This is a genomic window from Streptomyces sp. NPDC005803 (assembly GCF_040630435.1).
GTDB lineage: Bacteria > Actinomycetota > Actinomycetes > Streptomycetales > Streptomycetaceae > Streptomyces.
Window position 1 is genome coordinate 55787 of the sequence record NZ_JBEXXO010000026.1, and the last position, 57671, is coordinate 113457.

At 71.7% G+C, this 57671-nt stretch carries 43 protein-coding genes (1 of these 43 cut by a window edge); 24 read left to right on the top strand and 19 right to left on the bottom strand.

Annotated elements, in window-relative coordinates; translation table 11 throughout:
• Positions 1 to 86: 86 nt before the first annotated feature.
• Positions 87 to 1109, top strand: a complete 1023-nt coding sequence (locus tag ABZ454_RS30435) for an endonuclease/exonuclease/phosphatase family protein (RefSeq protein ID WP_356322433.1) — start codon at positions 87 to 89, stop codon at positions 1107 to 1109.
• Positions 1110 to 1406: 297 nt separating this feature from the next.
• Positions 1407 to 2624 (top strand): MFS transporter, encoded by a 1218-nt coding sequence (locus ABZ454_RS30440; RefSeq protein ID WP_359542731.1) that lies wholly within the window; start codon positions 1407 to 1409, stop codon positions 2622 to 2624.
• Positions 2625 to 2797: 173 nt separating this feature from the next.
• On the opposite strand, the gene ABZ454_RS30445 is transcribed toward ABZ454_RS30440, so the two are convergent.
• The 4 genes from ABZ454_RS30445 to ABZ454_RS30460 all read right to left on the bottom strand — a co-directional run bounded on the left by ABZ454_RS30445 (position 2798) and on the right by ABZ454_RS30460 (position 8076).
• Positions 2798 to 4552 carry an NAD+ synthase gene (locus tag ABZ454_RS30445; protein WP_356322431.1) on the bottom strand — a complete coding sequence of 585 codons (1755 nt, stop codon included), beginning with the start codon at positions 4550 to 4552 and terminating at the stop codon, positions 2798 to 2800.
• Between the two features lie 78 nt (positions 4553 to 4630).
• Complete coding sequence (locus ABZ454_RS30450; protein WP_359542734.1) at positions 4631 to 6208, bottom strand: multicopper oxidase family protein; 1578 nt, start codon at positions 6206 to 6208, stop codon at positions 4631 to 4633.
• Positions 6209 to 6673: 465 nt separating this feature from the next.
• On the bottom strand, positions 6674 to 7402 hold the full coding sequence (locus ABZ454_RS30455) for a DUF305 domain-containing protein (protein ID WP_359542735.1): 729 nt from the start codon (positions 7400 to 7402) through the stop codon (positions 6674 to 6676).
• Positions 7399 to 8076, bottom strand: a complete 678-nt coding sequence (locus ABZ454_RS30460) for a DUF3105 domain-containing protein (protein ID WP_356322428.1) — start codon at positions 8074 to 8076, stop codon at positions 7399 to 7401. Before ABZ454_RS30460 ends, ABZ454_RS30455 begins: the two co-directional genes overlap by 4 nt.
• 241 nt (positions 8077 to 8317) lie before the next feature.
• On the opposite strand from ABZ454_RS30460, the gene glnA reads away from it, so the two are divergent.
• The 5 genes from glnA to ABZ454_RS30485 all read left to right on the top strand — a co-directional run bounded on the left by glnA (position 8318) and on the right by ABZ454_RS30485 (position 14587).
• Positions 8318 to 9679: a type I glutamate--ammonia ligase gene (gene glnA, locus ABZ454_RS30465; RefSeq protein ID WP_356322427.1), complete on the top strand. Its 1362-nt coding sequence runs from the start codon at positions 8318 to 8320 to the stop codon at positions 9677 to 9679.
• Positions 9680 to 9920: 241 nt separating this feature from the next.
• Entirely contained in the window at positions 9921 to 11144 is a 1224-nt protein-coding gene (locus tag ABZ454_RS30470; RefSeq protein ID WP_359542738.1) for an NADH:flavin oxidoreductase, read from the top strand.
• 185 nt (positions 11145 to 11329) lie between these two features.
• Entirely contained in the window at positions 11330 to 12550 is a 1221-nt protein-coding gene (locus ABZ454_RS30475) for a saccharopine dehydrogenase C-terminal domain-containing protein (protein WP_356322425.1), read from the top strand.
• 125 nt (positions 12551 to 12675) lie between these two features.
• Positions 12676 to 14169 carry an APC family permease gene (locus ABZ454_RS30480; protein WP_356322424.1) on the top strand — a complete coding sequence of 498 codons (1494 nt, stop codon included), beginning with the start codon at positions 12676 to 12678 and terminating at the stop codon, positions 14167 to 14169.
• 1 nt (position 14170) lies between these two features.
• The gene (locus ABZ454_RS30485) at positions 14171 to 14587 is read left to right on the top strand and encodes a universal stress protein (RefSeq protein ID WP_356322423.1); all 417 of its coding nucleotides are present in this window, start codon (positions 14171 to 14173) and stop codon (positions 14585 to 14587) included.
• A 50-nt stretch (positions 14588 to 14637) separates the two neighbouring features.
• Here ABZ454_RS30485 and ABZ454_RS30490 read toward each other — a convergent pair whose 3' ends face one another.
• Positions 14638 to 15228 (bottom strand): TetR family transcriptional regulator, encoded by a 591-nt coding sequence (locus ABZ454_RS30490; RefSeq protein WP_359542740.1) that lies wholly within the window; start codon positions 15226 to 15228, stop codon positions 14638 to 14640.
• Positions 15229 to 15375: 147 nt separating this feature from the next.
• On the opposite strand from ABZ454_RS30490, the gene ABZ454_RS30495 reads away from it, so the two are divergent.
• Both ABZ454_RS30495 and ABZ454_RS30500 read left to right on the top strand, forming a co-directional pair.
• Positions 15376 to 15603: a hypothetical protein gene (locus tag ABZ454_RS30495; protein ID WP_356322421.1), complete on the top strand. Its 228-nt coding sequence runs from the start codon at positions 15376 to 15378 to the stop codon at positions 15601 to 15603.
• A 212-nt stretch (positions 15604 to 15815) separates the two neighbouring features.
• Positions 15816 to 16607: a putative protein N(5)-glutamine methyltransferase gene (locus tag ABZ454_RS30500; RefSeq protein WP_359542742.1), complete on the top strand. Its 792-nt coding sequence runs from the start codon at positions 15816 to 15818 to the stop codon at positions 16605 to 16607.
• Between the two features lie 36 nt (positions 16608 to 16643).
• Here the strand turns inward: ABZ454_RS30500 and ABZ454_RS30505 are convergent, their stop codons facing one another.
• Positions 16644 to 17159 carry a pyridoxamine 5'-phosphate oxidase family protein gene (locus ABZ454_RS30505; RefSeq protein WP_359542744.1) on the bottom strand — a complete coding sequence of 172 codons (516 nt, stop codon included), beginning with the start codon at positions 17157 to 17159 and terminating at the stop codon, positions 16644 to 16646.
• Between the two features lie 370 nt (positions 17160 to 17529).
• On the opposite strand from ABZ454_RS30505, the gene ABZ454_RS30510 reads away from it, so the two are divergent.
• Entirely contained in the window at positions 17530 to 20523 is a 2994-nt protein-coding gene (locus ABZ454_RS30510) for a bifunctional [glutamine synthetase] adenylyltransferase/[glutamine synthetase]-adenylyl-L-tyrosine phosphorylase (protein ID WP_356322418.1), read from the top strand.
• Between the two features lie 214 nt (positions 20524 to 20737).
• On the opposite strand, the gene ABZ454_RS30515 is transcribed toward ABZ454_RS30510, so the two are convergent.
• Positions 20738 to 21658 carry a phosphatase PAP2 family protein gene (locus ABZ454_RS30515; protein WP_356322435.1) on the bottom strand — a complete coding sequence of 307 codons (921 nt, stop codon included), beginning with the start codon at positions 21656 to 21658 and terminating at the stop codon, positions 20738 to 20740.
• Between the two features lie 135 nt (positions 21659 to 21793).
• Entirely contained in the window at positions 21794 to 22861 is a 1068-nt protein-coding gene (locus ABZ454_RS30520) for a LacI family DNA-binding transcriptional regulator (protein WP_359542746.1), read from the bottom strand.
• 368 nt (positions 22862 to 23229) lie between these two features.
• Between ABZ454_RS30520 and ABZ454_RS30525 the strand changes: the two genes are divergently transcribed.
• From ABZ454_RS30525 to ABZ454_RS30565, 9 genes are all read left to right on the top strand, one after another.
• On the top strand, positions 23230 to 24507 hold the full coding sequence (locus ABZ454_RS30525; protein WP_356322416.1) for an extracellular solute-binding protein: 1278 nt from the start codon (positions 23230 to 23232) through the stop codon (positions 24505 to 24507).
• A 21-nt stretch (positions 24508 to 24528) separates the two neighbouring features.
• Positions 24529 to 25545 carry a sugar ABC transporter permease gene (locus ABZ454_RS30530; protein WP_359542747.1) on the top strand — a complete coding sequence of 339 codons (1017 nt, stop codon included), beginning with the start codon at positions 24529 to 24531 and terminating at the stop codon, positions 25543 to 25545.
• Positions 25542 to 26423: a carbohydrate ABC transporter permease gene (locus ABZ454_RS30535; RefSeq protein WP_356322415.1), complete on the top strand. Its 882-nt coding sequence runs from the start codon at positions 25542 to 25544 to the stop codon at positions 26421 to 26423. Before ABZ454_RS30530 ends, ABZ454_RS30535 begins: the two co-directional genes overlap by 4 nt.
• 107 nt (positions 26424 to 26530) lie before the next feature.
• The gene (locus ABZ454_RS30540) at positions 26531 to 28258 is read left to right on the top strand and encodes a glycoside hydrolase family 13 protein (protein ID WP_356322414.1); all 1728 of its coding nucleotides are present in this window, start codon (positions 26531 to 26533) and stop codon (positions 28256 to 28258) included.
• Positions 28243 to 29310, top strand: a complete 1068-nt coding sequence (locus tag ABZ454_RS30545) for a LacI family DNA-binding transcriptional regulator (RefSeq protein ID WP_356322413.1) — start codon at positions 28243 to 28245, stop codon at positions 29308 to 29310. The genes ABZ454_RS30540 and ABZ454_RS30545 overlap by 16 nt, the downstream gene beginning before the upstream one ends.
• A 703-nt stretch (positions 29311 to 30013) precedes the next feature.
• The gene (locus tag ABZ454_RS30550) at positions 30014 to 31732 is read left to right on the top strand and encodes a carbohydrate-binding module family 20 domain-containing protein (RefSeq protein ID WP_356322412.1); all 1719 of its coding nucleotides are present in this window, start codon (positions 30014 to 30016) and stop codon (positions 31730 to 31732) included.
• A gap of 94 nt (positions 31733 to 31826) precedes the next feature.
• On the top strand, positions 31827 to 37151 hold the full coding sequence (gene pulA, locus ABZ454_RS30555; protein WP_359542751.1) for a pullulanase-type alpha-1,6-glucosidase: 5325 nt from the start codon (positions 31827 to 31829) through the stop codon (positions 37149 to 37151).
• 191 nt (positions 37152 to 37342) lie between these two features.
• Positions 37343 to 39379, top strand: a complete 2037-nt coding sequence (locus ABZ454_RS30560; protein ID WP_359542753.1) for a regulator — start codon at positions 37343 to 37345, stop codon at positions 39377 to 39379.
• Positions 39380 to 39470: 91 nt separating this feature from the next.
• Complete coding sequence (locus ABZ454_RS30565; RefSeq protein WP_356322409.1) at positions 39471 to 39821, top strand: isomerase; 351 nt, start codon at positions 39471 to 39473, stop codon at positions 39819 to 39821.
• A gap of 10 nt (positions 39822 to 39831) precedes the next feature.
• On the opposite strand, the gene ABZ454_RS30570 is transcribed toward ABZ454_RS30565, so the two are convergent.
• The gene (locus ABZ454_RS30570) at positions 39832 to 40554 is read right to left on the bottom strand and encodes a TetR/AcrR family transcriptional regulator (RefSeq protein WP_356322408.1); all 723 of its coding nucleotides are present in this window, start codon (positions 40552 to 40554) and stop codon (positions 39832 to 39834) included.
• A gap of 128 nt (positions 40555 to 40682) precedes the next feature.
• Positions 40683 to 41390 (bottom strand): MBL fold metallo-hydrolase, encoded by a 708-nt coding sequence (locus ABZ454_RS30575; protein ID WP_356322407.1) that lies wholly within the window; start codon positions 41388 to 41390, stop codon positions 40683 to 40685.
• Positions 41391 to 41484: 94 nt separating this feature from the next.
• Between ABZ454_RS30575 and ABZ454_RS30580 the strand changes: the two genes are divergently transcribed.
• On the top strand, positions 41485 to 42078 hold the full coding sequence (locus tag ABZ454_RS30580; RefSeq protein ID WP_359542754.1) for a WHG domain-containing protein: 594 nt from the start codon (positions 41485 to 41487) through the stop codon (positions 42076 to 42078).
• Positions 42079 to 42145: 67 nt separating this feature from the next.
• On the opposite strand, the gene ABZ454_RS30585 is transcribed toward ABZ454_RS30580, so the two are convergent.
• Positions 42146 to 44107, bottom strand: coding sequence for a hypothetical protein (locus ABZ454_RS30585; RefSeq protein ID WP_359542756.1), 1962 nt, complete (start codon positions 44105 to 44107; stop codon positions 42146 to 42148).
• A gap of 252 nt (positions 44108 to 44359) precedes the next feature.
• Between ABZ454_RS30585 and ABZ454_RS30590 the strand changes: the two genes are divergently transcribed.
• Complete coding sequence (locus ABZ454_RS30590) at positions 44360 to 44761, top strand: hypothetical protein (RefSeq protein ID WP_359542786.1); 402 nt, start codon at positions 44360 to 44362, stop codon at positions 44759 to 44761.
• A 74-nt stretch (positions 44762 to 44835) separates the two neighbouring features.
• On the opposite strand, the gene ABZ454_RS30595 is transcribed toward ABZ454_RS30590, so the two are convergent.
• Both ABZ454_RS30595 and ABZ454_RS30600 read right to left on the bottom strand, forming a co-directional pair.
• The gene (locus ABZ454_RS30595) at positions 44836 to 46329 is read right to left on the bottom strand and encodes a DUF1996 domain-containing protein (protein WP_359542760.1); all 1494 of its coding nucleotides are present in this window, start codon (positions 46327 to 46329) and stop codon (positions 44836 to 44838) included.
• Positions 46330 to 46445: 116 nt separating this feature from the next.
• Entirely contained in the window at positions 46446 to 46991 is a 546-nt protein-coding gene (locus ABZ454_RS30600; protein ID WP_359542763.1) for a carboxymuconolactone decarboxylase family protein, read from the bottom strand.
• 69 nt (positions 46992 to 47060) lie between these two features.
• On the opposite strand from ABZ454_RS30600, the gene ABZ454_RS30605 reads away from it, so the two are divergent.
• On the top strand, positions 47061 to 47564 hold the full coding sequence (locus tag ABZ454_RS30605; protein ID WP_356322402.1) for a MarR family winged helix-turn-helix transcriptional regulator: 504 nt from the start codon (positions 47061 to 47063) through the stop codon (positions 47562 to 47564).
• A 144-nt stretch (positions 47565 to 47708) separates the two neighbouring features.
• Positions 47709 to 49382 (top strand): alpha-L-fucosidase, encoded by a 1674-nt coding sequence (locus ABZ454_RS30610; RefSeq protein ID WP_359542766.1) that lies wholly within the window; start codon positions 47709 to 47711, stop codon positions 49380 to 49382.
• A 115-nt stretch (positions 49383 to 49497) separates the two neighbouring features.
• Here ABZ454_RS30610 and ABZ454_RS30615 read toward each other — a convergent pair whose 3' ends face one another.
• On the bottom strand, positions 49498 to 50145 hold the full coding sequence (locus ABZ454_RS30615) for a response regulator transcription factor (protein ID WP_356325297.1): 648 nt from the start codon (positions 50143 to 50145) through the stop codon (positions 49498 to 49500).
• Positions 50130 to 51398: a sensor domain-containing protein gene (locus ABZ454_RS30620; RefSeq protein ID WP_356325300.1), complete on the bottom strand. Its 1269-nt coding sequence runs from the start codon at positions 51396 to 51398 to the stop codon at positions 50130 to 50132. Before ABZ454_RS30620 ends, ABZ454_RS30615 begins: the two co-directional genes overlap by 16 nt.
• Before the next feature lie 246 nt (positions 51399 to 51644).
• On the opposite strand from ABZ454_RS30620, the gene ABZ454_RS30625 reads away from it, so the two are divergent.
• Positions 51645 to 53768, top strand: a complete 2124-nt coding sequence (locus ABZ454_RS30625) for an MMPL family transporter (RefSeq protein WP_359542768.1) — start codon at positions 51645 to 51647, stop codon at positions 53766 to 53768.
• A 63-nt stretch (positions 53769 to 53831) separates the two neighbouring features.
• Here ABZ454_RS30625 and ABZ454_RS30630 read toward each other — a convergent pair whose 3' ends face one another.
• The 4 genes from ABZ454_RS30630 to ABZ454_RS30645 form a co-directional block, all read right to left on the bottom strand.
• Positions 53832 to 54440: a winged helix-turn-helix domain-containing protein gene (locus ABZ454_RS30630; protein ID WP_356325304.1), complete on the bottom strand. Its 609-nt coding sequence runs from the start codon at positions 54438 to 54440 to the stop codon at positions 53832 to 53834.
• Positions 54441 to 54807: 367 nt separating this feature from the next.
• Positions 54808 to 55842 (bottom strand): glutamine synthetase, encoded by a 1035-nt coding sequence (gene glnII / locus ABZ454_RS30635; RefSeq protein ID WP_356325306.1) that lies wholly within the window; start codon positions 55840 to 55842, stop codon positions 54808 to 54810.
• A gap of 90 nt (positions 55843 to 55932) precedes the next feature.
• A complete protein-coding gene (locus ABZ454_RS30640; protein ID WP_359542771.1) occupies positions 55933 to 57108 on the bottom strand; it encodes a hypothetical protein in 1176 nt (391 codons plus the stop codon).
• A protein-coding gene (locus ABZ454_RS30645; protein ID WP_359542774.1) for a hypothetical protein crosses the window boundary here: on the bottom strand, positions 57105 to 57671 show its end. 933 nt of this gene lie beyond the right edge of the window; only the last 567 of its 1500 coding nucleotides appear in the window; its start codon lies off the right edge, out of view; it ends in the stop codon at positions 57105 to 57107. The genes ABZ454_RS30640 and ABZ454_RS30645 overlap by 4 nt, the downstream gene beginning before the upstream one ends.

The window sequence follows — 57671 nt, forward strand, 5'->3', positions numbered from 1 at the left end:
CCGTCGCCGACGGCCGGAAAAGCGGCGCGCATCCCCTAGGGTCGGGGGCGCGGCGATGTGTACGGCAAGGCAGTGAGGACAGCGCGATGGTGCAGGCGTACAGGGCGGACACCGGGAACGGCGGCGCGGGACCGCAGCGCACCGGATCCCGCTTCCGGGACCTGCGCGAGAGACTGGTCCGGGACCGCGGCGTCTGGCGGCGGGGGATCGTCCTGGCCGGCTGTTCGGTTCTGCTCACCCTCGTGATGCTGCTCCACGCCCAGATCCCCAACACCATCGGCAACCTGGGCAGCCTCACCGAGACGTTCCTGCCGTGGTGCGCCGTCTTCGTGCCGCTGCTGCTGGTCCTCGGCCTGGTGCGACGCTCGGCGACCGCACTGGTCGCCCTGCTGCTTCCGGTCCTGGTCTGGTTCAACCTCTTCGGCGGACTGCTCACCGACAAGTCGGGCAGCGGCGGCGACCTCACCGTCGCCACGCACAACGTCAACGCGGACAATCCCGACCCCAGGGGCACCGCCCAGCAGGTCGCCGGTTCGGACGCCGACGTCATCGCCCTGCAGGAGCTTCCCAGCGGCCAGGTCGCGGCGTACGAGGCGGCGCTAGCCGGTCGCTTCCGGTACCACTCCGTGCAGGGGACCGTCGGCGTGTGGAGCAAGTACCCCCTCAGCGACACCCGCCCGGTGGACATCAAGATGGGCTGGGTCCGGGCCATGCGGACCACCGTCGCCACCCCCGAGGGCCCGCTCGCCGTCTACGTCGCGCACCTGCCCTCGGTACGGGTCAAGCTGCACGCCGGATTCACCGCCAACCAGCGCGACCAGAGCGCGGACGCCCTCGGCGAGGCCATCTCCCACGAGCCGCTGGAACGGGTCGCCCTGCTCGGCGACCTCAACGGGACCATGAACGACCGCTCGCTGAACGCGGTCACCTCGCAGATGCGCTCCACCCAGGGCGCGGCCGGTGACGGCTTCGGATTCAGCTGGCCCGCGTCGTTCCCGATGGCCCGGATCGACCAGATCATGGTCAAGGGCGTCGAGCCCATGTCGTCGTGGACCCTCCCGGCCACGGACAGCGACCACCTGCCGATCGCCGCCCGCGTCAAACTCTGAGGCAATCGTCCGCTGCCGCCGCAGGGCACACCACCTGCGGGTTTCGGCCTCCTGCTCGCTGTTTCGCCCTCCGCCGTGCACCGGCGCGTTACCTCCGGGCATAAAACGTCTGAGAGACTTTGTTCCGAACGGGAACAAGGTCACCGGCGAGGAAGCCGGTCCGTCACCGTGCGATCCGGCCCCGGCCGGCCCGCGCCGGCGCGCGTACGACCGCCCTCCCTCCCGCCCTCCCGCTCCCCGCAGGCCCGCCAGGCCCGGCCGGAGCGCACGGGGCCCACTTCGGAAAGGTCTCTCCTCATGCCTCTGGCTCTGCTCGCACTCGCTGTGAGCGCCTTCGGCATCGGTACTACGGAATTCGTGATGATGGGCCTGCTGCCCGACGTCGCGGACGATCTGGGCACCTCCGTCCCCACCGCCGGCTACCTCGTGTCGGCGTACGCGATCGGCGTGGTGGTCGGTGCCCCGCTGCTCACCGCCCTCGGCTCACGCATCCCGCGCAAGCGGATGCTCCTGCTGCTGATGGCGCTCTTCACCGTCGGCAACCTCGCCTCCGCTCTCGCACCCGGCTTCGGCTGGCTGATCGCCGGACGGCTGCTGGCCGGACTGCCGCACGGCGCGTTCTTCGGGGTCGGCGCGGTCGTCGCCACCCGGCTGGTCGCCGAGGGCCGCCAGGCGCGGGCCGTCGCGACGATGTTCCTCGGCCTGACCATCGCCAACGTCGTCGGCGTCCCGGCCGCCACGCTGCTCGGCCAGCACCTCGGCTGGCGGGCCACCTTCCTCGTGGTCGCGGCCATCGGGCTCGGCGCGATGGCCGCGCTCGCCCGCCTCGTCCCGCAGATCCCGGCCGAGGCGCACCGGCACGTCCGCCACGAGCTGCGGGCCCTGGGCAACCGCCAGGTCCTGCTCGGACTGCTCACCGCCGTCTTCGGCTTCGCCGGGGTCTTCGCCGTGTACTCCTACCTCTCGGCCATGACGACCGAGGCGATGGGCTTCGGCGAGTCCTCCGTGACGCTGGTGCTGGCGCTCTTCGGCATCGGCATGACCCTGGGCGCACTCGCCGCGGGACCGCTCACGGACCGGGCGCTGCGCCCCACGCTGTACGGGTCGCTGGGCGCGCTCGCCGTCGTCCTGGTGGTCTTCCCCTTCGCCGCCCACGTGCAGTGGGCCGCGCTGGTGATGGTGGTGCTGCTGGGCGGGGTCGGGTTCATGACGACCACGCCGTTGCAGATGCTCGTCATGAACAAGGCCAAGGACGCCCCGACCCTGGCGTCCGCCTCCAACCACTCCGCGTTCAACCTGGCCAACGCGGGCGGTGCGTGGCTGGGCGGCGTGGCCATCGCGGCCGGCTGGGGCTGGACCTCCCCGGCCGTGGTCGGCGCCGCCCTGACGGTGGCGGGACTCGCCGTCGCCGTCACGGCCGGAGCACTGGACCGGGACCGGACGCCGACGGCCTCGCGGGTCGTGGCCCGGGCGACCGCGCCCGCCCAGCGGAAGGCCGGGGCGGACGTGCACTGATCCGCGTGACCTGACCGGCACATGGGCGGAGTCGGGCCCGTCCGGCGACCGAGGCACGACCTCGGCCGACGGACGGGCCAGGCGCCGTTCCCGGCCCGTCCGTCGATCGAGGACACGCGGCCGAGGACACGCCCCCGGCCGGGCAGGACCGGCCCCACGCTCGCTCCCCGGCGTCAGCCGGACTCGCGCCACCGGTTCGTGATCGGCAGCCGCCGGTCCTTGCCGAAGCCCTTGGGCGAGATCTTCGTGCCCGGCGGGTACTGCCGGCGCTTGTACTCCGCCGTGTCCACCATGCGCAGCGTCTTGGCCACGAGCGCCGCGTCGAACCCGGCCGCGACGATCGCGTCGCGCCCCTGGTCCCGGTCGACGTACATCTCCAGGATCCGGTCCAGCACGTCGTAGTCGGGCAGCGAGTCGGTGTCCACCTGGCCCGGGCGCAGCTCCGCGCTGGGCGGCTTGGTGATGGAGGCCTCCGGGATCGGCGGGGTCTGCCCGCGCTCCTCCGCCGCCCGGTTGCGCCACTTCGCCAGCCGGAAGACCGACGTCTTGTAGACGTCCTTGATCGGCCCGTACGCGCCGACGGAGTCCCCGTACAGCGTCGAGTAGCCGACCGCCAGCTCCGACTTGTTGCCCGGAGCCAGGACGATCTGGCCCTCCTGGTTGGACACGGCCATCAGCATCGTGCCGCGCAGGCGCGACTGGAGGTTCTCCTCGGCGAGGCCGGTGAGCCCGAGCGACCCCATGTACGCGTCGAACATCGGCTCGATCGGTACGGTGCGGAAGTTCAGCCCGGTCCGCCGGGCGAGCTCGGCCGCGTCGTCCCTGGAGTGGTCCGAGGAGTACTTCGACGGCATCGAGATGCCGTACACGTGCTGTGCACCCAGCGCGTCGCAGGCGATCGCCGCGACGAGCGCCGAGTCGATCCCGCCGGAGAGCCCGACCAGCACGCTGCTGAAGCCGTTCTTCGCCGCGTACGCCCGCAGGCCCACGACGAGCGCCGAGTACACCTCCTCGTCGGCGTCGAGGCGGTCGGCGTACCCACCGGTCAGCTCCGCCTCGTACGCCGGCAGCGGCTCCTCGGAGAGGACCACGTGGTCGATCCGCAGCCCGTCGTTCACCACGCCGGACGGCGCCTCGGGCGACGCGGCCGGCAGGTCGAGGTCCAGGATCACACTGCCCTCGGCGAACTGCGGGGCACGGGCGATCACTTCGCCGTCCTTGTCGACGACGATCGAGTCGCCGTCGAAGACCAGCTCGTCCTGACCGCCGATCATCGCGAGGTACGCGGTGGTGCAGCCCGCCTCCTGGGCCCGCTTGCGGACCAGTTCCAGCCGGGTGTCGTCCTTGTCCCGCTCGTACGGGGAGGCGTTGATCGACAGCAGCAGCCCGGCCCCGGCCGCGCGCGCGGCCGGCACCCGGCCGCCGTCCTGCCAGAGGTCCTCACAGATCGCGAGCGCCACATCGATGCCGTGCACCCGCACGACGGGCATCGAGTCGCCCGGCACGAAGTACCGGAACTCGTCGAAGACGCCGTAGTTGGGCAGGTGGTGCTTGGCGAAGTTCAGCGCGACCTGCCCGCGGTGCAGCACCGCGGCGGCGTTCCGGGGCGACCCGGCGGGCTGGCCGTAGCGGGCCGCCGCGGATTCGGAACGGTCGAGGTAGCCGACGACGACCGGGAGCTCCCCGAAGCCCTCCGCGTCCAGGCGGGCGGCGAGCGCGCGCAGCGCGTCCCGCGACGCCTCGACGAAGGATGACCGCAGGGCCAGGTCCTCGACGGGGTAACCGGTCAGCACCATCTCGGGGAACGCCACGAGATGGGCGCCCTGCTCGGCGGAGTGCCGGGTCCAGTGGAGGATCGACTCGGCGTTTGCGGCGAGATCGCCGACGGTCGAGTCGATCTGATTCAGTGCGAGGCGTAGTTGAGGCACGCCGCCCAGTGTAATCGTCTGACTGACACAATGTCCTGGCGGGCCGCGCGGAAATCCGTGCGGCCGCCGGGAGACCGGTCAGCGCAGGTAGCCGAGGACCGTCATCATGCCCGCCTCCGCGTGGTACAGGTTGTGGCAGTGGAGCATCCACAGACCCGGGTTGTCGGCGTCGAAGTCGACGGTCAGCGTGTGCCGGGGCAGCACGATCGCGGTGTCCTTACGGGCCCCGCGCGCGCCGCCGCCCAGGGAGAACGTGTGCCCGTGCAGATGGATGGGGTGCCACATCGCGGTCTGGTTGTGGAACTCCAGCCGGACCCGCTCCCCGGCCTTCACCGGGTGACGCTGGCCTGGGGCGTACGGCTTCCGGTCGAAGGCCCAGTCGTACGCCCTCATGGAACCGGTCAGCCTGAACCGCACCGTCCGGTCGGGCTCCCGGGCGGGCAGGGCCACGGACGCGTCGGGTGACAGCCGGTCGGCCGTCACCCGTTCGCCGTCCAGCTCCTTGGGCCGTACGGACGCACCGGGCGCCGCACCGCCACCGGTCCGCAGGACGGCCATCGCCGAGGCCTTCTTGCCCTCGGCGAGCGCGGTCAGCGGGAACACCCCGTCCTCGGCGGTCACCAGCACGTCGTACCGCTCGCCCATCCCCAGCAGCAGGGTGTCCGTCGTGGCGTGCCGGACCGGGAAGCCGTCGGTGTGCGTCACCGTCATGCGGTGGCCGCCGAGCGCGACGCGGAAGGCGGTGTCACCGCCCGCGTTGATGATCCGCAGCCGGATCCGGTCGCCCGGCCGTGCGGTGTAGACGGACGGGTCCTCGGCCGTACGGCCGTTGACCAGGTAGTACGGGTAGTCCACATTGCCGGCGTTGCCGCCCAGCAGCTCACTGGTGGCCCCCCTCAGCATCCGCGGCGGCCCGCCGTCGCCCTCTTCCGCCGCGGGCGCCGCCGGCATGGCGTGCCCGCTGTGGCCATGGCCCCCGGTGAGTTCGCGGAGCACCGCGTCGGGGGTGGAGCCGTCCACCCCGTCCACCCAGTCGTCCAGGACGACGACCCACTCCCTGTCGTACGCGAGGGGCTCCCGCGGGTCCTCCACGATCAAAGGCGCATAGAGCCCGCGGTCCAGCTGGACCCCCGAATGCGGGTGCAGCCAGTGCGTGCCGGGGCGGGGCACCGTGAACCGGTAGGTGAAGTCCGCGCCCGCCTCGATGGCCCGCTGGGTCAGCCCGGGCACCCCGTCCATGTCGTTGCGCAGGGAGAGTCCGTGTCCGTGCAGGGAAGTGGTCTGCGGCAGGTGGTTGGCGAGGGTGAGGGCGAGCGTGTCACCCGCGGTGACCCGGACCTCCTGCCCGGGGAGCGCGCCCCCGTACGCCCACGAGCTGACGGTGCGTCCGCCGCCCAGATCCAGCCGGGACGGGGTCGCGGTCAGGGTGACCTCGCGCAGGGGCCCGGCGCCCCGTCGCCGCTCGGCCGCGGCGACCTCCGGCCCGTCGGGGGAGACGTACCCCTCCGGGGCGGCGGGGCCGGAGGGGGCCGGGTGGCTCAGCGCGGAGGAGCGGTCAGCGGCCGCGCCGCGGCCGGCGTAGGCGGCGAGAAGTCCCGTACCGGCGAGGGCCAACGAAGAACTGAGTACGGCGCGGCGGGTGTGCTGAGCGGGCATGACGGAGTGCACCTCAAGGATGGGTCGGTGTGCTGAAGGGCGGGCCGGGGCGCCAGAACGCCTGTGTCCGCGGCGCCGGCAGACCCGCGAGGACGGCCGCCATGGGATCGGGCGGTGCGGCCTGCCCGGACCGGCCCGGCGGCGTCCGGAGGAAGCCGCGTGAGGATGTGCGGCTGTTCGGCGACCGCCATCATCGGGTCACACCTGGCGTTCCGGACATATCGGTCACGCTAACGCCGTCAGGCAGGCGAACGGTGGTGCACCGCCCCGTGCGCGGCGGGTGTCGGGCCACCACCGTTCGTACGGCGTACCGGCCCTTACGCCGGATGCCCGGGGGTTCCTCCGGCGCGCCGACGGGCGCGCGCGCCCCGGGCGAACCCCCGTCGGGGGCTCGGCCGGGGTACGCGAGCGCCTTCACCCGTTCGGGTGCGAGGCGGGGAGGAACAGTCCGCCGTCCGGCAGTCCTCAGGGCGCCTTCGCGGGCCGGGGCGCCGCCCCGCGGTCGGCCAGCATCCGGGCCATGGCGTCCAGCTCGGACCGCTGGCCCTCGACCATGCCCTGGGCCAGTCGCTTCTCGGCCTTCACGGTGCACAGCCGTGCGCAGCCGCGGGCCATGTCGACCCCGCCCTCGTGGTGGTCGGTCATCAGCTGGAGGTACAGGATCTCGGCCTGCTCGCCACTGGCCCGGCGGAGCTGTCCGAGCTCGGTACGGGTAGCCATCCCGGGCATGAGTGACCCGTCGTGTGCCTCGTACCCGCTGCCCATGCCCGGCATCCCGGCCATGTCGTGCCCCTCGTGCCCCTCGTGCCGCTCCGCCATCCAGGCCATCGGCTCCTGCCCGGCGGCCGCTTTCGGCAGCTCCCACAGGTCCAGCCAGCCGAGCAGCATGCCCCGCTGGTTGGCCTGTGTGTTGGCGATGTCGTACGCGAAACGGCGCACGTCCTCGTCATCGGTGCGGTCCCGGACGATGAAGGACATCTCCACCGCCTGCTGATGGTGGACGGCCATGTCGCGGGCGAACCCGGCGTCCGCGGAATCGGTCGCCGGGACCTGCGGTGCGGGGGCGGCCGCGTGGTGGTCCGTCCCGTCGTCCCGCGCGGAGGCGACCGTCGCCGCCCCCGCGCACAGCACCGCGAGCGCGACGGCGGAACCCGCCGCCCACCGGGCGCGCCGGGCGCGTGCGGTGACGGTCACGGAGCCTCCCGCCCGCCGGTGCACGCCGCACCCGGCTCGGGCGTCTGCGGGCCCTGTACGTACTTGGCGAAGAACTGCGCCACCCGGCGGTCATCGGCGCTGTCCACCGTGACCTGCTTGCCCCAGGCGCTCAGCATGAGGGTGCCGGCCTGGTCCTTGTACGGGCTCATCAGCGAGTACGGGGTCTTCGCGACCCGCTCGGCGAGCTTGTCCACATCGGCGGCCGAGGCCTTGTCGGTGTACGTCACCCACACCGAACCGTGCTCCAGCGCGTGCACGGCGTTCATGTCAGGGATCGCCGCTTTGTATACCTCGCCGTCGCAGTTCATCCAGACGGGACTGTGATCACCGCCGACCGGGGGCTTCATCGGGTACGAGACGGTCTCGGTGACGTGGTTGCGGGTCAGCTTCTTCGCGTCCCACGTCTTCTCGCCCTGGATCGGCCCGTCGGCCAGTTCCTTCTTCTCCGCCTCGGACTGCTCGGCGTTCTTGGCGTCCGCGGCCTTCCGGTCGGCCGTGGCCTCGGACCTGTCGACCAGCGTGTAGGCGCCGAAGGTGACGAGACCTGCGACGACGACGGCGCTGACGCTGATGACCAGCACCCGGGCGCGGCGGTCTCGCGCACGGTCGGCCTTGCGCATCTGCTCTATGCGGGTCCTGCGGTCGAAGCTCATGTCGTGGTCCTTCTGCGAAGGGGCGATGAGAAGACGGAACGGGTCGCGAACCGGTGCGCGCGGGGCCCTCGCGAGGCCGCCGCGCCCCGGACGCGCCATGGCCGACGATCGTAGTGGGTGGCCGAGTGCTCCAGCTCACGTCGTGTGCGTAATCTGGGTGAAATCCGGGGTCGTGATACTGGACTTCCCCCCTTACCCCGGGCGGTGGTGCACGGGCCGTCTGAACTGCAAGGATGTGGCTATGGACAAGCAGCAGGAATTCGTCCTCAGGACGCTTGAGGAGCGCGACATCCGGTTCGTACGGCTGTGGTTCACCGACGTGCTCGGTTACCTCAAGTCCGTGGCGGTGGCCCCCGCCGAGCTGGAACAGGCGTTTGACGAGGGAATCGGCTTCGACGGCTCCGCCATCGAGGGCTTCGCCCGGGTGTACGAGTCGGACATGATCGCCAAGCCGGACCCGGGCACGTTCCAGATCCTGCCCTGGCGCGCGGAGGCCCCGGGCACGGCCCGGATGTTCTGCGACATCCTGATGCCGGACGGCTCACCCTCCTTCGCCGACCCGCGCTACGTGCTCAAGCGCATCCTGGCCAAGACCTCCGACCTGGGCTTCACCTTCTACACCCACCCGGAGATCGAGTTCTTCCTGCTGAAGGACAAGCCGGTCGACGGCAGCCGCCCCACCCCCGCCGACAGCTCCGGCTACTTCGACCACACCCCGCAGAACGTCGGCATGGACTTCCGCCGCCAGGCGATCACCATGCTCGAATCCATGGGCATCTCGGTCGAGTTCAGCCACCACGAGGGCGCGCCCGGCCAGCAGGAGATCGACCTGCGGTACGCGGACGCGCTCTCCACCGCCGACAACATCATGACCTTCCGCCTGGTCATGAAGCAGGTCGCGCTGGAGCAGGGCGTGCAGGCGACCTTCATGCCGAAGCCGTTCTCGGAGTACCCCGGCTCGGGCATGCACACCCACCTCTCCCTCTTCGAGGGCGACCGCAACGCGTTCTACGAGTCCGGCGCCGAGTACCAGCTCTCCAAGGTCGGCCGCTCCTTCATCGCGGGCCTGCTCAAGCACGCCGCGGAGATCTCCGCCGTGACCAACCAGTGGGTCAACTCCTACAAGCGCATCTGGGGCGGCTCCTCCCGCGCCGCGGGCGCCGGCGGCGAAGCCCCCTCGTACATCTGCTGGGGCCACAACAACCGCTCCGCGCTGATCCGCGTCCCGATGTACAAGCCCGGCAAGACGGGATCCGCCCGCGTCGAGGTCCGCTCCATCGACTCCGGCGCCAACCCCTACCTGACGTACGCGGTGCTCCTGGCCGCGGGCCTCAAGGGCATCGAGGAGGGCTACGAACTCCCGGCCGGCGCCGACGACGACGTCTGGGCCCTGTCCGACGCGGAGCGCCGCGCCATGGGCATTGAGCCGCTGCCGCAGAACCTGGGCGAGGCGATCTCGCTGATGGAGAAGAGCGAACTGGTCGCCGAGACGCTCGGCGAGCACGTCTTCGACTTCTTCCTGCGCAACAAGAAGCAGGAGTGGGAGGAGTACCGCAGCGAGGTCACGGCCTTCGAGCTGAAGGCGCTGCTGCCGGTGCTGTAACCGCAGGTCAGCGCCGTTGAGGCGCTTGTGCGTGGCTTCGGGCCGACGGTTTCCCACCGTCGGCCCGAAGCTGCTTCAGGCGTCCTGGGCCGGCTGTGGGCCGTCCGGTGCCGCATCGACGGCTTCGTACACGCTGTCCACCGCCTTCCGGCCGTGCCGCTCCCGCGGAGGAGCGGAGTGCGGGAGAATCGTCGTCCCCTTGTTGCTGACTATTCGTCAGTTCCCTGCGATGCTGCGCGCCATGACGGACTCACCGGGAACGGAGAGGGGTGCGGGGGAGGCTTCCCGCAGTGGCCCGGATGTGCTGGCGCCGGCCCGGCTCGGGCCGCTGAGGCTGCGGAACCGGGTCATCAAGGCCGCGACGTTCGAAGGCGCCACCCCCGACGCGCTGGTCACCCAGGAGCTCATCGACTACCACCTGCGCCCTGCCGAGGGCGGCGTCGCCATGACCACCGTGGCCTACTGCGCGGTGGCGCCGGAGGGGCGCACCGAGCGGCGGCAGCTGTGGATGCGGCCCGAGGCGCTGCCCGGGCTGCGCAGGCTGGCCGATGCCGTGCACGGTACCGGCGCCGCCGTCTGCGCCCAGCTGGGTCATGCCGGTCCGGTGGCCGACGGCCGGTCCAACCAGCTGGCCTCCCTCGCCCCGATGGCGGGGTTCAACGCGCTGAGCATGCGCCGTAACAAGGCGGCCACCGCCGAGGACATCGACCGGGTCGTCAAGGCCCATGCCGAGGCCGCCCTCCTGGTGGCCGAGGCCGGATTCGACGCCGTCGAGATCCACCTCGGACACAACTACCTGGCCAGCGCCTTCCTCAGCCCCCGGCTGAACCGCCGGACCGACGCCTTCGGCGGCTCACTGCGCGCCCGCGCCGCCGTGGCACTGGGCATCACCCGCGCGGTGCGTGACGCGCTGGGGGACCGCCTCGCCATCACCGCCAAGCTGAACATGAAGGACGGCGTGCCCGGCGGACTCACCGTGGACGACGGCCTCCAGGTCGCGCGGTGGCTGGAGGAGGACGGCAGTGTCGACGCGCTCGAACTGACCGCGGGCAGTTCGCTGCTGAATCCCATGTACCTGTTCCGCGGCGGCGCCCCCGTCGCCGAGTTCGCGGCCAACTTCCCCCTCCCGCAGCGCCTGGCGATCCGGGCGGTGGGCCGCGGCGTGTTCCGTACGTATCCCTACCGCCCCCTGTACCTGCTCGAATCCGCCCGGCGGTTCCGCGCCGCGCTGGGGCTGCCGCTGATCCTCCTCGGCGGGGTCACCGACCGGGAGGGCATGGACCGGGCCATGGCGGAGGGCTTCGAGTTCGTCGCGATGGCCCGCGCGCTGCTGCGCGAGCCCGACCTGTTGCGACGTATCGGCCGGGACGCGGCCACCCGCTCGCAGTGCATCCACTGCAACCGCTGCATGCCCACCATCTACACGCGCACCCACTGCCCGCTGACCGGGGAACCGGACCGCTGAGCGGTTGCCCGGCCGGCGGGGGCCCGGCCGGAGGCTGCCCCCGGAAGGGCGCACCCTGGAGGCGTGGCAACGCGAGTCGTCCGATGGTGGACCCATGACGTCTGCTCCTGGGACAGCCCTCAGCGGACAGTGCTGTGGCCGAGCGACTGCCGGATCACCCGCACAGCTGAAGGAGTGGTGTAGCCATGCGCATCCTCTTGGTCGGAGCGGGAGGTGTGGGCACGGCGATCGCAAGGATCGCTGCCCGCCGCCCGTTCTTCGGGCGCATGGTGGTCGCCGACTTCGACCTGGGGCGGGCGGAGCGGGCCGTCGCGGCCCTGGGGGAGAGCGGCAGCCGCTTCAGCGCGGTCCGGCTGGACGCCTCGGACCGGTCGGCGGTGTCGGCGGCTCTCGCTGAGCACCGTTGCGACGTCCTGCTCAATGCCACCGATCCCCGCTTCGTGCTGCCGCTGTTCGAGACGGCTCTCGCCCACGGCGCGCACTACCTCGACATGGCCATGTCTCTGTCCCGGCCGCACCCGGCCCGTCCGTACGAGGAGTGCGGGGTCAAACTCGGGGACGCGCAGTTCGAACGGGCCGCGGAGTGGGAGGCCGCGGGGCGTCTCGCGCTCGTGGGCATGGGTGTGGAGCCGGGCATGTCCGATGTGTTCGCCCGGTACGCCTCCGACGAGCTCTTCGACGAGATCGAGGAGATCGGGATCCGGGACGGGGCGAACCTGACCGTGGACGGCTACGACTTCGCCCCGTCGTTCAGTATCTGGACGACCATCGAGGAGTGTCTGAACCCGCCGGTCGTCTACGAGCGGGAGCGGGGCTGGTACACCACGGCCCCCTTCAGCGAGCCGGAGGTCTTCGACTTCCCCGAAGGCATCGGTCCCGTGGAGTGCGTCAATGTGGAGCACGAGGAAGTGCTCCTCGTACCGCGATGGCTGAACGCCCGGCGGGTCACGTTCAAGTACGGACTGGGAGACGAGTTCATCGGGGTGCTCCACACACTCCACATGCTCGGGCTCGACCGGACCGACCCCGTGTCCGTGGCGAGTGACCTGGGGCGGGCCGCGGTATCGCCCCGTGACGTGGTCGCCGCCTGTCTGCCCGACCCGGCGGGCCTCGGGGAGCGGATGCACGGCAAGACGTGCGCGGGAACATGGGTGAAGGGCGTCAAGGACGGCCGGCCCCGCGAGGTCTACCTCTACCACGTCGTCGACAACCAGTGGTCGATGCGGGAGTACGGCTCCCAGGCCGTTGTCTGGCAGACCGCGATCAATCCCGTGGCCGCCCTCGAACTCGTCGCGAGTGGGGTGTGGAGCGGCAGCGGGGTGCTGGGGCCCGAAGCCATGCCGCCGCGCCCGTTCCTCGATCTGCTCACCGAGTACGGCGCTCCGTGGGCCATGCGCGAGCAGTGACCGGTGGCCCGTACATCCGCCCCACCGCGTGCACCGGTGCATGTGCTGACCCGGAACTGCCTCAATAGCATGTGAAAAGCACATTCCGCCCGATCCCCACCCGGCCCATGACCTAGCGAGGGCGCATGGCAGAGGACCTGATCGAACCAGCGCGGCCGGCGACTCTGAAGCCCGACGCGATCGGCTTCGTCGACGCGCTCGTCATCGGGCTGAACGCCACCTCCCCGGCCTACTCCGTGGCGGCCGTCATCGGTCCGATCGTCGCGCTCGTCGGCATCTACGCGCCCGGGGTGCTCTTCGCCTCGTTCGTGCCGATGCTCCTCATCGCCTCCGCCTTCTACTACCTGAACAAGGTCGACCAGGACTGCGGGACGACGTTCTCCTGGGTGACCCGCGCGATGGGGCCGTGGACGGGGTGGCTCGGCGGCTGGGCCATCACGATGACCGGGGTACTGGTGGTGGGGTCCCTGGCGGACGTCGCCGTCAGCTTCGGGCTGCTGGCCGTCGGCCTCGACAGCTGGGCCGACAACGCCTTCGTGCGCCAGCTGCTCACCGTGGTCCTGATCCTCGTGATGACGGGACTGTGCGTCATCGGCACCGAGCTCTCGGCCAAGGTGCAGAACGTGCTGATCCTCGCCCAGGTCGCCTTCCTCCTGGTCTTCGTGATCGTCGCGCTCTACCGCGTCTACGCGGGCACCACGTCGTTCGACTCCGTCCACCCGTCCGCCGCGTGGCTCAATCCGTTCGGGGCGGGCGGCGCGGCCCTCACCGGCGGGCTGCTGCTGGGCGTGTTCATCTACTGGGGCTGGGAGTCCGCCGTCAATCTCACCGAGGAGGTCGAGGACTCCGCGACCGCTCCCGGCAAGGCGGGCGTGTGGTCGACCGTCATCCTGCTGGTGACGTACCTGTCCGTCGGCTTCGCGGTCGTCGCGTTCGCCGGAACGGCGTATCTGGCGGAGAACGCCGACGAGGAGGAGTTCATCTTCGCCCTGCTCGCCCGGGAGGTCATGGGCGGCTGGGACTGGGTCGTGCTGCTCGCGGTCGCGACGTCCGCGCTCGCCTCGACCCAGACCACCATCATCCCGGCCTCCCGCACCGCGCTGTCGATGGCCCGCCGGCAAGCGCTGCCGGCGCACTTCGCTCACATCAGTCCGCGGTTCCGGACACCTGACGTGAGCACCTGGTGGGTGGCTGCCATCGCCATCGCCTGGTACCTCGTCGTCAACCAGATCAGCGAGAACGCCCTCTTCGACTCGCTGACGGCGCTGTCCCTGCTGATCGCCTTCTACTACGCGCTGACCGGTGTGGCGTGCGCGGTCTACTACCGCCACCATCTGACCGGGAGCGTACGGAGCTTCCTGCTCATCGGGTTCGGCCCGCTGGTCGGAGCGGGCCTGCTGACCTGGCTGCTCGTCCGGTCCGTCATCGACATGTCTGACCCCGCGAACTCGTACAGCGGCACCTCGTGGTTCGGTCTCGGGCCGCCGCTCGTCATCGGTATCGTCATCAGCCTGGTCGGTGTGGTGCTCATGGTGGCGTGGAGGCTGCGGTCGTCCCTCTTCTGGACCGAGCGCCGCGGTGTGGTCGATCCCGACCTCGTGCACGGCAAGGAGTCCTGACATGTCCGTGGTTCTCGGCTACGACGAGTCGCCCGGTGCCGCACGCGCCCTGCAGATCGCGATCGAGGTGGCCGCCGCCTACGACGAGCCGCTCGTCCTGGTGTACGGGGCGGCGCCGCCCGGCCCCACGGGCGAGGAGTACCGGGCGGCCTACGACGCCGTTCGCCAGGCCGGGCGCTCGGGCCTCGAACGTGCGCTCGCGGCCGCCGACGCGGCGGGCGTGCCGGCTTCCGTCGAGGTGATCGACCGCGTTCCGGCGCAGGCCCTGATCGAGGCCGCCGCACGTCATGGGGCCCGGGTCATCGTGGTGGGCAGCTGGGGGGAGAGTCCGATACGCGGAGCACTTCTCGGCTCCACCCCGCACAAGCTCCTGCACCTGTCGAGCGTGCCGGTGCTCTGTGTGCCGACGGAGGACTGAGCCCGTCAGCCGGGCGCTCCGGCCCTCCCTGCGGCCTCGCGCTCCCGCACTCAGGTGAAGCTCCGCCCCATCTCGTCCAGGATCTCGTCGATCACCTCGATGGGCTCCCGGGCCAGCTCCTCCTCGATCCACATCCGCATCGCGATCCGCAGCGAGGAGAGGAACGCCGCCGCGAGGACCACGGGGCGGGCCGGGTCCGTCGAGTGGGACGGGCGGGCGGCCACGGCCTCGGCCAAGTCACGTTCCATCGCCGCGTGGTTGGCCAGCTGGCGGGCCAGGAGGGAGGGGTGGTGCATGGCGAGGCGGGTGCGGACGGCCCATTCGCGCTCGGGGGGTGCGACGCGCTCGGCGAACTGTGTCGTCGCCGCCCGCAGCGCCGTCCAGGCGCCCTCCTCGGCGGGGCGTTCGCGCACCGCCCGGACGAGCTCCCTGATCTGCTGTTCCTCGCCGTGCAGAAGGGCGTCCTCCTTGCCGGCGAAGTAGTTGGAGAACGTCCTGCGGGAGATCCCGGCCGCGTCCGCCACGGCCTCCACCGTGAGCTGGTCGAAGCCGTGCCCGACGGTCAGCCGCAAGGCCGCTTCGTGCACGGCCTGCCGGGTGGCTTCCTTCTTGCGTTCCCGCAGTCCCACAGAGCGCTCCATGCGGGTCATTATCCGGGGCCGGAACGGCCGGACGGGGCACGGCAGCCCGGGCGGCGTGCGGTGAGGGAAGTGGACGGTTCCTGACGGGTATCCGACAATGGCCCTCCAGCGGCCGATTCCTCTTCGGCCGTGGACGGGGGACCACCGATGACAGAGATCTTCGTGCTGTTCGGACTGCTGTTCGTCACGATCGGCTTTCTGGTCGTGAAACTGCTGCTGAAGGAACGGCGTCGGCGTACGGAGAACTTCGAAGGCCGGCAGATCGAGCGTCACCACAGCGCGCAGATCCGCGACATCAGGGCGGCGAACACGTCGATCGCCGTCCACAACCGGCTCTTCGACGGGGGCAACGACCACGGGCCCAGGAAGCGCTGAGCCCGGACGGGACCGGACCGGCTCCCGGTTGCGGTAGTGTTTCGCATCCCCGTACGGGGCGTACCGAACGGTCCCCGCACGGGGACGGACCGAAGGAGGTGGGACCCATCACCGCTGTAGCAGGCTGGGTGCTCTCCTCACATGATCGCGTGGTCGGCCGGACATAACCGGCCGCGGAGCACCCCTCGGCATTTCCCGAAAGGCTCCGCTCCATGCCCGTCCTCCTGTCTTCGCTCGCTCTCTCCTCGCTCGTCACCACGCTGCGTTCCGCCGGCTGTGTCTTCGCCGAGGACGAGGCGGATCTGCTCGCCGCCACCGCCGCCGGCACCGACGACCTCGCCGCCATGGTGGAACGGCGGGTCGCCGGCCACCCCCTGGAACACGTCCTCGGCTGGGCCGAGTTCGGCGGCCTGCGCGTCGCCGTGGACCCCGGGGTCTTCGTGCCCCGCCGCCGCACCGAGTTCCTGATCCGCCAGGCGGCGGCACTGGCCCCGAGCCCGGCCGTCGTGGTCGACCTCTGCTGCGGTTCGGGCGCGCTCGGCACCGCGCTCGCCACCGCGCTGGACGGCGTCGAGCTCCACGCCACCGATGTCGAACCCGCCGCGGTGCGCTGCGCCCGGCGCAACGTCGGCCGCCTGGGCCGGGTCTACGAGGGAGACCTCTTCGCCCCCTTGCCCGGCTCCCTGCGCGGGCGGGTCGACGTGCTCCTCGCCAATGTGCCGTACGTACCGACGGACGATGTGGCCCTGCTGCCCGCCGAGGCGCGCGTCCATGAGCCGCTCGTCGCCCTCGACGGAGGCGGCGACGGCCTCGACGTCATGCGACGGGTGGCCGCCGAGGCGCCGCTGTGGCTGGCGCCGGGCGGCAGCCTGCTGGTCGAGGCCAGTGAGCGGCAGGCGGCACGGGCCGAGCAGGTCGTCGGCGGCAGCGGGCTCGTTCCGCGCGTGGTCACCTCCGACGAGCTGTACGCCACCGTCGTGATCGGGACCCTGCCGGCCGGCTGAGCGGATATCCCGCACGGGCCCGTTCAGGACATCGACTCAGGCGAAGTGCCACCGGGTCTGCGTGAACGGGTCACCCTTGCCGAAGCCGAACACCGTCCGCGGGGACACCGCGAAGACCTCGGCCCGGTTGTCCAGCGAGCCCACGAAAGCGCCGTCGGTCACGTCGAAGTGCCATTCCTCGCCGTACTTCGACTTCCACGCCTCCGCGAGCGCGGTCAGCCTGCCCTCGTCGGTCACCCGCTCCGCCCGGCCCTCGACCACCACGTCGAGCCCCTCCGACCAGGAATTGCACCCGGTCGTGAGGACGACCTCGACGTTGGCCGCCAGATTGCGGGCCTTGCGTTCCTCGGGGCCTGTGCAGAAGTGCAGCGCGCCCTGCCACCAGACCCCGATCAGCGGGGTGACATGGGGGCGGCCGTCCGGACGGACCGTGCTCAGCCAGTACAGCTCGGCCTCGGACAGCAGCCGCCGGGCGCCGGCCCAGGGGCTGGGCACCGCGCCGGGGCTGCTGTAGCGGGGGTCCAGCTCGGCGACTGGTTCGGATGCGGACATGGTCGGTCCTCCCGGTCGAGTCCTGAAAGCGATCCTGCCTCCCCAGTACGGACTGCGCACACGCCCCGCACTCATCGGTGCGGGACCGGACCGGCCGGCACAGGGGGCGTGGCGGGGCCGGGCACGCGTTCCCCCGAAGCTCCCGGCTTCGGAACAGGGCAGGCAGGTGCCCCCGCCGACAGCGTCGTCCTCACCATGTTCCCCGAGCCCCCGGCTTCGCGCTCGGTCAGGGAGGCCCTTGCGCCACGGCTCGGTCCTCCGCCCGGTCGCCGCCCGCACCCGGCCCCGCTCCCTCACCCACCCCCATGTGCCGGTCGGTCTAAGCTCGTAGAACTGGGTGGTGATCGGGCGGCGAGCAGGAGAGCGCGGAATGACGACGTTGCCGGGACGCAGGAGCAGTACGTTCACCCGACTGCTGCGACACGGTTTCACCGACCCGTCCGCCGCCGAGGCGCTGCTGGACCTGCCGGAACTGTCCTCCGTACGCTCCGACCCGGTCCTCCTCGACGCCCTCGGGGCCACCGCCGACCCCGATCTCGCGCTGCGCGGGGTCGTCCGGCTCGTCGAGGCCGAGGAGGCCGACGAGCGACAGATCCTGCTGGACACGCTCGTCACCGCCAAGCCCCTGCGGGACCGGCTCCTCGGCGTGCTCGGCGCGTCCGAGGCCCTCGGCGACCACCTGGCCCGGCACCCGCGCGACTGGCAGGCGCTCGTCACGTACGAGGCGGCCGATCTGCACCCCGGCGTTCCCGAGTTCGAGCACGAGCTGGCCGGGGCCGACGATCCGGACGCACTGCGCGTCGCCTACCGCAGGTGCCTGCTGTCGATAGCGGCCCGCGACGTGTGCGGCACGACGGACGTCGCCGAGACCGCCGCCGAACTGGCCGACCTGGCCACCGCCACGCTCCGGGCCGCGCTCGCCATCGCCCGTACGGCCGCGCCCGCCGACGCCGCGCTGTGCCGGCTCGCCGTCATCGCGATGGGCAAGTGCGGCGGGCACGAGCTGAACTACGTCTCCGACGTCGACGTCATCTTCGTGGCGGAGCCCGTCGACGGAGCCGAGGAGAGCGCGGCCATGCAGGCCGCCACCCGGCTGGCCGCGCACATGATGCGGGTCTGCGCCGACACGACCGTCGAGGGCACCATCTGGCCCGTCGACGCCAATCTCCGGCCGGAGGGCCGCAACGGGCCCCTCGTGCGCACGCTCAGCTCGCACCTCGCCTACTACCAGCGCTGGGCCAAGACCTGGGAGTTCCAGGCGCTCCTCAAGGCCCGGCCGGTGGCCGGAGACGCCGAGCTGGGCGCCGAGTACGTCGAGGCGGTCTCGCCGCTCGTCTGGCAGGCCGCCGACCGCGAGAACTTCGTGCCCGACGTGCAGAAGATGCGCCGCCGCGTCGTCGACACCATCCCCGCCGACCGGATCGACCGCGAGATCAAGCTCGGTCCCGGCGGCCTGCGGGACGTCGAGTTCGCCGTCCAGCTGCTCCAGCTCGTGCACGGCCGCAACGACCCCGCCCTGCGCAGCGGATCCACCCTGGAGGCGCTGCGCGCGCTCGCCGAGGGCGGCTACGTGGGGCGGGTGGACGCCTCCCAGCTGGACGACGCCTACCGCTTCCTGCGCGCCATGGAGCACCGCATCCAGCTCTACCGGCTGCGCCGCACGCATCTGGTCCCCGTGGACGAGCCCGACCTGCGGCGGCTCGGACGCTCCCTCGGCATGCGCACCGACCCCATCGCCGAGCTCAACCAGGCCTGGAAGCGGCACGCGTCCGTGGTGCGGCGGCTGCACGAGAAGCTGTTCTACCGGCCGCTGCTCGACGCCGTCGCCCAGCTCGCGCCCGGCGAGTCCCGGCTCAGCGCGAAGGCCGCCGCGCACCGCCTGGAAGCCCTCGGGTACGAGGACCCGGCGGCGGCCCTGCGGCACCTGGAGGCCCTGTCCTCCGGGGTGTCGCGCAAGGCCGCCATCCAGCGCACGCTGCTGCCGGTGCTGCTCGGCTGGTTCGCCGACTCCGCCGACCCGGACGCCGGGCTCCTCGGCTTCCGCAAGGTGTCCGACGCGCTCGGCAAGACCCCGTGGTACCTGCGGCTCCTACGGGACGAGGGCGCGGCCGCGGAGAACCTGGCCCGGGTCCTGTCGGCCGGCCGGCTCGCCCCCGACCTGCTGCTGCGGGCCCCCGAGGCCGTCGCGATCCTCGGTGACCCCCAGGGCCTGAAGCCCCGCAGCCGGAACCACCTGGAGCAGGAGGTGCTGGCCGCGGTGGGACGCGCGGAGGACGCGGAATCCGCGGTGGCGGTGGTGCGGGGGGTGCGGCGGCGCGAGCTGTTCCGTACGACGGCCGCCGACCTCATCGGCTCCTACGGCACCGAGGAGAGCCCGGCCGAACCCGACCCCGGGGCGCTCGTCGACCGGGTCGGCAGCGCCCTCACCGATCTGAACGCCGTCACGATCGCCGGGGCGCTGCGCGCCGCCGTCCGCGCGGAGTGGGGCGACACCCTGCCCACCCGGTTCGCGGTGATCGGCATGGGCCGCTTCGGCGGCCACGAGCTCGGGTACGGCTCCGACGCGGACGTCCTGTTCGTCCACGCGCCGCGCGAGGGCGTCGACGAGCAGGAGGCGAGCCGGGCCGCGAACCGGGTGGTCTCCGAGATGCGCCGGCTCCTCCAGCTGCCCACCGCGGACCCGCCGCTGCTCATCGACGCGGACCTGCGTCCCGAGGGCAAGAGCGGGCCGCTGGTGCGCACGCTGAAGTCGTACGAGGCGTACTACCGGCGCTGGTCGCTCGTCTGGGAGAGCCAGGCCCTGCTGCGGGCCCAGCCGCTCGCGGGCGACATCGACCTGGGCCGCGACTTCATCGAGCTCATCGACCCGCTGCGGTATCCGATGGAGGGGCTGGGGGAGGACGCGGTCCGGGAGATCCGGCGGCTGAAGGCCCGGATGGAGTCCGAGCGGCTGCCGCGCGGCGCGGACGCGACCCTGCACACCAAGCTGGGCCGGGGCGGGCTGAGCGACGTCGAATGGACGGTCCAACTGATGCAGATGCAGCACGGCTGGGTGGAGCCGGGGCTGCGCACCACCCGCACCAGGGAGGCGCTGGCCGCGGCGTGCGGAGCGGGCCTGATCCCCGTCGAGGACGCGCAGACGCTGGACGAGGCGTGGGTGCTGGCGACCCGGGTCCGCAACGCGGTGATGCTGGTGCGCGGGCGGCCGGGTGACACGTTCCCCTCCGGGCCGAGGGAGCTGACCGCGGTGGGGCGGTACCTGGGGTACGAGCCCGGTCATGTCGGGGACATGCTGGACGACTACCGGCGGATCACCCGGAGGGCTCGGGCGGTGGTGGAGGAGCGGTTCTACGGGGCGGCGTGAGGGGGCCCCTGGCGGGGCCGTTTCGGGGGTGACGGGGCGCGGCCGCCTGGCGGAGAGGAGGGGGCATGGTGCGGGTGCGGGTGCGGGCGCGTCGGGGTTTCGGGGCGCTGCCCCGTACCCCGCTCCTCAATCGCCGGAGGGGCTTGATTCTGCCCCGCTCCTCAGTCGCCGGAGGGGCTTGAGGAGCGCCGCTCCGCTTGGGCCCCCTGCTCGCTCAATCGCCGGAAGGGCGGGAGGTGGCCGGCCGGCGTTCGGCGGGGGCTTGGGGCTGTCGGCTCAGCGCGGCCAGGCGGGTGCGGGCGGCCGGTTTCGGGGGGATCAGTTTCGGCAGGTGGTGCGGCAGCGCTCCGTACCACGCGTACGACACCGCGTAACCGAAGGCCAGGCACGCCATGCCGCCCACCGCGTCCAGCCAGAAGTGGTTCGCGGTGGACACGATCACGATCAGCGTGACCATCGGGTAGAGCAGGCCCAGGATGCGCGCCCAGGGGGCGGACGCCAGGGCGAAGACGGTCAGGCCGCACCACAGTGACCATCCGATGTGCATGGAGGGCATCGCCGCGTACTGGTTCGACATCTGTTTGAAGTTGCCCGACGCCATCGAACCCCAGGTCTGGTGGACCATGACCGTGTCGATGAAGTGGCCGCCGTTCATCAGCCGGGGCGGGGCCAGCGGGTACAGGTAGTAGCCGAGCAGCGCCACCGCCGTGGTCGCGAACAGCGTCAGGCGGGCCGGCGCGTAGCGGCCGGGGTGGCGGCGGAACAACCAGACGAGCACGCCGATGGTGACGACGAAGTGCAGGGTCGCGTAGTAGTAGTTCATCGACACGATCAGCCATGTCACCGAGTTGACGGCGTGGTTGACCGACCGCTCCACGCCGATGCCCAGGAACCGCTCGACGGACCAGAGCCAGTCGGCGTTGGAGAGGGCCGCCGCCTTCTGTTCGGGGACGGCGTTGCGCACCAGCGAATAGAGCCAGTAACTGACGGCGATCAGAAGGATCTCGAACCAGATGCGCGGCCGCCGGGGCGACCGTGGGGCACGAAGTCCCGCGAGGCCCCGGTCGCGCAGTCTGCCGAACCGCGTCGCGTGGCCGTTCTGCCGCGTATTCGCCTCGGGAGCCGCCTCGTTCACGATGGGTGACGGGGTGGCCTCCGGACGGCCTTCCTGTGGTTTCACGCTCAATTCACCCATAGGCACAGAGTCTGCCAGATTCGCCCCCTCCGCCCGATGATCCTCCGGTCGAGAGCGGCCTGCACGTCCTGCGGGCTACGGACGCGCGTGGGACCCTGGGAGGGCCGGGGCGGTGCTGGCCGCGCCGGGGCCGGGGCCCGCGGCCGTCGAACCGCGTACGACCAGTTCCGGCATGAAGACGAACTCGCTGTGCGGGGCGGGTGTGCCGCCGATCTCCTCCAGGAGCGTGCGCACCGCGGCCTGGCCCATCGCCGTCACCGGCTGCCGGATCGTGGTCAGCGGCGGATCGGTGAACGCTATGAGCGGGGAGTCGTCGTAGCCGACCACCGAGAGGTCGCGCGGTACGTCCCGGGAAAGCCGGCGCGCGGCCCGGATCGCGCCGAGCGCCATCATGTCGCTCGCGCACACGACCGCCGTGCAGCCCCGCTCCATCAGCGCCGAGGCGGCCGCCTGGCCGCCCTCCAGCGTGTACAGGGAGTGCTGGATCAGCTCCTCCACCTCGTCCGCGGTCAGGTTCAACTGCTCCTGCATCGTGGCGTGGAAGCCCTCGATCTTGCGGAGTACGGGGACGAAGCGCTTCGGGCCGACCGCCAGCCCGATCCGGGTGTGGCCCAGCGACACCAGGTGCGTGACCGCGAGCCGCATGGCGGCCCGGTCGTCCGGTGAGATGAACGGGGCCTGCACCTTGGGGGAGAAGCCGTTGACCAGGACGAAGGGCACGCCCTGGGCGCGCAGTTGTTCGTAGCGCTGCATGTCGGCCGAGGTGTCGGCGTGCAGTCCGGAGACGAAGATGATGCCGGAGACGCCCCGGTCGACCAGCATCTCCGTGAGTTCGTCCTCGGTGGAGCCGCCGGGAGTCTGGGTCGCCAGCACCGGGGTGTAGCCCTGCCGCGTCAGCGCCTGGCCGATGACCTGGGCGAGCGCCGGGAAGATGGGGTTCTCCAGCTCGGGCGTGATCAGACCGACCAGGCCGGCGCTGCGCCGGCGCAGCCGGACGGGCCGTTCGTAGCCGAGGACGTCGAGCGCGGCGAGGACGGATTCGCGGGTGGTCGCGGCAACACCGGGCTTGCCGTTCAATACGCGGCTGACCGTCGCTTCGCTGACCCCCGCCTGAGTTGCGATATCGGCAAGCCGTGCGGTCATGGGACTGGACTGTACCGGGCGGGGGTCGGATTGCCCACCATGCGCAGGAATCGGGCGACAGCGCCCGCACGGGGTCGGTGAGGGTGGGCCGCGCACCCTGGCGGCAACATCTTGCAAGAGCTTGCGAGACGGGTTTGCGGCCTGCGGTCGGATCGTCGCACTGCGGAATCGGACGTGGTGGCCCGCTACTGCCAGGGGTCGAGCACTCCCGTCAAGAGGCTTGACGGCAACCGTGAGGACACGCGAATGTAACGATCGCCGAAGCTTGCAGAAATCTTCCGCAAACTCTTTCGGCCGTCTTTCATCCTTGTTACGTTCACGTCGACCCGGCGCCGCGACGGAGCGGTACGGCAGTTGAAGGAGTTCAGATGCGACGTGGCATAACGGCCACCGCCCTGGTCGCGGCCCTGGCGCTCGCGGCGACCGCCTGCGGCAGCGATGACGACGGTTCCAAGGACACCGCCAAGGGCTCGGGCGAGCTCTCCGGCACCGTGACGTGGTGGGACACCTCCACCGCGGGCAGCGAGGACAAGGTCTTCAAGAAGATTGCCGAGGGCTTCGAGAAGCAGCACCCGAAGGTCGACGTCAAGTACGTCAACGTGCCTTTCGGTGAGGCTCAGAACAAGTTCAAGAACGCGGCCCAGTCCGGCTCCGGCGCCCCCGACGTGATCCGCTCCGAGGTCGCCTGGACTCCCGAGTTCGCGGACCTCGGTTACCTGGCCCCGCTGGACGGCACCACCGCCCTGGTGAAGCAGGACGACTTCCTGAAGCAGGCCGCGGCGTCCACCAAGTACGACGGCAAGACGTACGCGGTGCCGCAGGTCATCGACTCCATGGGCATCTTCTACAACAAGAAGATCTTCAAGGAGGCCGGCGTCGAGGTCCCGAAGTCGATCGACGAGCTGAAGACCGTCTCGAAGCAGATCAAGTCCAAGACCGGCAAGACCGGCTTCTACCTGCGCGGCGACGACGCGTACTGGTTCCTCTCCTTCCTGTACGGCGAGGGCGGCGACATGGTCGACGCCTCCAACAAGTCCGTCACCATCGACAACGCCGCCGGTGTCAAGGCGATGAAGGTCGTCAAGGACCTGGTCGACTCCGGGGCCGCGAAGACCGACGCGACGGACGGCTGGGAGAACATGCAGTCGTCCTTCAAGGACGGCGACGTCGCGATGATGATCAACGGCCCGTGGGCCGTCGCCGACACGTACGCCGGCAAGGAGTTCAAGGACAAGGCCAACCTGGGTGTCGCCCCGGTCCCGGCCGGCTCCGCCGCCCAGGGCGCCCCGCAGGGCGGTCACAACCTGGCCGTCTACGCCGGTTCCAAGAACCTCGACGCCTCCTACGCCTTCGTCGACTACATGACCTCCGTCAAGACGCAGGCCCAGGTCACCAAGGAGCTCAACCTCCTGCCGACCCGCACCTCCGCCTACGCCGAGGAGAGCGTCGTCGACAACGAGATCGTCGGCTTCTTCAAGCCGGTCGTCGAGAGCGCGGTCGAGCGTCCCTGGATCCCGGAGACCGGCAGCCTCTTCGCCCCGCTCGTCACCGAGTACACCAAGGTCCTCACCGGCCAGACCTCCCCGGAGAAGGCCGTCAAGACGACCGGCGACTCCTACCGCAAGCTCCTCAAGGGCTGGAAGTAACTCAGGAAGGCAGGCCGGCTGATGGCTGTCCACACCAGCCAGTCGGTGGCGAAGGCCGCGGGCGACGACGTCGCCCGCGGCCGGAGCCGCGGTACTGGTAACCCCCCGCCGCCGAGCAGGCTCCGGCGGGCTCTGTCGACGCACTGGTACGCCTGGACCATGGTCGCGCCCGTCGTGGTCGTGATCGGCGTGATCATCGGGTATCCGCTGGTCCGCGGCATCTACCTGTCGCTGACCGACGCCAACGAGCGCAACGTCGCACGGTCCATCGGTGTCAACCACATGCCCGCCACGTACGAGTTCTTGGGCCTGGACAACTACGCCGACGCGCTCACCGGTGACCAGTTCCTCGGCACGCTCGGGTGGACTCTGGTGTGGACGGTCTCCTGCGTGGCCATCACCTTCGCCCTCGGCATGGCCCTGGCGAACATCCTCAACCGCAGGATCGCCGGACGCTCCGCCTACCGGATGGCACTCATCCTGCCCTGGGCCATCCCCGGCTTCGTCTCCGTCTTCGCCTGGCGCTTCCTCTACAACGAGGACCGCGGGCTGCTCAACAAGATCCTCTCCGGCGGCGGCTTCGACGGCATCGCCTGGCTCGACGACCCCACCTGGGCGAAGGTCTCCGTGATCGCCGTCAACGTGTGGCTCGGCGTACCGTTCATGATGGTCGCCCTCCTCGGCGGCCTGCAGTCCATCCCCAGCGAGCACTACGAGGCCGCGGAGATGGACGGCGCCACCGCCTGGCAGCGCTTCCGCCACATCACGCTGCCCGGACTGCGCCCCGTCTCCACGACGGTGATCCTGCTCTCCACCATCTGGACCTTCAACATGTTCCCGGTGATCTTCCTGCTCACGCGCGGCGGACCCGGCGACGCCACCCAGATCCTGGTCACCCAGGCGTACAAGTTCTCCTTCGAGATCAGCCCGCGCGACTTCGCGCAGTCCTCCACGTGGGGCGTGCTGATCCTCGTGCTCCTGCTGCTCTTCGCCGCCGTGTACCGGCGAGTCCTCCGCACCCAGGGAGACGACTGGTGACCACCACCGCACCCACCCCCACCGCGCGGCACTCCGCGCCCAAGGTCCGGCTGCGCGGCGAGCGTTCACCGCTGGCCTCCACCGCACTGCACCTGACGCTGATCGTCGCGTCCGTGATCGCGGTCTTCCCCGTCCTCTGGGTCCTGCTCACCTCGCTGAAGCCCGCCGAGTTCGCGACCACCACGGACTTCTTCAAAGAGACGACCTTCGAGAACTACACGAACCTGCTCCAGAACACGAAGTTCCTGACCTGGTTCGGCAACTCGGTGGTCGTCGCGGGGCTCACCACGCTCCTCGGCGTGATCGTCTCCGCCTCCACCGGCTACGCCGTCAGCCGCTTCCGCTTCCCCGGCAAGCGCGGACTGATGTGGACGCTGCTGATCACCCAGATGTTCCCGGTCGCCGTCCTCATCGTGCCGATCTACAACATCATGGCGGGCATGGGGCTGCTGAATAAGCCGGCCGGTCTGGTCATCACCTACCTCACCATCTCGGTGCCGTTCTGCGCCTGGATGATGAAGGGCTTCTTCGACACCATCCCGCGCGAGATCGACGAGTCGGGCCAGGTCGACGGCCTCACCCCGTTCGGCACGTTCTGGCGGCTCATCCTGCCGCTGGCCAAGCCCGGCCTCGCCGTCACCGCTTTCTACTCCTTCATCACCGCGTGGGGCGAGGTGGCGTACGCCTCCGCCTTCATGGTCGGCGAGGACAACCTCACGCTCGCCGGCGGACTGCAGCTGTTCGTCAACCAGTACGGGGCCCAGTGGGGTCCGATGACCGCCGCGTCCGTGCTCATCGCGATACCCGCGGCCCTGGTCTTCCTGTTCGCGCAGAAGCACCTCGTCACCGGCATGTCCGCCGGAGCCGTCAAGGGCTGAGCGTCCGCGCCAGCACGGCCGTACGACCCGCACGCACCAGTCACGGTGGCGCCGGCATCCCGACCCGGTCCCGGCGCCACTCCCCACCCAGACACCCCAGGGACGACATGACCCAGCACCTCGCTGCCCCCTCCACCGGCACGTCCGACGAGGCCACGGGCCACCGCACCGGCTGGTGGCAGGACGCGGTGATCTACCAGGTGTATCCGCGCAGCTTCGCCGACGGCAACGGCGACGGCATGGGCGACCTCGCAGGCGTCACCGCCCGGCTCCCGTACCTCAGGGACCTCGGCGTCGACGCGGTGTGGCTCAGCCCCTTCTACGCCTCCCCGCAGGCCGACGCGGGCTACGACGTCGCCGACTACCGGGCCATCGACCCGATGTTCGGCACCCTGCTGGACGCCGACGCCCTGATCCGGGACGCCCACGACCTGGGCCTGCGCATCATCGTCGACCTGGTGCCCAACCACTCCTCCGACCAGCACGAGTGGTTCAAGCGCGCGCTCGCCGAGGGCCCCGGCTCCGCCCTGCGCGAGCGCTACCACTTCCGCCCCGGCAAGGGCGCCACCGGCGAACTCCCGCCCAACGACTGGGAGTCCATCTTCGGCGGGCCGGCCTGGACCCGGACCACCGACGCGGACGGCACGCCCGGCGAGTGGTACCTCCACCTCTTCGCACCCGAGCAGCCCGACTTCAACTGGGAACACCCCGCCGTCGCCGACGAGTTCCGCTCGATCCTGCGCTTCTGGCTCGACATGGGCGTCGACGGCTTCCGGGTCGACGTGGCACACGGCCTGGTCAAGGCCGAGGGGCTGCCGGACCTGGGCACGCACGACCAGCTGAAGCTGCTGGGCAACGATGTCATGCCGTTCTTCGACCAGGACGGTGTGCACGAGATCTACCGCAGCTGGCGCACCATCCTCGACGAGTACCCCGACACCATGGTGGCCGAGGGGCGTTCGTCGGAAGGGCGGCGGCGGGCGACGGGCGGGCGGATCGCCGTCGCGGAGGCGTGGACCCCGACCGTCGAGCGCACCGCCAACTACGTGCGCCCCGACGAGATGCACCAGGCGTTCAACTTCCAGTACCTGGCGACCGCCTGGGACGCGGCCGAGCTGCGTACCGTCATCGACACCTCGCTGAACGCCATGCGCCCGGTCGGCGCCCCCACCACCTGGGTGCTTTCCAACCACGACGTCACCCGGCACGCCACCCGCTTCGCCAACCCGGCCGGCCTCGGCACCCAGATCCGCACCGCGGGCGACCGCGAGCTGGGCCTGCGCCGGGCCCGCGCGGCCAGCCTGCTGATGCTGGCGCTCCCCGGCTCCGCCTACGTCTACCAGGGCGAGGAGCTCGGCCTGCCCGACGTCACCGACCTGCCCGACGAGGCCCGCCAGGACCCGTCGTTCTTCCGGGCCGAGGGCCAGGACGGCTTCCGTGACGGCTGCCGGGTGCCGATCCCGTGGACCCGCGAGGGCAGCAGCTACGGCTTCGGCGCGGGCGGCAGCTGGCTCCCGCAGCCCGCAGGCTGGGGCGAGCTGAGCATCGAGGCCCAGGCCGGCGTAGCCGGCTCGACCCTGGAGCTGTACCGGGCCGCGATCGCCGCCCGCCGGGTGCACCCGGGGCTCGGCGCCGGAACCGCGGTGGAGTGGCTGGACGCCCCCGAGGGCGTGCTGGTCTTCGCCCGCCCCGGCTTCGTCTGCACCGTGAACACGACGAGTGCCCCGGTCCGCGTCCCCGTACGCGGCACCGTCCTGCTGTCCAGCGCCCCGGTCCACGCCGACGGCGCCGAGATCGAGCTGCCGGCGGACACCACGGTGTGGTGGACGGTGTGAGTGTTCCCCTGCCGCGGGGCCCCGGCACGGGCGGCGCGCTGAGGCTGTCGGACATCGCCGGCCAGGCGTCCGTCAGCGAGGCGACCGTCAGTCGGGTGCTCAACGGCAAGCCGGGCGTCGCGGACACCACGCGTCAGCGGGTGCTCGCGGCGCTCGACATCCTCGGCTACGAACGTCCCGTACGGCTGCGGCAGCGCAGCGCCGGGCTGATCGGACTGGTGACGCCCGAGCTCACCAACCCGATCTTCCCGGCGTTCGCGCAGTCCGTGGAGCAGGTCCTGGCCGGTCACGGCTACACCCCGGTGCTCTGCACCCAGCTGCCCGGCGGCGCCACCGAGGACGAGCTCGTCGAGCAACTCGTCGAACGGGGCGTCGGCGGCATCGTGTTCCTCTCCGGACTGCACGCCGACACCTCGGCCGACCCGGCGCGCTACGCCGCACTGACCGACCGCGGCGTGCCGTTCGTGCTGATCAACGGCTACAACGAGCGCATCAGCGCCCCGTTCGTCTCGCCCGACGACACCGCCGCCGTGCGGATGGCCGTCGGGCACCTCGCCGAACTCGGCCACCGCCGGGTCGGTCTGGCCATCGGACCGCAGCGCTATGTGCCCTCCCGCCGCAAGCGGGACGGCTTCGTGGACGCCGCGGTCTCCTTGCTGGGCCTCGGCCGCGACGACGCCGAGAACCTGGTCTGCTCCACGCTGTTCAGCGTCGAGGGCGGTCAGGTGGCGGCCGGCGCGCTGCTGGACCAGGGGTGCACGGGCATCGTCTGCGGCAGCGACCTGATGGCGCTGGGCGTGGTGCGGGCCGCCCGGGACCGCGGACTCGACGTCCCGCGTGACGTGTCCGTGGTGGGCTTCGACGACTCGCAGCTCATCGCGTTCACCGACCCGCCGCTGACCACGGTGCGCCAGCCCGTCCAGGCGATGGCGGCGGCCGCGGTGGGCGCGCTGCTGGAGGAGATCGGCGGAAGTCCGGTCCAGCGCACGGAGTACGTCTTCCAGCCGGAGCTGGTGGTACGGGGGTCCACGGCGGCGCTCCGCAGCGCCTGAGGCGCCGTGCGGGGTGAGTGAAAGGCCGGCCGGAGGGGGGCCGGCCTTTTCGCGTACCGGATGCGGGGCGGCGCTCCGTCCGGGCGGGCGCTCCGTCCCGGTCAGCTGAAGGGCGCGGGCAGCAGCCGGACTCAGCCCGGACGACGTGACGGTCACGAGGCTGCCCTCGGCGCCCGCCTTCGTGCGGCACGACTCGGGCTCACCGATCGTGCGACGGGGGGGCGTCGGGCTGGGGTAGCCGCCGCGGACCCGGTGTGCCGGGCCGGGCGGAGCGTCCTGCAGCGCGGCTTCTGGCGCTGATCGCGGCTCAGGGGTGACACGCACAGGAGAGGCCCCGGGGCCGGCCCAGGGTGGGCCGGCGGGGAAGCGGCCTCGGGGCCTTTCCGGTGGTGTGACCGGCCCGGCCGGCCGGGCGCGTGAGGCCCCCGGTCACGGGGACCCCCGGCCGACCGGACCGGAGTCGGGAGAAACGTAACAGCGCTGCAATGTCTTGCGTAAGGCCTTGCAGGAAGAAATCTCCAGTATTTCGCGGAAGTGAGCAGCCGATGTCCAAAGGGTTGACCGGAACCTGACGGACTCGTACGGTCTCCCCGCGGCAAGGTTTGCATTCTTGCAGCAAGAAGATTCAGGAGCCTTGAGGGCAGGGCGCGTTGCCGTATGAGGCTGCACCGTCACCCGCATTTCCCCCACCGCAGGAGGAAAAATGGCCAGCAGACCCCTGTCTGCCGCGCTCGCCCTCGTAGCGGGCGCCGCCGCCCTCGTGGTCCCCGCCACGAACGCGCAGGCCTCCGCCCCGGGCGCCAAGGACGTCACCGCCGTCCTCTTCGAGTGGAAATTCGACTCCGTCGCCAAGGCGTGTACGGATTCCCTCGGCCCGGCCGGCTACGGCTACGTACAGGTCTCGCCGCCCCAGGAGCACATCCAGGGCGGACAGTGGTGGACCTCGTACCAGCCGGTCAGCTACAAGATCGCCGGACGGCTCGGCGACCGCACCTCGTTCGCCCGCATGGTCAGCACCTGCCACAGCGCGGGCGTCAAGGTCGTGGCCGACTCGGTCATCAACCACATGTCGTCGGGTTCCGGCACGGGCACGGGCGGGTCCTCGTACAGCAAGTACGACTACCCGGGCCTCTACTCGGTCAACGACATGAACGACTGTCAGTCGAACATCAGCAACTACGGCGACCGCGCCAACGTCCAGAACTGCGAACTCGTGGGCCTGGCCGACCTGGACACCGGTGAGGACTACGTCCGCGGCAAGATCGCCGGCTATCTGAACGACCTGCTGTCGCTCGGCGTCGACGGATTCCGCATCGACGCGGCCAAGCACATGCCCGCCGGCGATCTCGCCAACATCAAGTCGCGGCTGAGCAACCCCGGCGTCTACTGGAAGCAGGAGGCGATCTACGGCGGCGGTGAGGCCGTCTCGCCCGACGAGTACGCCGGCACCGGCGATGTCCAGGAGTTCCGCTACGCCCGCAGTCTCAAGCAGGTCTTCTCCAACGAGAACCTCGCCAACCTGAAGAACTTCGGCGAGGGCTGGGGCTTCATGTCCTCCTCGAAGGCCGCGGTGTTCGTCGACAACCACGACACCGAGCGCAACGGGGAGACGCTGAACTACAAGAGCGGCGCGAACTACACGCTGGCCAACGTGTTCATGCTGGCCTGGCCCTACGGCTCGCCGGACGTCCACTCCGGCTACGAGTGGTCCGACAAGGACGCCGGTCCGCCGAGCGGCGGCACCGTGAACGCCTGCTTCAGCGACGGCTGGAAGTGCCAGCACGCCTGGCGCGAGATCTCCTCCATGGTCGGCTTCCGCAACACCGCGCGCGGCGAGTCGGTCACCAACTGGTGGGACAACGGCGGCGACCAGATCGCCTTCGGCCGCGGCTCCAAGGCGTACGTCGCGATCAACCACGAGGGCTCGTCGCTGACGCGTACGTTCCAGACCTCGCTGCCCGCCGGCGACTACTGCGACATCCAGTCCGGCAAGGGCGTCACGGTCAACGGCTCCGGCCAGTTCACCGCCACGCTCGGCGCCGACACGGCGCTCGCCCTCCAGACGGGCGCCCGTACCTGCGCCGGCGGCGGCACCCCGACGGACCCGGCCGACCCCGGCACGGGCACGTCCGGCGCCTCCTTCGGCGTCAACGCCACCACCCAGCTCGGTCAGAACATCTACGTCACCGGCAACCAGCCCGCCCTCGGCAACTGGAACACCGGCAGCGCGCTGAAGCTGGACCCGGCCGCGTACCCCGTCTGGAAGCTCGACGTGAGCCTGCCCGCCGGGACGTCGTTCGAGTACAAGTACCTCCGCAAGGACGCGAGCGGCAACGTCACCTGGGAGAGCGGTGCCAACCGCACGGCCACGGTGCCGGCCTCCGGCAAGGTCACCCTGACCGCCGACGTCTGGCGCAACTGACCCCTTCCGCCCGCCTCACCCGCCCCATCCGCCGGACGGGCCCCACCGGCCCGTCCGGCCCCGCACCACCCGTACCCCTTCGAGGAGAACCCGAGTGAACCGTCCGTCCCTGCGGGTGTCCGCGCGAAGAGCGGCGCCCGCCGTCGTCGCGGCCGCCCTGTGCGCGGCCCTCGTGCCCGCGCTGCCCGCCGCCGCGGCCAGGCCGCCCGCCGCGCCGTCGGACGCCAAGCTGGCGGCCCAGCCCGCCCGCCACGACCTGACCCGTGAGCAGTTCTACTTCGTCATGCCCGACCGGTTCGCCAACGGCGACACCGGAAACGACCGGGGCGGGCTGACCGGGTCACGGCTGGAGACCGGGTACGACCCCACCGACAAGGGGTTCTACCAGGGCGGCGACCTCAAGGGGCTCACCGGCCGGCTCGACTACATCAAGGGGCTCGGCACCACCGCCATCTGGCTCGCGCCGATCTTCAAGAACCGGCCCGTCCAGGGCACCGGCAAGGACGCCTCGGCCGGCTACCACGGTTACTGGATCACCGACTTCACCCAGGTCGACCCGCACTTCGGCACCAACGCCGACCTGACGAAGCTGATCGCCCAGGCCCACCGCAAGGGCATGAAGGTCTTCTTCGACGTCATCACCAACCACACCGCCGACACCGTCGACTACGCCGAGAAGACCTACGGCTACAAGCCCAAGGGCGCCTACCCGTACCTCGACCGCGACGGCCGCCCGTTCGACGACGCCGCGGGCATGGCGAAGGTGGACGCCGACTCCTTCCCGTACAAGCCGGTCACCACCGGCGGCAAGACGCCGTCCTGGCTCAACGACCCGACGATGTACCACAACCGCGGCGACTCGACCTACGCCGGCGAGTCCACCACGTACGGCGACTTCTCCGGGCTCGACGACCTGTGGACCGAGCGGCCCGAGGTCGTCTCCGGCATGGAGAAGATCTACGAGAAGTGGGTCCGCGACTTCGACATAGACGGCTTCCGGATCGACACCGTCAAACACGTCGACCTGGACTTCTGGACCCAGTGGGCGACCGCGCTCGACACGTACGCGGCCGAGCACGGCCGCAAGGACTTCTTCATGTTCGGCGAGGTCTACTCCGCCGACACCGCGATCACCTCGCCCTACGTCACCCAGGGGCGCCTCGACGCGACGCTCGACTTCCCCTTCCAGGAAGCGGCCCGCCAGTACGCCTCGCAAGGCGCGCCCGCCGCGAAGCTCGCCGCCGTCTTCGGCGACGACTACCGGTACACCACCGACAAGGCCAACGCCTACGAGCAGGTGACCTTCCTCGGCAACCACGACATGGGCCGCATCGGGACCTTCCTGAAGCAGGACAACCCGAAGGCCGATGACGCGGAGCTGGTCAAGCGCGCCGGGCTCGCCAACGAGCTGATGTTCCTCAGCCGCGGGAACCCCGTCGTCTACTACGGCGACGAGCAGGGCTTCACGGGCGCCGGCGGCGACAAGGACGCCCGGCAGACCATGTTCGCCTCGAAGACCGCGGACTACCTCGACGACGACGAGCTGGGCACCGACCGCACGCACGCCGTCGACGCGTACGACACGAGTCACCCGCTCTACCGGTCCATCGCCGCGCTCTCCGAGCTGACCGCGAAGAACCCGGCGCTGCGCGACGGCGTCCAGACCGAGCGGTACGCCGAGGGCTCCGTCTACGCCTTCTCCCGCACGGACCCCGAGCGCGGCACCGAGTACGTCGTCGCCACCAACAACGGGACCGAGGCGAAGACCGTCGAGCTGGCCACCGAGTCCGCCGGTATGGACTTCCGTACGCTGTACGGCGGTTTTGGCACGGCCCGCAGCGGCGCCGACAAGAAGATCACCGTCACCGTCCCGGCGCTGTCCAGCACCGTGCTGCGCGCCGCGAAGCCGCTCGGCGCCCCCGCGGCCGAGCCCTCGATCGCGCTGAAGGCACCCGCCGCAGGCGCCACCGGCACCGTCGAGCTCACCGCCGACGTCGACGGCGGTTCCCTCAACCGGGTCGTCTTCGCGGCCCAGACCGGCAACGGCAAGTGGACCACCCTCGGCACCGCCGACCACGCCCCGTACAAGGTCACCCAGACCATCAGCGACACGACAGCCGCCGGGACACCGCTGCGCTACAAGGCCGTGGTCGTCGACCGCGCCGGGCACACCGCGAGCGCGCTCGCCACGTCGGCCGCCGGCCAGGCGCCGGCCCCGGCGAAGCCCGTCGCCGTCGAACGCGACTACGCCGTCGTCCACTACAAGCGCGCCGACGGCGACTACGACGGCTGGCAGGCCCGCTCCGGCGACACCACCGCCGCCTTCGCCGGCCGGGACGCCTACGGCGCCTTCGCCTGGATCAAGGTGCCCGAGGGCGCCTCCGCCGTCCCGTACACCGTCGAGAAGGCCGGCACGGCCGACGGCGCCGAGCGCACCGTCGACCTCGCGCGGACCGGACAGGTCTGGATCGAGCAGGGCAAGGACGGCCAGGCCGACACCGCCCCCGACGGCGCCTACCCGGCGCCGGACACCACCAAGGCCGTGCTGCACTACTACCGGGCCGACGGCGACTACGACGGCTGGGGCCTGCACACCTGGACCGGCGCCAAGGAACCCACCGACTGGTCCAAGCCGCTGCAGCCGGTGAAGAAGGACGCCTCGGGCCTCACCTTCGAGGTCCCGCTCGCCGACGGGGCCACCGCGCTCAGCTACATCCTGCACCGCGGCGACGAGAAGGACCTGCCCAGCGACCAGTCGCTCGACCTCGCCACCTACGGCCACGAGGTCTGGATGCTCGGCGGCACGTCCGGCTACCTGCTCCCGCAGACCGGCGGTGTCCCCACCCCCGACCTCACCAAGGCCGAGGCGCAGTGGATCGACTCCGACACCGTCGTCTGGAAGGTGAAGGCCACCGGCGCCACCAGCCAGCAGCTCGTCTACGCACCGAACGGCGGCATCTCCGTCGTCGACGGCGCCCTGAGCGACGAGGGCCGGTGGCTGCGGCTCAGCCCGTCCGCGCTGACCGACGCGCAGAAGGCGAAGTACCCGCACCTGAGGGACTACCCGGCGTTCACCGTCGACGCCCGTGACCGGGGCCGGGTCCGCGAGGCCCTGCGCGGCCAGCTGATCGCCACCCAGCGCGCCGCCAACGGCGCCCTGCTCGCCGCCACCGGCGTCCAGAGCGCCGGCGTGCTCGACGACCTCTACGGGACGAAGGCGAGCAGCGCCTCGCTCGGCCCGGTGTTCCACCACGGCCGCCCCACGCTGTCCGTCTGGGCGCCCACCGCCCGTACCGTCTCGCTCGAACTCGACGGGAAGACCGTCCCGATGCGGCGCGACGACCGCACCGGCGTCTGGTCCGTCACCGGGAAGCGGAGCTGGAACGGCAAGCCCTACCGGTACGTCGTGAACGTCTGGGCGCCCACCGTCCAAAAGCTCGTCACCAACAAGGTCACCGACCCCTACTCCACCGCCCTGACCACCGACTCCGCCCGCAGCCTCGTGGTCGACCTCGACGACCGCACCCTCGCGCCCAAGGGCTGGAGCACGCTCGCCAAGCCCGCGGCCGTGCCGCTGCGCGACGCCCAGATCCAGGAACTCCAGATCCGCGACTTCTCGATCGCGGACCCCACGTCCAAGCACCCCGGTGAGTACCTCGCCTTCACCGACACCCGCTCCGACGGGATGAAGCACCTCAGGGAACTCGCCGGCGCCGGCACCGACTACGTCCACCTGCTGCCCGCCTTCGACATCGGCACCATCCCCGAGAAGAAGCCGGACCAGCAGAAGCCGGCCTGCGACCTGTCCGTCTACGCCCCCGACTCCGAGGAGCAGCAGGCCTGCGTGGCGAAAGCCGCCGCGAAGGACGCCTTCAACTGGGGCTACGACCCGCTGCACTACACCGTCCCGGAGGGCGGTTACGCCTCCGACCCCGACGGCACGAAGCGCACGGTCGAGTTCCGGCAGATGGTGCAGGGTCTGAGCGGCGCCGGTCTGCGGACCGTCATGGACGTCGTCTACAACCACACCGTCGCCTCCGGCCAGGACGACAAGTCCGTGCTCGACCGGATCGTGCCCGGCTACTACCAGCGGCTCCTGGAGGACGGCACCGTCGCCACCTCCACCTGCTGCGCCAACACCGCGCCCGAGAACACGATGATGGGCAAGCTCGTCGTGGACTCGATCGTCACCTGGGCGAAGGAGTACAAGGTCGACGGCTTCCGCTTCGACCTCATGGGCCACCACCCCAAGGCCAACATCCTGGCGGTCCGCAAGGCGCTCGACGCCCTGACGATCGCCAAGGACGGCGTCGACGGGAAGAAGATCATCCTGTACGGGGAGGGCTGGAACTTCGGCGAGATCGCCGACGACGCCCGCTTCGTCCAGGCCACCCAGAAGAACATGGCGGGCACCGGCATCGCCACCTTCTCCGACCGGGCCCGCGACGCCGTGCGCGGCGGCAGCCCCTTCGACGAGGACCCCGGCGTGCAGGGCTTCGCGACCGGCCTCTACACCGACCCCAACACCTCCGCCCACAACGGCACCGAAGCCGAGCAGAAGGCCCGGCTGCTCCACTACCAGGACCTGATCAAGGTCGGACTCACCGGCAACCTCGCCGACTACACGTTCACCGACACCTCCGGCGCCACCGTCAAGGGCTCGGGCGTCGACTACAACGGAGCCCCGGCCGGATACGCCGCCGCCCCCGGTGACGCGCTGGCCTACTCCGACGCCCACGACAACGAGACGCTGTACGACGCCCTCGCCTTCAAGCTCCCGGCGGGCACCTCGGCAGCCGACCGGGCCCGCATGCAGGTCCTGGCCATGGCGACGGCCACCCTCTCGCAGGGCCCCTCGCTCTCCCAGGCCGGCACCGACCTGCTGCGCTCCAAGTCGCTGGACCGCAACTCCTTCGACAGCGGCGACTGGTTCAACGCGCTGCACTGGGACTGCCGCGCGGGCAACGGCTTCGGCCGCGGACTGCCGCCCGCCGCGGACAACAAGGCAAAGTGGTCCTACGCCAAGCCGTTGCTGACCAACGCGGCGATCAGCCCCGGCTGCGCACAGATCGACGGCGCCTCGGCCGCGTACCGGAACCTGCTCACCATCCGCGCCACGGAGAAGGACTTCGACCTCTCCACCGCCGCACAGGTGCAGTCCACGCTGTCCTTCCCGCTCTCCGGCAAGGACGAGACCCCCGGCGTGATCACCATGCGGCTCGGCAAGCTGGTGGTCGTCCTCAACGCGGCGCCCGGCGCCACCACCCAGAAGGTCGCCGCCCTGGCCGGCAAGGACTACGCCCTGCACCCGGTCCAGGCTGCGGGCGCGGATCTTACCGTCAAGAGGTCGACGTACGAGAGGAGTTCGGGAAGTTTCACCGTCCCGGGGCGTACGGTGGCGGTGTTCTCGCTGCGCTGACCCGCATCGGGACTACCGTGAGGGCAGCCGCCGGGGAGAGCCGCAGCACCCCACTCCCGGGCGCGCCCTCACACTCCACCCGGCCGGTCCCGGCCCCCTTCCCGTACGGCGCCGGCGTCGATCGCCCGCCGGTGCCGTACGGGTCACAGGGGGCCGGGACCGGCCGCTCCACCTGGTCAGCGACGGTGACGATGGCGAGCAACATTCCCGAGGAGACCACGAGCTTCGTCGGACGGGAGACGGAACTCGACCGGATCGAACAGGCCCTCGCCACCGGCCGGCTGACCACCCTCACCGGCACCGGCGGGGTCGGCAAGACGCGGCTGGCGGTCCGCGCGGCCGGGCGCGCGGAGTCCGGATACCGCGACGGCGTCCGATGGGCCGACCTCGCCCCCCTCCACGACGACGAACTGCTCCTGGCCACCGTCTCCGACGCGGTCGGACTCAGCGACCACACCCTGCGGATGCCCACCGACGTGCTGTGCGAATGGCTCGCCGACAAACAGCTCCTGCTCGTCCTGGACTCCTGCGAACACCTGCGCCCCGCCTGCGCGCACCTCCTCGGCGAGATCCTCACCACCTCACCCGGACTCACCGTCCTCGCCACCAGCAGACAGCCCCTCGACATCAAGGGCGAGCAGACCGTCGACGTGGAGCCGCTGCCCGTCGACGGTACGGCCGACGCCGTCACCCTCTTCCGGGAGCGCGCGGCGGCCGCCGCCCCCGCCGCCCCCCTCGACGAGCCCGGCGCCGCCGCGGCCGCCGCCGAGATCTGCCGGCGCCTCGAAGGCATCCCCCTCGCCATCGAACTGGCCGCCGCGGCCGTCGGACGCCAGAGCGTCCAGGAGATCGCCGGCCGGCTCGGCTCCCGCCTCGACGTGTTCGCCGACGCCACGCTCCGGCCGCCGCGCCACCGCACCCTGCGCACCACCATCGGCTGGTCCCACGAACTGTGCACTCCGCTGGAGCGGCTGCTCTGGGCCCGGCTCGCCGTCCTGCGCGGCGACTTCGACGAGGAGACGGCCGCCACCGTCTGCGCCGGGGGACCGCTCACCGCGGACGCGGTCCCGGCGGCCCTGCACGCCCTCGTCGCCAAGTCGGTCGTCGCCCGCGACGGCGCACGCCACCGCATGCTGGACACCCTGCGCGAGTACGGCCGGATGTGGCTCGCCGAACTGGGCGAGGAACGCACGGCCGCCGACCGGCACGCCGCCTGCTTCCTCCAACTGGCCCGGGGCGCCCACGCGGGCTGGACCGGGGACGACCAGATCCTCTGGTACCACCGCATCGCCGAATCCCAGGCCGACCTGTGCGCGGCCCTCGACCACCTCCTCAGCCACGACCCGGCCGCCGCCCAGGAGATGGCCGGCCGGATCGGCTTCTTCTGGTGCTGCTGCGGCCACCTCGCCCAGAACCGGAGCTACGCCCAGCGCGCCCTGGACCACGGGCCGGCCGCCGGCCCCCACCGCACCCGCGTCCTGTGGGTGCTCGGCATCTGCGTCCTGCTCCAGGGCGACTACCCGGCCGCCGAGCGGATCGGTGAGGAGTGCGTACGGGCGGCGGCGGACGACGGGACCGACGAGGGCGTCCTCGCAGCCGCCTATCTGCGCGGCCTCACCCATCTGATGACCGGCGACCCGGCGAAGGGGCTGCGCGAGATCGACCGGATCCTGCGCACCACCGGGGCCGGCACCCCGCTCGAAACCGCCTACCGGCTGCGCTGCCACCTGATCACCGTCTTCGCCCTGACGGGCCTCGGCCGCCTCGACGAGGCGGCCGAGGCGGCCGTCGTCCTGCGCGCGGCCTGCGAGGCCAGGGACGAGTGCTGGACCCTGAGCTACGTCGACTACCAACTCGCCCTGATCGCACTGCTCCAGGGCCGCGCCGACGCGGCCGCCGCGCACGCCCGTGCCATGCTCGCGGGCAAACGCCGGCTCCGCGACAGCTTCGGCATCGCGCTCGGCCTGGACATCCTGGCCGCCGCGATCGCCGCCCAGGGCGAGGGCGCCCTCGCCGCCCGGGTGTACGGAACGGGGCAGGTCTACTGGCGGATGGTCGGACACCCCCAGCGCGGCACCCCGGAACTGGGGCCGCTGCGCGAGGCCTGCGAACGCCAGGCCCGCGCGGCCGTGGGCGACGCCGCCTACCGGCGCGCCTTCGAACGGGGCCGCTCCGACAGCGCGGAGGCGGGCCTGGCCCAGGCGCTCCACGGCGAACTGCTCACATAGTGATTCCCGCTTGTGCGCCTTCCCGTCCCGGGGGAAGGGTGGGGGCGACCGACGTCCGCGCTCATCGTCCCGCGCCCGCCAGGAGACCGCCATGCCGCAGATCACCGTCGACTACTCCGCCGAACTCGACGCCGCCTTCGACCGCACCGGCTTCGCGGGCGCACTGCACCCGCTGGTCGCCGAGACCGTCACCACCAAGATCGCCGCGTGCAAGACCCGCTTCCGCCGGGTCGAGGAGACCGTGGTGGCCGACGCGCCCGGCGGCGACGCGCTCGTGCACATCGACATCTCGCTGCTGGCCGGCCGCACCCCCGAGGTCAAGGCCCGGCTCACGGAGTCCGTACGCGATCTGCTGGCGGACCACATCCGGCCGGCGGACGGGCTGACCCTGCACCTCTCGGTCGAGGCGCGCGACCTCGACCCGTCCTACCGCAAGATCTGATCCCGCCGCGTCACGACAGCCGCTGCGGGGGCACGGCCGGCACGGCGGGCGCCAGCGAGGAGAGCCGCACCAGCAGATCTCCGAACGGCCCGTCCGCCGGCTCCTGCGCGAGGACCCGCAGCACCACACCCGCCATCTCCTCGTTGTACGCGGCGCTCACGGCGGCCAGCGCCGCGAAGTCGTGCACCAGCTGCACCTCCAGCTCCGCGCGCGGGATGCGCCGCCCGTCCAGCCAGATCAGGGCCGTCGACTCCGCGAGCGAGACCCAGGACCTGACCACCAGCTCCAGCCGGGCCGGCGGCTCCTGGACGCCCAGATGGGCCAGGATCTGCTCGCAGGCCGCCTGGCGCACCCCGTCGATCATCGCGTTCGCCGTCGAGGAACCCACCGCCGGGCCGCCCCGCATGAGGGCCGCGAACCCGGGGCCGTGCTCGTCGACGAAGTCGAAGAACCGCCCCATCACCCGCAACAGCCGCGCCCCCAACGGGCCTTCGTGCGGTTCCACGAACCGGGCCGCCAGCTCGTCGGCCGCCCGCCGCAGCGCCGCCTCGTACAGGGACTGCTTGCCCGGGAAGTAGTGGTAGACGAGCGGCCGGGAGATCCCCGCGGCGGCGGCGATCTCGTCGATCGACACCTCGTCCGGGGAGCGGTGACCGAACAACTCCAGCGCCACACCGATCAACTGCTGCCTGCGCTCCTCGACGCCCATCCTGCGCCGCACCCCGGTCGTCATGAGGAACAGGGTACCGACCGGTGATCCGGGGGGACGGACGGCCGCCCGGGCGGCGCGAGGTGATCGAAGGCCGGACCGGAGAGGACGAGGAAGGGCCGCCGTCGGATGTCCCGCGAGCCGGCCGGGCTTCAGGCGTTCCTGACCGCCTCGCCCACCCGCGCCGGCGAGGTCTGCCACGGGGCGCCGTGGCCCGGGAGCACCCAGGAGGCCTCCAGTGGGGCGATCCGGTCGAGGGAGGCCAGGGCTTCGGCCGGATCGTCCGTGAAGGGCGCCGGCTGGGGGCCCACGCGACCGGTCAGGACGTGCCGGGTGGTGAGGGCGTCGCCGACGAACACCGCGTCGGCGAGGGGGACATGGACCGCCACGCTGCCCGGTGAGTGGCCCGGCATGCCCACGATCACGGGCTTCCCGGGCAGCTCCAGGACGTCGCCGTCATGCATCTCGGTCACTTCGCCGACATAGCGGGTGCGCAGGATGTTCTTGCGGAGGCCGTACCCGAAGAACCGGAGCGCCGGCCCGAGGCGCATGGGTCCGGCCGCGGTCTTGGGCTTGTCCCCCGTGCGGGCGCGGGCCGCATCGGCGGCGTGCACGAACACCGGGACCCCGTGCGTGCTGCGCAGGCGTTCCGCGAAGCCGATGTGATCGGAGTCGCCATGGGTCAGGACCAGCCCTCGGATGTCGTCGGCGGACTTGCCCAGGGAACGGAGCTCGCGCTGCAGCTCCCGCCAGTGGCCGGGCAGGCCCGCGTCGATGAGCGTGATGCCTTCGGGGGTGTCGATGAGGTAGCAGTTCACCACATCGTTGCCGAGGCGGTGCAGGTGAGGTGCGAGCTTCATGGCTTCTCCTGAGGCGGGGCCGCGGAACGTTGATGGCTACGCTACTTAGCTATCATCACCGGAGGCAATAGTTCCGAGTACGGAAGGGTGGACGATGCCGACCCCTGAGAAGACCACACTCAGCAAGATCGTCACCGCAGGCCGCGAGCTCCTGGAGGCGGGCGGCGAGCGGGGACTGACGATGCAGAGCGTCGCCGAGCGCGTGGGAGTGCGAGCCCCGTCGCTGTACAAACACGTCAGCAACCGCGCCGCGTTGCTGACGGCCGTGGCCGAGGCCACCGTGGACGACCTGACCCTCCAGCTGGAGTCGACCGACGGCTCCCTCGGCGCAATGGCGCACTGCTACCGGCGATTCGCCAGGACCCTGCCCGAGGGGTTCCGGGTGATGCACTCGACGCACGCGCCACCGCACACCCTGGCCCGTGCGGCCGAGCCGGTGCTGCGCGCCTGCGGACGACTCGTCGGGGAGGACGAGGCGCTCGATGCCGCACGCCTGTGGACGGCCTGGGCCACCGGCTTCATCGAGATGGAGCTCAACGGCGCCTTCCGGCTCGGGGGCGACGTCGACCGCGCCTTCGCCTACGGCCTGGACGGCATTCAGCGCGCGCTGACGGGCGGTCGACCGTCAGCGAAGCGGGCCGGCCGGCGTGATGCCGAGGCCGCCCGCCCTGCGGGGACAGGGGCGTGAACCGCAGGCGGGGGCCCGTTCCCGGCAGCGTCGGCGCCCGTCGCCCGTCGCCCGGCGCCCGGTGAGCTCAGCCCAGTGCCCCGACCCGGCTGCCGTCCGCCAGCCGTCCGTACAGCCGTGCCCGGGCGCCCTCCGCGGCCGGCACCGCGAGCAGCCGTCCCCGCGCCCGGCCCCTCACCCCGCCGGACGTGGTCAGCGACGTGAACTGCGCGCTGCCCGCCGCGAGTACGTACCACCGGCCACCGTGCGACTTCCACAGGACGCCCGCCAGCACCCGTGGGGCGGGCGTCCCGCACTCCGGCGAGTCCTCGGCGCGTGCCGCGACCACCCCCGGCGGCCCGCTCCCCGGCGGCCGCCCGGACGGCGCCTGGAACTGGGCGAGGACCCTGCTCCCGGGACCCCGCCAGGTCTCGGCCCGGGTGCACACCCACCTGGCCGTGCCGTTCCCCTCGGGCAGCGACTGCGTCGCGTACGTCCATGAGTTCACCGCCCGCACCCCGTGCGAGCGCACGGCCCGCAGCAGACAGGCGGTCCGCGCCCAGCTCCCGTACTCCGCGCGCCCCGAGACGTCGTGCGGCCTCGCCGGAGGGCCCGAGGTCAGCCGGGCCGGGGCGAGCTCGCCGAGATCCGTCACCAGCCGGACCGCCGCGTCGTCGGCCAGTTCCACCGCGTACCAGGACCGGCAGCCGGGCGCGGTCGCCGGGCTGGTCAGCGGATCGGTCACCCCGTCGGGGGAGCGGTGCAGCGCGCGCGGCGGCCGGCCGGGCGCGAGCAGATCCCGCACCCGGACCTGGCGCACCCAGGGCGCCGTCAGATAGCGGACCACGTCCCCCGCCCGGCCCACGACCAGGGCGCCCGCCGACGTCACGTCCGCCCCGTCGACCCGCCCGAAGTCGAGCGCCGCCCCCTGCGACGGATCGGCGTCGCGGGGCTCCGCGTACCGCACGACACGCAGCCCGTCGTAGAACAGCACCACCGCCGACGCGCCCACCTCGCCCGCGTACAGCAGCTGCGCCGCCCCCATCGGCGGCCCCACCGGCGTCCCCGGCGTCGCCGACGTCCGCACACCGCCGCCCGGCCGCGCCCACACCCGCAGCGCCCGCCGCAGCAGCCGGGTGTCCTCGGTGCGGTCACCGCGGGTGGGCCAAGCGGTGAAGTCGGTGCGCGGCGAACCCCGCCAGAACACCGCCGGCACCCTTCGCAACGCCCCCGGGTCCAACGCCTCTTCGGCGGCCGGGCTGCGCGCGTACAGGGGCGCGGACAGGGGGCCGCGGCCCCGGCCCTCGCCCGGCGGGCCCAGCAGCGCCCCGCACACGAGCAGCGCGGCGAAGCCGGCCAGCGCCGCCCTGACGTACCTGCGGCGACGCGGCAGATCCGGCGGCCGGGCCTGGAGCGAACAGGGGTCGAACTCGGGCGATGCCAGCAACGCGTAGGGAACCGACACCCCCTGGGACACGCCGTCCGCCTCCATCAGTGCCGCATGCGGATCGGCCACCCCCGCATCGGCCAGCACCCGCCGGACCTCACCGTCCGTCAGCCGCTCCAGACCGCGCAGGACGAACGCCGCCCGTGCCGCACCGCTGACCGCCGACAGCCGCTGGTCCAGAGCCAGTTCGTCCGTACCCCCGGCATGCGGGAAGAGCCGCAGCCCCCAGGTCAGCGGGAGGACGGGCGGGAACTGGGCACGGTGCGGCCGGCGCCGCAGAAGCAACGGCCGTCCCGCGGCCAGCGCGTCCCGCAGCACCCGCAGCCGGAGGGACGCGTAACCCGCATCGGCCGGCGCCGCGCGGCGGGGAGGGGGCGGCAGCGGCACGGCGCCGCCGTCCGGGGGCCCGGTCCGGCGCGCCGCCTGAAGAGACCGCTGGGCCAGCGCATGAGCCGTGAGGACGCGCCGGTCGCGGCGCAGCGAAGGCGGCAGGACGAGATATCCGAGCCGGGCCAGCCGCGGGTAGTGCTCGACGAGCGCGGCCTCCGGCTGCCCCGCGTCGGCCCGGGCGGCGGTTGGCGGTACCTCTGGCAGTGGACGCACGCGCAGCTGAACGAGCGAATGGTGCGATGGTCACCCCGGGCGGTGTGAGGGACCCGCCCCACCCGGGCGGGCCCGGCCTCCCGGCGCCCCCGCCGCCTTCTCCGTTCGGCTGCCGGGACACCCCCCGAACCGGCACGATGTCCGGATGGTGAAGCAGCGCTGGATGCGAAGGACCGGACGGTGAAGCGGCCCGGGACGCGACGGGCGCGGGACGCGTGGCGCGCGGCCGCCCTCGTGGCCGGCTGCGCGGGCCTGGCCCTGCTCACGGCGTGTGCCGGCGGCGACGGCGGGACGGACGTCCCGCCGACCGCCACCGGCACACTGGAGGAACTCGCCGCGAAGGCGCACTGCGCACCGATGCTCCAGACCGACGCGCAGGAACTGCGCCAGGCCAACTGCACCACGGACGACGGCCGGTACGTGCTGGCCACCTTCGCCACCGACCGCGGCCAGCGCGAGTGGATCAACGAGGCCAACGACTACGGCGGCTCGTACCTGATCGGCCGCAGGTGGGTCGCCGTCTCGGACGCCACGGTGATCGCGGCGCTGCGCGGCCGGCTCGGCGGGACGGTGGAGAACGCCTCGCCTCACCACTCGGGAAGTGGTGAGGGTGGGGGGAGCGAGGCGGGACACTCCGGTCACCGCGGGAGCTGACCGCGCAGGTGTGCGGGGGCGGTACGCGCGAGGCCGTGGGGGACGGCCCGCGCGGGGCGCCGCGGAGGTGGCCCTCAGCGGCACGTGCGCCCGCCGTTGATGCAGCTCACCACCTTCCGCATCAGTTTGTCGTCGAAGACGTTGATGAAGTCACCGTGGTCCGTGACGGGCTTGTGCAGCTGTTCCGGGAAGGAGTCGACGGCGAACCCGGGCCCCGGAGGCACGTCGTACACGATCCGCTGGACCAGCTGCGGAATGGCCCGGAAACCGCTCGGGCACCTCCCGTCGTCCTGCGCGAAGGCCACGTGGGTGCGGTGGTTCGCACTGTCGGTGTTCTGCCCGTCCCAGCAGCTCTGGAAGGCGAAGGAACGGACGACCTGACTGCCCTGCGGACAGATCGGGTACTTGTCCTTGAGCTGGCGGTTCTCGAACCCGGTGCAGCTCCAGGAGGCGTTGGCGTTGGCGTCGCCGTTGGTGAAGGCCTTGGCGTCGCCGGTGATGATGCGCAGGAAGCGCGGCATGGCCGTGACCTTGCCGGTGGGGTTCCCGGTGAACTTCAGCGTGACCTGGGACGGTGTCTGGATCTCCCCGGTGTTCTGGTCCTTGCCCCCGCCGTCGGCGTCGGCGTCGTTCTCCGCCGCCCCGTTCTGCAGGCGGAGCACGGGCCAGTAGTACGTGGACCGGTCGCCCGGGTTGCGGCAGGTGGTGTCGCCGGCCGCCAGGTCGTCATCGCCGGAGAAGGCGTCCGTGGCCTGGTTGCCGACGTAGTCGTGCATGTGGTGGGCGCCGTTGCCGACGCCGGGGGCGGCGATGACGTTGTCCGGGTTGAACTTCCCGTTCTGGTTGCGCCCGCAGTCCGTGACGAAGGTGCCGCGCGAGGCGCCGCGCAGCCGGGCCGGCTTGCCGGCGTTGGGCTGGACGGACTGGATGTCGACGAAGTCGGAGTCCTCGGGGCCGTTGCCGCCCTGGTCCTGGCCGTCGTCCTGGCCGTCACCTTGTCCGTCGCCCTGGCCGGCGTCGTCGCCCTGCTCGCCGTTGCCCGTGCCGTCGCCGTCGCCGTCGCCGTCGCCGTCGTCCGCCGGCGGGTCCGCCTCGTCGTCCGTCCGCAGACTGCACGGGGCCAGGGAGCCCAGGCCCTCCGGGCGCTGGGCCGTGCGGCCGATGGCGGTCACGATGCGGTCGATGCTGGCGGTGCGCCGGGCCTTCAGCGGGCCGAGCACGGCGTTCTGCGCGAGCTGCGGATCGCGGGCCATCCTGTCCCGGCGGTCGGCGAACTCCCGGTAGGCATCGGTGATCTGGGTGTCCATGGCGGCCAGTTCGCGGTCGACCTCGGCCCGGGCCGGATCAGGCACCTCCGGGATCCCGTCGACCACCTCGGGGCAGTCGATGGTGGAGGCCTGGCGGGCCGGCTGCCAGTTCCGGCCGTGGGACGAGCCGGACGACCCCTCGCCCGCAGAGGCGTAGACGTTGACCGCGGCCAGCCCACCCCCGCCCAGGATCAGTGCGGCCGAGGCGATGACCGCCCGGTTGGCCAGGGTGGTGCGTTTCTTGCGCGATGTGCGTCCCATGGAACTCCTCGGACTCCTCAGGCTTCGCGGGGGAGAAGCGTGACGTTCCATACGGCGTCGGCACGCGGCCCGTTCAACGGGAGGCGCGATTGCTGAGGAGTCCGTCGGTCCGAGCGTCAGGCGAAGGCGGCCAGTTGCGGGTCGACCGGCGCGTCCGTCAGCCGGTTGGCCAGGGTCGACATGGTGTAGGCGCCGATGCCCAGGACCACCTCCAGCGCGTTACGGGCGGTGTAGCCGTGCGAGAGGAAGGACTGGAGCGTGGCGGCGTCGACGGCCCCGCTCGCCGCGATCACGGCCATGGTGAACTCCCGTACCGCCTCCAGGCGTTCGTCCGGCAGTGGACTTCCGTCACGGAGAGCGGCGATCAGGCCCGCGTCGGCCCCGAGGGCGGTCAGCTTCGCGGTGTGCATGGCCACGCAGAGGTGGCAGCCGTTGCGGGCGGCCACCGTCATGACCAGGGTCTCCCGGGAGAGCGGGTCCAGGGTCGTCGACTCGAAGAGTGCGCTGACCTTCATGAAGCCGTTGAGCAGCTCCGGCGCCGAGGCGAGCCGGGCGACAGCGGCCGGCAGGTAGCCCTGCTTCCGGGTCACCGCCGCCATCGTGGGGCGGGCGGCGGCGGGGGCGGATTCGAGGGTGTGGTCGGGGAAAGCGGTGGCGGGCATGAGGGGCCTCTCGCGATAAACTCGACAACGTGATTGACGAAAAGGTAAACCGGGTTGTCGAGTTTCGCAATGGCTGAGCGTGGTGGCGGCGGTCCCGCCGAGCCCGCGGCCGAGGCCGGGGCGGGCTTCGAGCTGCCCCTGCTGCTGTTCGCCGGATTCCGTTCGGTCATCGACGCGCTGCACCGCGAACTGGCCGAGCAGGGGCACCCCGACATGCGCCCCGCGTACGGGTACGCGCTCCAGGCGGTGGGCCGGGGCGGGTCGACCGCGAGCGAGATCGGCCGGCGTCTGGGCGTCTCCAAACAGGCCGCGGGGAAGACCGTCGAGAAGCTCGAAGGCCTCGGATACGTGGAGCGCGTCGACGACCCGCAGGACGGCCGCCGCAGACTGGTCCGGCTGTCCCCGCGCGGGGTCGACGTGCTGGTGCGGTCCGCCGACGGCTTCGACCGCCTGCGGGCCGAGTGGATGCGGGTGCTCGGGCCCGAGCGGGTCCGCGCCATGGAGGCCGACCTGCGCACCATGACCCCCGCAGGCGCCTTCAGGCTGGACATGGCCGCCTGGTTCAACGGCTGAACGTGCGGGTGCGAGTTGGACTTTACTCACGAGAGATAGGACGTATGTAGCGCACACCCTTCCCTGGAGTGGTCTCTTGCGGCAACATGCACGCGTCGGCACCCGAGAGATCCGACCACTCGTGGTCGTGAAAGGGAGGGAACCATGGCACGACGCACCCAGGTGCTCAGCGCCGTCGCACTGGCGGCGGCCGCCGCGCTCATCCCCGTACAGGCCACGGCACAGCAGCCCGCGCCCCAGCGGTCCGCCTCCTCCGCGGCCCCGTGCGGTGCGCCCGTGAGACCCGCGTCCCAGATGATGGTCGAGGCGTGCGACAGCCCCGAGCGGATCATCGAGAAGGCGGCGAACGTCGTCCCCACGCGAGGACAACTGGCCTGGCAGCAGCGGGAGGTCACCGCCTTCACGCACTTCGGGATGAACACCTTCACCGACCGTGAGTGGGGTTCCGGCACGGAGGACGAGAAGCTCTTCGCGCCGAAGAGCATCGACGCCGACCAGTGGATGCGCGCCTACAAGGCGGCCGGGGCCGAGCAGGTCATGCTCACCGTCAAGCACCACGACGGCTTCGTCCTCTATCCGAGCCGCTACACCGACCACTCGGTCGCCCTCAGCCCCGGCAGCCCCGATGTCGTCGCCGCCTACGTGAAGGCCGCCCGCAAGGCGGGCCTGAAGGTCGGCCTCTACCTCTCGCCCTCCGACGGCGCCGAACTCCCGCACGCCTGGCACGCCGAGTGGGTCGAGAAGATCCGTGCCAAGCAGGCCCAGGGCAAACCGCTGAGCCTCCCCGAGCGGATGGCGCTGGAGGACGGCGACCGCGCCCCCGCCGGCCAGGGCCGCTTCGGCAACGGCAGCGCCGTCACCGAACGCACGATCCCCACCCTCGTCCCCGGCGACGACCGCGCCGCCCGCGTGAAGAGCGGCGAGCTGCCCACCTTCACGGTGCGGGCCGACGACTACGACGCGTACTACCTCAACCAGCTCTACGAGATCTTCACCCAGTACGGCCCCGTCGAGGAACTCTGGCTCGACGGCGCCAACCCCTGGTCGGGCTCCGGCATCACCCAGAAGTACGACGTCAAGCAGTGGTTCGACATGGTCAAGGCGCTCTCGCCGAACACCGTCGTCTTCCAGGGCCCCCAGGGCGTGCGCTGGGTCGGCAACGAGTCCGGCGTCGCCCGGGAGACCGAGTGGAGCGTCACCCCGCACACCACCGACCCCTGGACGGGGCTCGGCAGTCTCCCCAACGACTCGACCGACTCCGACATCGGCTCCCGCGCCAAGCTGCTGGACCCGGCCGTCAACTACCTCCAGTGGTACCCGGCCGAGGCCGACGTCTCCAACCGGCCGGGCTGGTTCTACCACGAGGGTGAACAGCCCAAATCCGCACAGCAGTTGATGAGCCTGTACGAGAAGAGCGTCGGCCGCAACGCCTCGCTGCTGCTCAACGTGCCGCCCGCGCCCGACGGCCGGATCGCTGAGGCGGACGTCGCGTCACTGACCGCCTTCGGCGACGACGTGCGCCGCGTCTACGGCTCCGACGTGCGCAAGCAGGCCCCCGGGCCGTACACCTTCGACCGGGTGGCGGTCCGTGAGGACGTCCGGCACGGGCAGCGGGTCGAGAGGTTCGCCGTGGAGGCCCGGATCGACGGGGCCTGGCAGCGGATCGCCGAGGGCACCACCATCGGCCACGAGCGCATCCTGCCCCTCCCCGCGGCCGTCACGGCCACCGCGGTCCGCGTCACGGTGCTGGAATCCAGGGCGAAGCCGCACCTGGGCGCCACGACGCTGCACCTCACCACCACGCCGGCCGGCTCCTGACCGGCCCCGGCACCGGGCGTCCGGCCGGCTCCTGACCGGCCCCCGTCCCGCGCATCCGGACCGGCCCTGACCCGGTCCGGATGCGCGATCCCCGCACCGGACCGGGAAGCGCGGCCTACCCCCGGTCCAGGTAGGCGAGTACCGCGAGGACGCGGCGGTTGTCGTCGTCGGACGGCGGCAGGCCGAGCTTCCCGAAGATGTTCGAGGTGTGCTTGGCCACCGCCCGCTCCGTGACCACCATCTGCGAGGCGATCGCCGCGTTCGAACGGCCCTGGGCCATCAGCTCCATGACCTCCCGCTCCCGCGGCGTCAGCCCGCCCATCGGCTTGTCCTGCGAGCGCCGCGACAGCAGCTGCGAGATCACCTGCGGGTCCATCGCCGTGCCGCCGGCGGCCACCCGGCGTACCGCGTCGATGAACTGGTCCGCGTCGAAGACCCGGTCCTTGAGCAGATAGCCGATCGCCCCGTTGCCGTCCGCCAGCAGCTCTCGCGCGTACAACTGCTCGACGTGCTGGGACAGGACGAGCACCGGCAGCCCCGGCCTGGCCCGCCGGGCCGCGAGTGCGCACTGCAGGCCCTCGTCCGTGTGGGACGGCGGGAGCCGGACGTCGACGACGGCGACGTCCGGCTCCAACTCGGCGAGGGCCCTGCTCAGTTCGGGACCAGTTTCGACGGCGGCCGCGATCTCGAAGTCGTACGCCTCCAGCATGCGGACCAGACCGTCACGCAGCAGGAAGAGATCTTCGGCTAGGACAACTCGCAAGGGATCTCCATGGTCACCATGGTGGGACCGCCCGCGGGGCTGCTGACGGCCATGATGCCGTCGAATGTACCGAGTCGGCGTTCGACACCGCTCAGGCCCGAGCCCCCTCCGGTCACCGCGCCGCCCTTGCCGTTGTCCGTGACCGAGATCCTCAGCATGCCGTCGACGTGGTGCAGGTCCACCCAGATCCGGTCCGCGCCCGAATGCTTCGCCGCGTTCGTCAGGGTCTCGCTGACCGCGAAATACGCCGCCGACTCGACCGGGGCCTCGGCCCGGCCGTCCAGGTCCACGTCCACCTCCGACGGGATCGGCAGCCGCAGCGCCAACGCCCGCACCGCGTCGCCGAGTCCGCGTTCGGCGAGGACCGGCGGATGGATGCCCCGCACGAGGTCACGCAGCTCGGTCAGCGCCTCGGCCGAGGACTCACGTGCCATGGCCAGCAGCTTCTTCGCCTGTGCCGGGTCCTTCTCGATCAGTGCCTCGATGGTGCCGAGGTTCATGCCCATGGCGACCAGCCGGGCCTGCGCCCCGTCGTGCAGGTCCCGCTCGATGCGCCGCAGTTCCGTCGCGGCGGTGTCCACCGCCTCGTGCCGCGTCTCGGTCAACCGGTCGATGCGCAGAGCGAGTTCCTGCTCATGGGTGGGGGCAAGCACCGACCGGGCGAGCATGAAGTGGGCGCGCAGCAGGCGCTCGCTCAGCGCCAGACCGGTCGCGAAGAGCGCCACCGCGACCGCGGCCGCCGCCAGCGCCGACGCCTGGCTGTCGACCGGGACGAACGCGTACCAGTACCGGTCGTCCGTGTAGACCCGCCACAGCCCCGCGGCCAGGACGATCCCCTCCACCGGGTAGAGCATCAGCGCCGCCGCCAGCACCGCCACCACGAAGCCGGCCGTCATGTCGACCAGCAGCCACCGGATGTCCCGCCAGGTCGCCGGGTCCTTCAGCATCAGCGTGGTCCGCTCCACCTGCCCGGTGAAGCCGCCCCGCAGGTCCTTCGGGAACGGCCGGTACGGGACGGGGATGCGGACGTCCGACCAGGTGATCGCCATCAGCCGGCGCTGATTGGCGTGCTTGCGGACCGCTTCCAGCACCGTCGGGGTGGTGAGCAGTCCGATGCCCAGCGCGATGAAGGCGACGGAGAGCACCGCCAGTACGAACAGCGTGAGGGATCCCGCCATCGAGGCGACCGACAGCACGAGCCCCCGCCCCGCGGCCAGCAGCGCGGTTCTTATCCGGCCCCGTGTCGCCTTCATCCTGATTCCCTCTTCCCTCGCCGGGCTCGCCGGGCCCTCGTGCCGGCCCCGTTCCGCACAGTCTGACCCACCGGGCCCCGGCGGCAGCAGCCGTTTCACCACCCGGCGGGGGTGTACCCAGCACCACCCTCCTGACCTCGTCCTAGGTCGCGCGGGGCGGGGGGTTCACCGGCTGGGGAGGCGGGCCGGTCCTTCCTAGATTCGAGGGGCACCGCCGGACTTCGACAACCAGGGGGCGAACACGCCATGAGGCGCAATCTCGCGGCACGTATCGGGGTGTGGAGCGCACACCATCGCAAGACGGCCGTTCTCGGCTGGCTGCTCTTCGTCGTACTCGCCGCGGGCATCGGCGGCGCGTCGGGCATGGTCGAGATGACCGACGCGGAGAACGGCGCCGGCGACTCGGCCCGCGCCGAACAGATCCTCTCCGACGCCGGCCTCGGCCACCGTGCCGGTGAACTCGTCATGGTGTCCTCGAAGGAGCCGGACGGCTGGCGGACCGCGGCGCGCGACCTGTCCGCGGCCATCGGCGCGACCGGCGAGGTGACGGGCCTCGCGGCTCCGGTCCCGTCCAAGGACGGCAAGGACGCGCTGCTCACCTTCGAGATGAAGGGGGACGCGGCTACGGCCTCGGACCGGGTGCAGCCCGTCCTGGACGCCGTGGCCGGGGTCCGCGAGAGCCGGACGGACGTCACCGTCCACCAGTTCGGCGATGCCAGCGCGGGCAAGTGGCTCGGCGACCTGCTCTCCGAGGACTTCAAGAAGGCCGAGTTCACCGCCGTCCCTCTCGCGCTCGGCATCCTGCTGGTCGCCTTCGGGGCCGTGGTCGCGGCCCTGCTGCCCGTCGGACTCGCGCTGACCGCGTGCATGGCCGCCTTCGGACTGCTCTCGCTCGCCAGCCACCAGCTGCACCTGTTCCAGACCACGTACTCCGTGATGTTCCTGATGGGCTTCGCCGTCGGCGTCGACTACTGCCTCTTCTACCTGCGCCGCGAACGTGACGAGCGGGCGGCGGGACGCGACGCCGGGACGGCGCTGCGGATCGCCGCGGCGACCAGCGGCCGGTCCGTGCTCGTGTCGGGGCTGACCGTCATGGTCGCGATGGCCGGCATGTTCCTGTCCGGACTGCTGCTGTTCAAGGGCTTCGCCGTCGCCACGATCATCGTCGTCTTCATCGCCATGATGGGCTCCGTGACGGTGCTTCCCGCACTGCTGTCCTGGCTGGGCGACCGGATCGACGCGGGACGGGTGCCGCTGCTGAACCGGCGTCACCAGCGCGCCAAGAAGGAGAGCGGCAGGATCGCCGGCACGATGCTGCGCCCCGTCCTGTCCAAGCCCAAGTTCTTCGCCGCCGCCTCGGTCGTCGTCCTGCTGGTGCTCGCCGCGCCCGCCCTCGGCATGAAGACCGAGTCGCTCGGCCTGGAGAAGCAGTTCGGCTCCGGTTCCGAACTCTCCGTCGCCTACCGGCACATCAGCGACACCTTCCCCGGCGGCCCCGCCCCGGCCCAGGTGGTCGTCGAGGCCGACGACATCCAGGCCCCCGCCGTACGCAAGGCACTCGCCGGCTTCGACCAGGTGACCGTGCACCGGGCGCAGAACGTCGCGGAGATCGAGGTGCCGCTTCCCGGCGGCAAGGCCGGTCTGTCCGAACTGCGCGAACAGAGGCTGCCCGCCGCGTTCGACGGCACGGGCGCCCATGCCTACGTCACCGGTGAGGTGGCGGGATCTGTGGACTTCAACGACCAGCTGAAGCACGGCATCGTCCCCGTCTTCGTCTTCATCACCGCGGTGACGTTCCTGCTGATGCTGTTCTGCTTCCGCAGTTACGTCATCGCCGTGACCTCGATCCTGCTCAACCTGCTCTCCGTGGCCGCCGCGTACGGCGTGATGACCGCCGTGTTCCAGCACGGCTGGGGCGCCTCGCTGATCGGCTCGGAGGGGGTCGGCGCGATCGAGTCCTGGATGCCGCTGTTCGTCCTCGTCGTCCTGTTCGGGCTCTCGATGGACTACCACGTCTTCGTGGTCTCCCGGATCCGTGAGGCGCACGGACGGGGTCTGTCCAACCGGGCCGCGATCGACGAGGGCATCCGGCGCACCGCCGGTGCGGTGACCGGTGCGGCCGTGATCATGGTGGCGGTGTTCGCGGTCTTCGGGACGCTGTCGATGCAGGACATGCAGCAGATGGGCGTCGGCCTGGCGGTCGCGGTGCTGCTGGACGCCACGATCGTACGGATGGTCCTGCTGCCCTCCGTCATGGCGCTGCTGGGCGAGCGGAACTGGCGCACCCCGCGCGGGCTCTCCCGCCTGCCGAGCCTGGACCACGGCGAGCCGGAGCCCGCTCCGGCGGTGGCCCCGGCGCTGCACGGCTGACCGGACGGGCGAGGCGGGCCCCGGCCGCGGTACGTACGCGGCCGGGGCCCGCCTCGCCCGCGTTCAGGGTGCGTACGTGTATCCGACGCGCCGCACCGTCTGGATCGACCGGCGGTGCTCGGCGCCCAGCTTGCGGCGCAGCCGCGCGACGTGGACGTCGACGGTGCGCCCGTCGCCCACGTGTCCGTAACCCCAGACCGTGGTCACCAACTGGTCGCGGCTGTGCACCCGGTGGGGGTGGGCCACCAGATGGGCGAGGAGCTCGAACTCCAGGTAGGTGAGGTCGAGCGGGTTCCCGTCCACCGCGGCCGTGCGCCGCACGGGGTCGATGCGCACCGGCCCCGTCCCGGTCTCCTCCGGCACCTCCGTCACCACGAACTGGGCGGCCGCGGCCGCGAGGGCCGGCTGCTGGTCGGCGGGGACGAGCACCAGATAACCGACCATCGGAGGCCGGCCCGGCAGCGCGGGCAGGGTGTGCTGGGGTGCGGGCAGCCAGGTCGCGCCCGGAGTCAGGAAGGCGGAGACGTCGGCCGGCCGGACGACTTCGTCGGGCGCCACGGCTCGCAGCCGGTGCCGGGCGGGGGAGGAGGGACGGGTGGGAGCGGTCGCAGCGGTCGCCGTCGGCGCCGCGGTGGCGGCGGCTGCGGCGGAGAAGGTACGGGTGTTCGCCATGGGGTCAGCTCTTTCGCGCGAGGGAGTCGTCTGCGGACGGACCTGCTTCGTGCGCGCGGACCGGAGACCGGGGTGAGCGGTGTCAGAGGGCCGGCGCGTGCGACACGCGACAACACACCCGGTCGAAGTCGTGATGCTGACGGGAGGGCCAGAACGGCTCGAGGTCGCTGCGACCGGTCGAGGTGTGCTGGATGCTGGCCATGACCCCATTGAACCAGAGAACAGGCCGGGTGAGCAGACCTCTCTCACCCGTCGATACGGGCCCTTCGCGGGGGAGGCCCCGGCCGGGGTGGTGCGCCTGCGGACGCGCCGGAGGGCGCCCACCGGCTGTGCGGCGGGCGCCCCTCGTACGTGAGTCGCGGCGGGATCAGATCTGGCCGGCCTTCTCCAGCGCGGCGCAGCAGGTGTCGGTGATCAGCCGGGTGACGACGTACGGGTCGACGTTGGCGTTCGGGCGGCGGTCCTCGATGTAGCCCTTCCGGTCCTGCTCGACCTGCCACGGGATGCGCACCGAGGCGCCGCGGTTGGAGACGCCGTAGCTGTACTCGTTCCACGGGGCGGTCTCGTGCAGACCCGTCAGCCGGTCGTCGATGCCCGCGCCGTAGTTCTTGACGTGGTCCATCGGCTTCGAGCCCTCGCCCAGCGACTCGCAGGCGGTGATGATCGCGTCGTAACCCTCGCGCATCGCCTTGGTGGAGAAGTTGGTGTGCGCGCCCGCGCCGTTCCAGTCGCCCTTGACCGGCTTCGGGTCGAGGGTCGCGGAGACGTTGAAGTCCTCGGCGGTGCGGTAGAGCAGCCAGCGGGCGATCCACAGCTGGTCGGAGACCTCCAGCGGGGACAACGGGCCCACCTGGAACTCCCACTGGCCGGGCATGACCTCGGCGTTGATGCCGGAGATGCCCAGGCCCGCCTTCAGGCAGTTGTCGAGGTGCTTCTCGACGATGTCGCGGCCGAAGATCTCGTCCGCGCCGACGCCGCAGTAGTAGCCGCCCTGCGCGGCCGGGAAGCCGCCCTCGGGGAAGCCGAGCGGGCGGTGGCCGTCGAAGAAGGTGTACTCCTGCTCGATGCCGAAGATCGGCTCCTGGGCGCCGAACTGCTCGGCGACCGGGCGCAGCGAGGCCCGCGTGTTGGACTCGTGCGGGGTCATGTCGATGTTGAAGACCTCGCACAGGACCAGGACGTCGTCACCGCCGCGGATCGGGTCCGGGCAGGTGAAGACCGGCTTCAGCACCCGGTCGGAGGCGTGGCCCTCGGCCTGGTTGGTGCTCGACCCGTCGAAGCCCCAGATGGGCAGCTCGGCCACGTCGGACGACGGGGAGCCGGGCATGATCTTGGTCTTGGAACGGAGCTTGGCGGTCGGCTCGGTGCCGTCGATCCAGATGTACTCAGCCTTGAACGTCACGGAAGCCCATCCTTTGCGGGTGCTGCGGTCTATGCAGCGCAGCTTCGCAAGGCGCGATTTCCCGACCGTTGCCCTCGTGTGAACCCCGTGTTACCGAGGTTTCCCGCGTGAGACGGGCCCGTCGTGGGGCGGCGCGTGCCGGCCGCGGCCCCGGAGCAGCGACTCGAAGCCCGCGGCACGGATCCGCCGCATCAGTTCCGCCTGGCCGGTGCCCAGCGCCTTGGCCGCCCGGGGAAGCTGCCAGTCGGCGTCGGCGAGCCGTTGCAGCAGGTGCCCGCGCCGGACCTGCGCCTCGGACAGGCGGAACGTCTTCAGATAGGCGACCTGCCCCTTGTGGTCGGTGATCGTCTCGCCGATGTGCTGCCCGCCCCGGTCGCGCAGGAACGGCGGCAGGAACCGCGACAGGGTGAACGACCCCATCCGGTACACCCGGTCGAAGGCGTACGAGGTGTCCAGCAGTTCCCGCGCGAAGAGCGTGTCGTGCGCCTCGCTCCACTCCCGCTCCTGCTCCCGGGCGACGGCCCGCAGGCCGGCGAGCGTTCCCGCCCGCGGCCCGTCGGGGATCCGGGCCCCGAAGCCGGGCACCGGGGCGCCGTAGACGGCGTACTGGTGGATCAGCTCCCCGAACAGGTCCTGGACGAGCGTCGGGTGGAGCAGGCGGTAGTCGCCGGGATGCGGCACCGCGAAGGCGGCGGCGAGCGCGTCGGCCGCGTACACCAGCACCCCGCACTGGCCGGGATGGATCTCGAACGCCCGCAACGCGTCGTCGAGCCCGCGCACCGACCACCCCAGGTACGCGTCCTCGGCGCGCGGCGAGAGCCCGTCGCGCAGCGCCTGGCGCGACCACTCCTCCCAGGCGGTCGACGGCCCGCCGAAGTGCAGCGCGAGATAGCCCTCCATCGCGAGGTGCAGCGGCAGGAAGCGCAACCGGTTCCCGGGCTGCCGCTTGGCGAGGCGGTGGTGGCGGTGGCGCGGCAGCGTGAGCGTCCTGGGCCGGGCGCCCGGCGCGCCGCCCGCGAACTGCGTTCCGTACGCCGCGCTGTGCGCCCCCTCGCCCGCCCAGTCCGCGACGAAGCCGTGCGGGATGTACGAGGTGTAGTGCGTGCGCGGATCCACGTCCACCGTGCCGACCCCGTACCCGGCGTACACCTCCCGGTGCAGCCGGAGCCCCTCGACGGGCTTCTCGCGCACCAGCGGGACCAGCCGGACGCCGCCCCACACCTGCGACGGGCGGGCGGTGAGCCCGGTCAGTTCGAGCCGGGTCACCGTGGTGCTCCCGGCCGGTCGCCGGCCACGAACCGGGCGACCTGCCGGTCCAGGTACGCGTGCAGTTCGGCGGGACCGGTGCGCCCCTCGGAGAACCGCGCGAGCTCCACCAGCGCCGCCAGGTCCTCCGCGTCCCGGATGCCGGCCGTCGGCACGCTCGGCGACAACCGCCGCACGTCGAAACCGTCAGCGTCGTATACAGGGTTCACATGGACCACCGCGGTGCGCCGGTCCGGGTCGAGCCGGGTCCGCCACACCCGCAGCACCTCCCCTGCCAGGCCCGGCGGGGCGTTGTCCCAGCCGTCCGAGACGATGACCAGGCGGTCCGGCCCGTACTCCAGCGCGTCGAGGACCCGGGTGCCGAGCGGCGTCGGCCCCCACGGCCTGACCAGCAGCGCATCCGTGGCGCCGGTGGTCCACAGCGATGTGTACGCCCCGGGGGAGGCGAGAGCCTCCAGCAGGAAGTGGCAGGCCAGCGCCACGGCGAGCGGGCGGCGCCGCTTCTCGCCCGAACCGGAGGAGGAGTAGCTGTCGTCGAGCACGGCGGCGACCCGCCCCCAGCT

Excerpts from the sequence above, each read along its gene's own strand:
- ABZ454_RS30435 (WP_356322433.1), top strand. The coding sequence starts at position 87 with ATGGTGCAGGCGTACAGGGCGGACACCGGGAACGGCGGCGCGGGACCG.
- ABZ454_RS30440 (WP_359542731.1), top strand. The coding sequence starts at position 1,407 with ATGCCTCTGGCTCTGCTCGCACTCGCTGTGAGCGCCTTCGGCATCGGT.
- ABZ454_RS30450 (WP_359542734.1), bottom strand. The coding sequence starts at position 6,208 with ATGCCCGCTCAGCACACCCGCCGCGCCGTACTCAGTTCTTCGTTGGCC.
- ABZ454_RS30460 (WP_356322428.1), bottom strand. The coding sequence starts at position 8,076 with ATGAGCTTCGACCGCAGGACCCGCATAGAGCAGATGCGCAAGGCCGAC.
- glnA (WP_356322427.1), top strand. The coding sequence starts at position 8,318 with ATGGACAAGCAGCAGGAATTCGTCCTCAGGACGCTTGAGGAGCGCGAC.
- ABZ454_RS30470 (WP_359542738.1), top strand. The coding sequence starts at position 9,921 with ATGACGGACTCACCGGGAACGGAGAGGGGTGCGGGGGAGGCTTCCCGC.
- ABZ454_RS30475 (WP_356322425.1), top strand. The coding sequence starts at position 11,330 with ATGCGCATCCTCTTGGTCGGAGCGGGAGGTGTGGGCACGGCGATCGCA.
- ABZ454_RS30480 (WP_356322424.1), top strand. The coding sequence starts at position 12,676 with ATGGCAGAGGACCTGATCGAACCAGCGCGGCCGGCGACTCTGAAGCCC.
- ABZ454_RS30485 (WP_356322423.1), top strand. The coding sequence starts at position 14,171 with ATGTCCGTGGTTCTCGGCTACGACGAGTCGCCCGGTGCCGCACGCGCC.
- ABZ454_RS30490 (WP_359542740.1), bottom strand. The coding sequence starts at position 15,228 with ATGGAGCGCTCTGTGGGACTGCGGGAACGCAAGAAGGAAGCCACCCGG.
- ABZ454_RS30495 (WP_356322421.1), top strand. The coding sequence starts at position 15,376 with ATGACAGAGATCTTCGTGCTGTTCGGACTGCTGTTCGTCACGATCGGC.
- ABZ454_RS30500 (WP_359542742.1), top strand. The coding sequence starts at position 15,816 with ATGCCCGTCCTCCTGTCTTCGCTCGCTCTCTCCTCGCTCGTCACCACG.
- ABZ454_RS30505 (WP_359542744.1), bottom strand. The coding sequence starts at position 17,159 with ATGTCCGCATCCGAACCAGTCGCCGAGCTGGACCCCCGCTACAGCAGC.
- ABZ454_RS30510 (WP_356322418.1), top strand. The coding sequence starts at position 17,530 with ATGACGACGTTGCCGGGACGCAGGAGCAGTACGTTCACCCGACTGCTG.
- ABZ454_RS30520 (WP_359542746.1), bottom strand. The coding sequence starts at position 22,861 with ATGACCGCACGGCTTGCCGATATCGCAACTCAGGCGGGGGTCAGCGAA.
- ABZ454_RS30525 (WP_356322416.1), top strand. The coding sequence starts at position 23,230 with ATGCGACGTGGCATAACGGCCACCGCCCTGGTCGCGGCCCTGGCGCTC.
- ABZ454_RS30530 (WP_359542747.1), top strand. The coding sequence starts at position 24,529 with ATGGCTGTCCACACCAGCCAGTCGGTGGCGAAGGCCGCGGGCGACGAC.
- ABZ454_RS30540 (WP_356322414.1), top strand. The coding sequence starts at position 26,531 with ATGACCCAGCACCTCGCTGCCCCCTCCACCGGCACGTCCGACGAGGCC.
- ABZ454_RS30550 (WP_356322412.1), top strand. The coding sequence starts at position 30,014 with ATGGCCAGCAGACCCCTGTCTGCCGCGCTCGCCCTCGTAGCGGGCGCC.
- ABZ454_RS30560 (WP_359542753.1), top strand. The coding sequence starts at position 37,343 with ATGGCGAGCAACATTCCCGAGGAGACCACGAGCTTCGTCGGACGGGAG.
- ABZ454_RS30565 (WP_356322409.1), top strand. The coding sequence starts at position 39,471 with ATGCCGCAGATCACCGTCGACTACTCCGCCGAACTCGACGCCGCCTTC.
- ABZ454_RS30570 (WP_356322408.1), bottom strand. The coding sequence starts at position 40,554 with ATGACGACCGGGGTGCGGCGCAGGATGGGCGTCGAGGAGCGCAGGCAG.
- ABZ454_RS30575 (WP_356322407.1), bottom strand. The coding sequence starts at position 41,390 with ATGAAGCTCGCACCTCACCTGCACCGCCTCGGCAACGATGTGGTGAAC.
- ABZ454_RS30580 (WP_359542754.1), top strand. The coding sequence starts at position 41,485 with ATGCCGACCCCTGAGAAGACCACACTCAGCAAGATCGTCACCGCAGGC.
- ABZ454_RS30595 (WP_359542760.1), bottom strand. The coding sequence starts at position 46,329 with ATGGGACGCACATCGCGCAAGAAACGCACCACCCTGGCCAACCGGGCG.
- ABZ454_RS30600 (WP_359542763.1), bottom strand. The coding sequence starts at position 46,991 with ATGCCCGCCACCGCTTTCCCCGACCACACCCTCGAATCCGCCCCCGCC.
- ABZ454_RS30605 (WP_356322402.1), top strand. The coding sequence starts at position 47,061 with ATGGCTGAGCGTGGTGGCGGCGGTCCCGCCGAGCCCGCGGCCGAGGCC.
- ABZ454_RS30610 (WP_359542766.1), top strand. The coding sequence starts at position 47,709 with ATGGCACGACGCACCCAGGTGCTCAGCGCCGTCGCACTGGCGGCGGCC.
- ABZ454_RS30620 (WP_356325300.1), bottom strand. The coding sequence starts at position 51,398 with ATGAAGGCGACACGGGGCCGGATAAGAACCGCGCTGCTGGCCGCGGGG.
- ABZ454_RS30625 (WP_359542768.1), top strand. The coding sequence starts at position 51,645 with ATGAGGCGCAATCTCGCGGCACGTATCGGGGTGTGGAGCGCACACCAT.
- ABZ454_RS30630 (WP_356325304.1), bottom strand. The coding sequence starts at position 54,440 with ATGGCGAACACCCGTACCTTCTCCGCCGCAGCCGCCGCCACCGCGGCG.